Annotated in this window: 52 protein-coding genes and 3 pseudogenes (2 of these 55 running past the window's edge); 28 read left to right on the forward strand and 27 right to left on the reverse strand. The window is 61.6% G+C overall.

Annotation, left to right across the window (positions count from 1 at the left end; translation table 11 throughout):
• The 5 genes from OKW28_RS35695 to OKW28_RS35715 form a co-directional block, all read right to left on the reverse strand.
• A protein-coding gene (locus OKW28_RS35695) for a hypothetical protein (RefSeq protein WP_429452424.1) crosses the window boundary here: on the reverse strand, positions 1-94 show its 5' end (the start). Its footprint begins 746 nt before the window's first position; only the first 94 of its 840 coding nucleotides appear in the window; the start codon lies at positions 92-94; the stop codon falls past the left edge of the window.
• 142 nt (positions 95-236) lie between these two features.
• Positions 237-1,346, reverse strand: a complete 1,110-nt coding sequence (locus OKW28_RS35700; protein ID WP_429452426.1) for an acyltransferase family protein — start codon at positions 1,344-1,346, stop codon at positions 237-239.
• A 94-nt stretch (positions 1,347-1,440) separates the two neighbouring features.
• Positions 1,441-2,148 carry a glutathione binding-like protein gene (locus tag OKW28_RS35705; RefSeq protein ID WP_429452428.1) on the reverse strand — a complete coding sequence of 236 codons (708 nt, stop codon included), beginning with the start codon at positions 2,146-2,148 and terminating at the stop codon, positions 1,441-1,443.
• A 129-nt stretch (positions 2,149-2,277) separates the two neighbouring features.
• Positions 2,278-2,499 carry a hypothetical protein gene (locus OKW28_RS35710; protein WP_429452430.1) on the reverse strand — a complete coding sequence of 74 codons (222 nt, stop codon included), beginning with the start codon at positions 2,497-2,499 and terminating at the stop codon, positions 2,278-2,280.
• Positions 2,500-2,730: 231 nt separating this feature from the next.
• Positions 2,731-2,922, reverse strand: a complete 192-nt coding sequence (locus tag OKW28_RS35715; protein WP_429452432.1) for a CsbD family protein — start codon at positions 2,920-2,922, stop codon at positions 2,731-2,733.
• A gap of 203 nt (positions 2,923-3,125) precedes the next feature.
• Between OKW28_RS35715 and OKW28_RS35720 the strand changes: the two genes are divergently transcribed.
• The 5 genes from OKW28_RS35720 to OKW28_RS35740 all read left to right on the forward strand — a co-directional run bounded on the left by OKW28_RS35720 (position 3,126) and on the right by OKW28_RS35740 (position 7,810).
• Positions 3,126-3,452: a hypothetical protein gene (locus OKW28_RS35720; protein WP_429452434.1), complete on the forward strand. Its 327-nt coding sequence runs from the start codon at positions 3,126-3,128 to the stop codon at positions 3,450-3,452.
• Positions 3,453-3,759: 307 nt separating this feature from the next.
• Positions 3,760-5,052: a DNA (cytosine-5-)-methyltransferase gene (gene dcm, locus OKW28_RS35725; RefSeq protein WP_429452436.1), complete on the forward strand. Its 1,293-nt coding sequence runs from the start codon at positions 3,760-3,762 to the stop codon at positions 5,050-5,052.
• Between the two features lie 30 nt (positions 5,053-5,082).
• Positions 5,083-5,529, forward strand: coding sequence for a very short patch repair endonuclease (locus tag OKW28_RS35730; RefSeq protein WP_429452438.1), 447 nt, complete (start codon positions 5,083-5,085; stop codon positions 5,527-5,529).
• A gap of 241 nt (positions 5,530-5,770) precedes the next feature.
• On the forward strand, positions 5,771-6,274 hold the full coding sequence (locus tag OKW28_RS35735) for a YbhB/YbcL family Raf kinase inhibitor-like protein (RefSeq protein ID WP_429452440.1): 504 nt from the start codon (positions 5,771-5,773) through the stop codon (positions 6,272-6,274).
• A 117-nt stretch (positions 6,275-6,391) separates the two neighbouring features.
• Positions 6,392-7,810: an MFS transporter gene (locus OKW28_RS35740; protein WP_429452442.1), complete on the forward strand. Its 1,419-nt coding sequence runs from the start codon at positions 6,392-6,394 to the stop codon at positions 7,808-7,810.
• Positions 7,811-7,963: 153 nt separating this feature from the next.
• Here the strand turns inward: OKW28_RS35740 and otsA are convergent, their stop codons facing one another.
• The 6 genes from otsA to OKW28_RS35770 all read right to left on the reverse strand — a co-directional run bounded on the left by otsA (position 7,964) and on the right by OKW28_RS35770 (position 12,750).
• A complete protein-coding gene (gene otsA, locus OKW28_RS35745) occupies positions 7,964-9,391 on the reverse strand; it encodes an alpha,alpha-trehalose-phosphate synthase (UDP-forming) (protein WP_429452444.1) in 1,428 nt (475 codons plus the stop codon).
• A 232-nt stretch (positions 9,392-9,623) separates the two neighbouring features.
• Positions 9,624-9,836, reverse strand: coding sequence for a hypothetical protein (locus tag OKW28_RS35750; protein WP_429452446.1), 213 nt, complete (start codon positions 9,834-9,836; stop codon positions 9,624-9,626).
• A 200-nt stretch (positions 9,837-10,036) separates the two neighbouring features.
• Positions 10,037-10,285 (reverse strand): hypothetical protein, encoded by a 249-nt coding sequence (locus OKW28_RS35755; RefSeq protein ID WP_429454565.1) that lies wholly within the window; start codon positions 10,283-10,285, stop codon positions 10,037-10,039.
• Between the two features lie 128 nt (positions 10,286-10,413).
• On the reverse strand, positions 10,414-11,814 hold the full coding sequence (locus OKW28_RS35760; RefSeq protein ID WP_429452448.1) for a sigma-54-dependent transcriptional regulator: 1,401 nt from the start codon (positions 11,812-11,814) through the stop codon (positions 10,414-10,416).
• A 267-nt stretch (positions 11,815-12,081) separates the two neighbouring features.
• The gene (locus OKW28_RS35765; RefSeq protein WP_429452450.1) at positions 12,082-12,333 is read right to left on the reverse strand and encodes a hypothetical protein; all 252 of its coding nucleotides are present in this window, start codon (positions 12,331-12,333) and stop codon (positions 12,082-12,084) included.
• A gap of 99 nt (positions 12,334-12,432) precedes the next feature.
• Positions 12,433-12,750, reverse strand: a complete 318-nt coding sequence (locus tag OKW28_RS35770; protein ID WP_429452452.1) for a DUF883 family protein — start codon at positions 12,748-12,750, stop codon at positions 12,433-12,435.
• 398 nt (positions 12,751-13,148) lie between these two features.
• Here OKW28_RS35770 and OKW28_RS35775 point away from each other — a divergent pair, with 398 nt between their 5' ends.
• From OKW28_RS35775 to OKW28_RS35785, 3 genes are all read left to right on the forward strand, one after another.
• Positions 13,149-14,207, forward strand: a complete 1,059-nt coding sequence (locus OKW28_RS35775; RefSeq protein WP_429452454.1) for a sigma-54 interaction domain-containing protein — start codon at positions 13,149-13,151, stop codon at positions 14,205-14,207.
• 340 nt (positions 14,208-14,547) lie between these two features.
• Positions 14,548-15,126, forward strand: a complete 579-nt coding sequence (locus OKW28_RS35780; RefSeq protein WP_429452456.1) for a hypothetical protein — start codon at positions 14,548-14,550, stop codon at positions 15,124-15,126.
• Positions 15,123-15,659, forward strand: coding sequence for a hypothetical protein (locus tag OKW28_RS35785; protein ID WP_429452458.1), 537 nt, complete (start codon positions 15,123-15,125; stop codon positions 15,657-15,659). The genes OKW28_RS35780 and OKW28_RS35785 overlap by 4 nt, the downstream gene beginning before the upstream one ends.
• 69 nt (positions 15,660-15,728) lie before the next feature.
• Here the strand turns inward: OKW28_RS35785 and OKW28_RS35790 are convergent, their stop codons facing one another.
• Together OKW28_RS35790 and OKW28_RS35795 are read right to left on the reverse strand one after the other, a co-directional pair.
• Positions 15,729-17,075 (reverse strand): AAA-associated domain-containing protein, encoded by a 1,347-nt coding sequence (locus tag OKW28_RS35790; RefSeq protein ID WP_429452460.1) that lies wholly within the window; start codon positions 17,073-17,075, stop codon positions 15,729-15,731.
• Between the two features lie 19 nt (positions 17,076-17,094).
• Entirely contained in the window at positions 17,095-18,846 is a 1,752-nt protein-coding gene (locus OKW28_RS35795) for an ABC transporter permease (protein WP_429452463.1), read from the reverse strand.
• A 742-nt stretch (positions 18,847-19,588) separates the two neighbouring features.
• Between OKW28_RS35795 and OKW28_RS35800 the strand changes: the two genes are divergently transcribed.
• Together OKW28_RS35800 and OKW28_RS35805 are read left to right on the forward strand one after the other, a co-directional pair.
• Positions 19,589-21,280, forward strand: a complete 1,692-nt coding sequence (locus tag OKW28_RS35800; RefSeq protein WP_429452465.1) for a sensor domain-containing diguanylate cyclase — start codon at positions 19,589-19,591, stop codon at positions 21,278-21,280.
• Between the two features lie 172 nt (positions 21,281-21,452).
• A complete protein-coding gene (locus tag OKW28_RS35805) occupies positions 21,453-21,719 on the forward strand; it encodes a hypothetical protein (RefSeq protein WP_018419782.1) in 267 nt (88 codons plus the stop codon).
• Between the two features lie 59 nt (positions 21,720-21,778).
• Here OKW28_RS35805 and OKW28_RS35810 read toward each other — a convergent pair whose 3' ends face one another.
• Both OKW28_RS35810 and OKW28_RS35815 read right to left on the reverse strand, forming a co-directional pair.
• The gene (locus OKW28_RS35810; RefSeq protein ID WP_429452467.1) at positions 21,779-23,095 is read right to left on the reverse strand and encodes an ATP-binding protein; all 1,317 of its coding nucleotides are present in this window, start codon (positions 23,093-23,095) and stop codon (positions 21,779-21,781) included.
• The gene (locus tag OKW28_RS35815; protein WP_090803560.1) at positions 23,079-23,804 is read right to left on the reverse strand and encodes a response regulator; all 726 of its coding nucleotides are present in this window, start codon (positions 23,802-23,804) and stop codon (positions 23,079-23,081) included. Before OKW28_RS35815 ends, OKW28_RS35810 begins: the two co-directional genes overlap by 17 nt.
• Before the next feature lie 218 nt (positions 23,805-24,022).
• Between OKW28_RS35815 and OKW28_RS35820 the strand changes: the two genes are divergently transcribed.
• Positions 24,023-24,556 carry a periplasmic heavy metal sensor gene (locus tag OKW28_RS35820; protein ID WP_429452469.1) on the forward strand — a complete coding sequence of 178 codons (534 nt, stop codon included), beginning with the start codon at positions 24,023-24,025 and terminating at the stop codon, positions 24,554-24,556.
• 139 nt (positions 24,557-24,695) lie between these two features.
• Here OKW28_RS35820 and OKW28_RS35825 read toward each other — a convergent pair whose 3' ends face one another.
• Entirely contained in the window at positions 24,696-25,406 is a 711-nt protein-coding gene (locus tag OKW28_RS35825) for a pirin family protein (protein ID WP_429452471.1), read from the reverse strand.
• 603 nt (positions 25,407-26,009) lie between these two features.
• On the opposite strand from OKW28_RS35825, the gene OKW28_RS35830 reads away from it, so the two are divergent.
• The 5 genes from OKW28_RS35830 (at position 26,010) to OKW28_RS35850 (ending at position 31,050) form a co-directional block, all read left to right on the forward strand.
• Complete coding sequence (locus OKW28_RS35830) at positions 26,010-26,786, forward strand: ABC transporter substrate-binding protein (RefSeq protein ID WP_429452473.1); 777 nt, start codon at positions 26,010-26,012, stop codon at positions 26,784-26,786.
• A 274-nt stretch (positions 26,787-27,060) separates the two neighbouring features.
• Complete coding sequence (locus OKW28_RS35835; RefSeq protein ID WP_184007926.1) at positions 27,061-27,750, forward strand: ABC transporter permease; 690 nt, start codon at positions 27,061-27,063, stop codon at positions 27,748-27,750.
• On the forward strand, positions 27,747-28,460 hold the full coding sequence (locus OKW28_RS35840; RefSeq protein ID WP_018419774.1) for an ABC transporter permease: 714 nt from the start codon (positions 27,747-27,749) through the stop codon (positions 28,458-28,460). The genes OKW28_RS35835 and OKW28_RS35840 overlap by 4 nt, the downstream gene beginning before the upstream one ends.
• A 39-nt stretch (positions 28,461-28,499) precedes the next feature.
• The gene (locus OKW28_RS35845; protein ID WP_429452475.1) at positions 28,500-29,279 is read left to right on the forward strand and encodes an ABC transporter ATP-binding protein; all 780 of its coding nucleotides are present in this window, start codon (positions 28,500-28,502) and stop codon (positions 29,277-29,279) included.
• A 613-nt stretch (positions 29,280-29,892) separates the two neighbouring features.
• Positions 29,893-31,050, forward strand: coding sequence for a porin (locus tag OKW28_RS35850; protein WP_429452477.1), 1,158 nt, complete (start codon positions 29,893-29,895; stop codon positions 31,048-31,050).
• A 182-nt stretch (positions 31,051-31,232) separates the two neighbouring features.
• Here OKW28_RS35850 and glnK read toward each other — a convergent pair whose 3' ends face one another.
• A complete protein-coding gene (gene glnK / locus OKW28_RS35855) occupies positions 31,233-31,571 on the reverse strand; it encodes a P-II family nitrogen regulator (protein WP_429452479.1) in 339 nt (112 codons plus the stop codon).
• Positions 31,572-31,675: 104 nt separating this feature from the next.
• A complete protein-coding gene (locus OKW28_RS35860) occupies positions 31,676-33,388 on the reverse strand; it encodes an NAD+ synthase (RefSeq protein ID WP_429452481.1) in 1,713 nt (570 codons plus the stop codon).
• 150 nt (positions 33,389-33,538) lie between these two features.
• Between OKW28_RS35860 and OKW28_RS35865 the strand changes: the two are divergent.
• The 3 genes and pseudogenes from OKW28_RS35865 to OKW28_RS35875 form a co-directional block, all read left to right on the forward strand.
• A pseudogene (locus OKW28_RS35865) lies at positions 33,539-33,805 on the forward strand (peptidogalycan biosysnthesis protein); the annotation flags it as partial.
• A gap of 153 nt (positions 33,806-33,958) precedes the next feature.
• Positions 33,959-35,176: a hypothetical protein gene (locus OKW28_RS35870; RefSeq protein WP_429452483.1), complete on the forward strand. Its 1,218-nt coding sequence runs from the start codon at positions 33,959-33,961 to the stop codon at positions 35,174-35,176.
• Between the two features lie 609 nt (positions 35,177-35,785).
• Positions 35,786-37,189 carry a hypothetical protein gene (locus OKW28_RS35875; RefSeq protein WP_429452485.1) on the forward strand — a complete coding sequence of 468 codons (1,404 nt, stop codon included), beginning with the start codon at positions 35,786-35,788 and terminating at the stop codon, positions 37,187-37,189.
• On the opposite strand, the gene OKW28_RS35880 is transcribed toward OKW28_RS35875, so the two are convergent.
• Together OKW28_RS35880 and OKW28_RS35885 are read right to left on the reverse strand one after the other, a co-directional pair.
• Positions 37,155-38,306 (reverse strand): GNAT family N-acetyltransferase, encoded by a 1,152-nt coding sequence (locus OKW28_RS35880; RefSeq protein ID WP_429452487.1) that lies wholly within the window; start codon positions 38,304-38,306, stop codon positions 37,155-37,157. The genes OKW28_RS35875 and OKW28_RS35880 overlap by 35 nt on opposite strands.
• 488 nt (positions 38,307-38,794) lie before the next feature.
• Positions 38,795-40,411: pseudogene (locus tag OKW28_RS35885) on the reverse strand (OB-fold nucleic acid binding domain-containing protein); the annotation flags it as partial.
• An 868-nt stretch (positions 40,412-41,279) separates the two neighbouring features.
• Between OKW28_RS35885 and OKW28_RS35890 the strand changes: the two are divergent.
• From OKW28_RS35890 to OKW28_RS35910, 5 genes are all read left to right on the forward strand, one after another.
• The gene (locus OKW28_RS35890) at positions 41,280-41,486 is read left to right on the forward strand and encodes a hypothetical protein (RefSeq protein ID WP_429452489.1); all 207 of its coding nucleotides are present in this window, start codon (positions 41,280-41,282) and stop codon (positions 41,484-41,486) included.
• Positions 41,487-41,611: 125 nt separating this feature from the next.
• On the forward strand, positions 41,612-42,010 hold the full coding sequence (locus OKW28_RS35895; protein WP_429452491.1) for a hypothetical protein: 399 nt from the start codon (positions 41,612-41,614) through the stop codon (positions 42,008-42,010).
• Entirely contained in the window at positions 42,007-42,378 is a 372-nt protein-coding gene (locus tag OKW28_RS35900; protein ID WP_429452493.1) for a hypothetical protein, read from the forward strand. Before OKW28_RS35895 ends, OKW28_RS35900 begins: the two co-directional genes overlap by 4 nt.
• Positions 42,379-42,710: 332 nt before the next feature.
• A complete protein-coding gene (locus tag OKW28_RS35905) occupies positions 42,711-43,706 on the forward strand; it encodes a dienelactone hydrolase family protein (RefSeq protein ID WP_429452495.1) in 996 nt (331 codons plus the stop codon).
• A gap of 626 nt (positions 43,707-44,332) precedes the next feature.
• Positions 44,333-44,605 (forward strand): hypothetical protein, encoded by a 273-nt coding sequence (locus OKW28_RS35910; RefSeq protein WP_429452497.1) that lies wholly within the window; start codon positions 44,333-44,335, stop codon positions 44,603-44,605.
• Positions 44,606-45,274: 669 nt separating this feature from the next.
• Here the strand turns inward: OKW28_RS35910 and tnpC are convergent.
• Genes tnpC through OKW28_RS35925 form a run of 3 tightly spaced genes read right to left on the reverse strand, consistent with a single transcriptional unit; the run spans position 45,275 to position 47,781 of the window.
• Positions 45,275-46,855, reverse strand: coding sequence for an IS66 family transposase (gene tnpC / locus OKW28_RS35915; protein WP_116117423.1), 1,581 nt, complete (start codon positions 46,853-46,855; stop codon positions 45,275-45,277).
• Between the two features lie 30 nt (positions 46,856-46,885).
• Positions 46,886-47,242, reverse strand: coding sequence for an IS66 family insertion sequence element accessory protein TnpB (tnpB, locus tag OKW28_RS35920; RefSeq protein WP_090812713.1), 357 nt, complete (start codon positions 47,240-47,242; stop codon positions 46,886-46,888).
• On the reverse strand, positions 47,218-47,781 hold the full coding sequence (locus OKW28_RS35925) for a transposase (RefSeq protein ID WP_429442848.1): 564 nt from the start codon (positions 47,779-47,781) through the stop codon (positions 47,218-47,220). Before OKW28_RS35925 ends, tnpB begins: the two co-directional genes overlap by 25 nt.
• Before the next feature lie 138 nt (positions 47,782-47,919).
• On the opposite strand from OKW28_RS35925, the gene OKW28_RS35930 reads away from it, so the two are divergent.
• The gene (locus tag OKW28_RS35930) at positions 47,920-48,795 is read left to right on the forward strand and encodes a hypothetical protein (RefSeq protein ID WP_429452499.1); all 876 of its coding nucleotides are present in this window, start codon (positions 47,920-47,922) and stop codon (positions 48,793-48,795) included.
• A gap of 35 nt (positions 48,796-48,830) precedes the next feature.
• Here OKW28_RS35930 and OKW28_RS35935 read toward each other — a convergent pair whose 3' ends face one another.
• Together OKW28_RS35935 and OKW28_RS35940 are read right to left on the reverse strand one after the other, a co-directional pair.
• The gene (locus tag OKW28_RS35935) at positions 48,831-49,016 is read right to left on the reverse strand and encodes a hypothetical protein (protein ID WP_429452501.1); all 186 of its coding nucleotides are present in this window, start codon (positions 49,014-49,016) and stop codon (positions 48,831-48,833) included.
• A 1,091-nt stretch (positions 49,017-50,107) separates the two neighbouring features.
• Positions 50,108-51,083, reverse strand: a pseudogene (locus OKW28_RS35940) (error-prone DNA polymerase); the annotation flags it as partial.
• Between the two features lie 960 nt (positions 51,084-52,043).
• Here OKW28_RS35940 and phaP point away from each other — a divergent pair.
• Positions 52,044-52,619 (forward strand): TIGR01841 family phasin, encoded by a 576-nt coding sequence (gene phaP, locus OKW28_RS35945; protein ID WP_429452503.1) that lies wholly within the window; start codon positions 52,044-52,046, stop codon positions 52,617-52,619.
• Between the two features lie 871 nt (positions 52,620-53,490).
• Here the strand turns inward: phaP and OKW28_RS35950 are convergent.
• Positions 53,491-54,285, reverse strand: coding sequence for a hypothetical protein (locus OKW28_RS35950; protein ID WP_429452505.1), 795 nt, complete (start codon positions 54,283-54,285; stop codon positions 53,491-53,493).
• Between the two features lie 315 nt (positions 54,286-54,600).
• Between OKW28_RS35950 and OKW28_RS35955 the strand changes: the two genes are divergently transcribed.
• A complete protein-coding gene (locus tag OKW28_RS35955) occupies positions 54,601-54,966 on the forward strand; it encodes a hypothetical protein (protein ID WP_429452507.1) in 366 nt (121 codons plus the stop codon).
• Here OKW28_RS35955 and OKW28_RS35960 read toward each other — a convergent pair.
• A complete protein-coding gene (locus OKW28_RS35960) occupies positions 54,963-55,682 on the reverse strand; it encodes an H-NS family nucleoid-associated regulatory protein (RefSeq protein WP_429452509.1) in 720 nt (239 codons plus the stop codon). The two genes, OKW28_RS35955 and OKW28_RS35960, sit on opposite strands and share 4 nt — an antisense overlap.
• A 996-nt stretch (positions 55,683-56,678) precedes the next feature.
• Between OKW28_RS35960 and OKW28_RS35965 the strand changes: the two genes are divergently transcribed.
• Positions 56,679-56,701, forward strand: the beginning of a protein-coding gene (locus OKW28_RS35965; RefSeq protein WP_429452511.1) for a phospholipase D-like domain-containing protein. 1,780 nt of this gene lie beyond the right edge of the window; 23 of the gene's 1,803 nt are visible here — the first part of the coding sequence; the start codon lies at positions 56,679-56,681; its stop codon lies beyond the right edge, outside the window.

The following is a 56,701-nucleotide window of genomic DNA, read 5'->3' on the forward strand; positions in this document are numbered from 1 at the left end:
CGCGGCTGTCGTAGGTCGTCACCCATGTATGGTCGACCACGGAACCCTGGAAATACGCCGGAACGGACCATGCGAACAATGTAACGGCGCTCATTGCTTCACCTTTTCGTCCGGTCGCATCACAGCGCTGTCGCGCGATTCTCGCCCGATAAGCCGGTAAGAACTTTACTCACCTCAAAGGTTATACGCGCTCAGCGGTATTAATTTCAAGGACACGAAAAACCGTCGAAGCACGCTTACCGCTTCGCTCCGGCTACCGCGCTTCCCCACGACAACCCGGCGATCCAGCTGGCCACGGCCCGACTTGCCGGTCGCTCGACCCACCGATACGACCCGAGCGCCACCGCCGTCGACGCGACTACAACCGCCCCGCCAATCAGATCTCCCGGCAACCGATGTCGCGCATCGATCATCTGCATGAAGCCGACCACGACCGGCATCGCGAGCAGATGCGTCAGATACAGCGAATACGACGCATCGCCGATGCGCTCGAGCCATCTGTTCCACCGCACCTTGCTCTCGACCGACAATCCCGCCACCACGACCGCCAACGCCGGCAGGCCAAATACGAGAAACCGGTTCGTATCGGTCAACCTCGGCGCAAACACGCCCGCTGCGGCGACCGCCACCAGCAATCCCGCCGCCGCGGCCACCGGCACCGTCCGCCCCGTCGCATACCAGGCTCCGACGCAACACCCGAACACGAACTCCAGCACCAGCGGATTCGTGTAAAACGCGAACGCGACGCCCTCGCCGGGCAGCAGATGCAACGCGGACGTCAGCAGCAGGAACGCCCCTACCGCCAGCAGACGACGTCTCGTCACGCACATCGCCGCGGCAAACACGGCGTAAAACCACATCTCGTAGTTCAACGTCCAGCCGACGCCCAGCACGGGCGCGGCCATGCCGGTCCAGCTCATCGACGGTAGAAACAGAAACGACGACAGCGCATGCCAGGCGCTCACGCGCGCATGACCGAACGCTTCGGGAACGCCCGGCACGAACGCGACGAGCGCGATAAACAACGCGGTGAGAATCCAGTAGAGCGGCACGATCCGCGCGATGCGGGCGCAAATGAACGAGCGCGCCGACTGGATTCCCGGGGACAAACCCTGAGTCACCAGCGCCATCACGAAGCCGGAGATCACGAAGAAGACTTCGACGCCGATTTCGCCATAGCGCGACACGCGCGGAAAAACATGGACGAGCCAGCCATGCGCGGCAACGATGCCGTCGGTATGAACGCGACGACGCCCAACGCGGCGAGCGCGCGCAACGCCTGAATTGGTCGATACTTCCTGATACCTGTCATGCCCTTCGATCCGGCAAAGTGCGAAAGGGGGCATGGTTGCGCAGAGCGTCGCACGACGCCGCGTGGCCGGGCGCGTTAGATTCGCGCCCGCCCGGCCGAGCGGTCACGCTCGCGAAACGCTCAGGCCATCAAGCCGGCCGCTGCGGTATATTCAGGCCGCGCACCACCGCCGGACGCTCGACGAACGCCGCCAGCACGCGCCGCACGTTCGGGAAGTTCTGAATGCCGACCAGTTCTCCCGCCTCATAGAAGCCGACCAGATTGCGCACCCACGGGAAGATCGCGATATCGGCGATCGAATACTGATCGCCCATCACCCAAGTGCGTCCTTCCAGGCGCTGCTCCAGCACGCCGAGCAGCCGCTTCGATTCGGCGATGTAGCGATCGCGCGGACGCTTGTCCTCGTACTCCCTGCCGGCGAATTTGTGGAAGAAGCCGACCTGGCCGAACATCGGACCGATGCCGCCCATCTGGAACATCACCCACTGGATCGTTTCGTAGCGCCCGGCGGCGTCCCGCGGGATCAGCCGGCCGCTTTTGTCGGCGAGATAAATCAGGATCGCGCCCGATTCGAACAGCGGCAGCGGTTTGCCGTCGGGACCGTTCGGATCGAGGATCGCCGGAATCTTGTTGTTCGGGTTCAACGACAGAAACGCCGGCGTCATCTGATCGTTGGTATCGAAGCGCACCAGATGTGGCTCGTACGGCAAGCCGGTTTCCTCGAGCATGATCGAGATTTTTACGCCATTGGGCGTCGGCAGCGAATAGAGCTGAATCCGGTCCGGATGCTCGGCCGGCCATTTCTTCGTGATCGCGAAAGCGGATAAATCGGTCATGGGTTCGGGTCGCCCTATGGGACAGAAATTGCAAGACCGCCCAATATAAACCGACTCGCCACAACGCGTGCGAGGCCGCGTGAAGACCCTGCAAACGCTGCGGCAACAGCGCCGTTCGCGATCGGCGGTTCACCACAAGTCCTTCGTCGCCGTACCCGCGCGCACGTTGAAGCCCTCACGCCACAGCGTCGCGCCGACCGTCAGCAGCAGCGTCTTTTCGGTGCTGTCGAGCAGTTCCCACGCGGCCGCGAGCCACGTCGCGAAGTTCGCGCAGGTCGCTTCGAGATCGGGCGGCGCCTTGCCTTCCAAATACTGCCGTTCGAACATCGAAAGTATCTTTTCGGGTGTCATTGGCGCGACCTCCTGATGGGATTGCGCCAAGTCTAAAGGGCTCGCAGCGCGTGCGGAATGCCGATCATCGCGATCACGGGTTACTCCCAGGCCGGCCGCCACGCCAACGTCAGCGGTGACCCAACTGGTGAAATCGGACGCGTCGTGTCCGACCTGCGCCGTACAAAAAACAAAGGCGTCGCGACGATCGCGACGCCTCCGCCGTTACGGCAACCTGCACCGAACGGGTTCTCAGTGACGACCGCGCTTTGCATCGTCCTTGGCGTGTTCCTTCGCATCGCCATAGGCCTTCTGCACCTTGCCGGCGCCCTGCTGCAGGTTGCCCTTGAGTTCCTTCGCAGGGTCGTTCGTGGCCTTGCCGACGGCCTCGTTGACCTTGCCCTTGACCTGCTCGCCAACGCCCTTCACTTGATCCTTGTTCATGCTCGGCTCCCATATGCGTAGTCGACGGAAATGCCGGCGCGGTATTCCGCCGGTGTGTGGGAAGCAGCAACGGCTGTTCCCGGGAGCTGCTCCGCGCCCCGGGCCGCGGCACCGACGAACGCCGACGCGCGATCGGGCAAATTTTTTATCAAAAGGCCTAAAGTCTCGCCGCGCACCGCCGTAAATGCGCTCAGGGAGGAGTCATGGACCGCACGGAGACTACGATTTCGGGATCATCGCAAGCTGCGTTGATCGACCACGACATCGCGCACATCGCGCGGGTGATGCACGTATCGCTGCGCGGCGATTTCGGCGGTCCGATCCTGCCAGCCACCTATTGGCGCAAACGACTGACCGCGCTGGTCGACAGCGGCCAGCTTTCTACCGCCCAATTGGACAAAGTCGACAGCCTGCTGCTGCAACTCGATCGGCTGGCCTCGACGCCACTGCCCGAATGGGAACGCTTCGCGCCCGCGCCGACCTCGCGATTCGAGCCGGCTGCCCCGGTGAAGAAGGCGAAGTCGGCCTGACCGCATCTGCATCCGCCCCACCCGCTGCACCCGCACGCGTGGCGCCAAGCCGGCCCGCGGCTCGTCTTGCGCGCCCCAAAAAAAAGCGGCCGGGCACGAGGTCGCGGCCGCCAACACACGTCGCAACGCCGGAAGCCAGCGTCACGGGACAGGCGCATATCCGCACTCGTGACAGGCATGTTTCGCCGCAGACAAACGCAGCGGCGCGACGTATCGCGAAAAATTCCTGATCAATCGGCGCCAACAATAGGGAAAGGGGACGACCTTAGGTCATAATGTCCGCAAAAATTCCCAGCAAGGACGCCACGTGACCCTCGCCGCCCCGTTCGACCTGCTCAAGCAGGCGCGCGCCCGTTTCACCCAACGCGAAATCGCAACCCATGTCGGCAAGGACATCAAGACGGTGCGTCGCTGGGAAAAAGGTGAAACGCCTTGTCCCGCGATGCTGGAACCCGCGTTGCGCGATCTGCTGCGGCAAGGCGCGCGTGAGGCGCAACACGCGGGCGACGCGGCGCGCTTCCGCTTCATCGATCTGTTCGCGGGTATCGGCGGCATTCGCATGGGCTTCGAGGCGCACGGCGGCGAATGCGTGTTCACCAGCGAGTGGAACGAGTTCTCGACGCGGACTTATCGCGAGAACCACGGCGACAACTCCGCGAGCGGCGGCGCGCACGCGCTGATCGGCGACATCGTCACGTTTCCCGCCGAGGACGTGCCGAGCCACGACGTGCTGCTCGGCGGCTTTCCGTGCCAGCCGTTTTCGATCGCCGGCGTCAGCAAGAAAAACGCGCTTGGCCGGCCGCACGGCTTCGAATGCACGACCCAGGGCACGCTGTTTTTCGACGTCGCGCGCATCATCGCCGCGAAGCGCCCCGCCGCGTTCCTGCTCGAAAACGTAAAGAACCTGCTGTCGCACGACAAGGGCCGCACCTTCGACGTGATCCTGCAAACGCTGCGCGACGAACTCGGCTACGAGGTGCACTACCGCGTGATCGATGGCCGGCATTTCACGCCTCAGCATCGCGAGCGCATCATCGTGGTGGGCTTTCGCGGCAAGACCGGGTTCACATGGGACGACCTGCGCCTGCCCGAACAGGGTCCGCGGCTCGCCGCGATCCTGCATCGCACGGACGGCACGGAACCGGTGCTGCCGTGGGACCACGACCGCTTCTTCGACCACACCGCGCGCCGCGTGCAGCCGAAGTACACGCTCACCCCGAAGCTGTGGGCGTATCTGCAAAACTACGCGGCCAAGCATCGTGCGGCGGGCAACGGCTTCGGTTTCGGCATGGCCTATCCGGACAGCGTGACGCGCACGCTGTCGGCGCGCTATCACAAGGACGGCTCCGAAATTCTCGTCTATCAGGGCGAGGCGCTGCGCCCGCGTCGCCTGACGCCGCGCGAATGCGCGCGACTGATGGGCTTTCCCGACACCTTCAGGATTCCGGTCAGCGATACGCAGGCCTACCGGCAGTTCGGCAATAGCGTCGTGATGCCGGTGATGCGCGAAGTGGCGCGTATCATGCTGCCGCATGTGCAAACCCTGCTTGCCCACCCGACCCGCGATGCGTCGAAACACTCCCTGCCGCTCTACGCGTGAGCGGCCGCGCGACCCGTTGGCCCGCTGACGATGGTCGATATCGTCGATAGCGCGACGCGCAGCCGGATGATGTCCGGCATTCGCGGCCGCAATACCAAGCCGGAGATTCTGATCCGCAGCCTGCTGCATCGGCGGGGCCTGCGCTTCCGGCTCGACGCGCGCGATCTGCCCGGCCGCCCCGACATCGTGCTGCCGCGCTATCGCGCGGTGGTGCTGGTGCACGGCTGCTTTTGGCATGGCCACGACTGTCATCTGTTCAAATGGCCGCAGACGCGGCCCGACTTCTGGCGCGACAAGATCGGCCGCAATCGCAGCAACGACGACAAGGTGCGCGCCGCGCTGCTCGCGAGCGGCTGGCGCGTCGCGGTCGTGTGGGAATGCGCTTTGCGGGGCGCGAATCGCGATATCGCGGGCGTGATCGAGCGGCTCGTCGCGTGGATCAGAAGCGACGCGCCGGAGTTGGAGGAACGCAGCTGAAAACCGCGCGCGACCTGCCCGGCTCGCGCAAGTCTCGCGGCCGCTGGTGCTACACTCGAAAGGCTCACCCGGCGCGCTTTCGAGATGCCTTCGAGGCACGCTTCGGCGGCGTTTTCCGGGTGCTTTCCGGCGCTTTCGCGGCACGTCCTCACGCGCTTCGGCATGCCACGAGATGCGCCTCGCCCGCCGCGACATCGCGAACTCCGACGATCCCAGAACCAATCAACAAGGGAGGCACATCATGGCTGACTTCCGTCTCTGGTCCGACGATTTTCCCACCAACGGCTTCATGCCGAGAGCCCACGAGTACAACGACAAGGCGTTCGGCGGCGACGGCGAAAACATCTCGCCGTCGCTGCAATGGGAAGCGCCGCCCGCGGACACGCAAAGCTTCGCGCTCACCGTTCACGATCCCGACGCGCCGACCGGCAGCGGCTTCTGGCATTGGGTCGTCGTGAACATTCCGGCCGACGCGCGCTCGCTGCCGCGCAACGCCGGCAAGGCCGACGGCTCGCTGCTGCCGCAGGGCGCGATGCAGGTGCGCAACGACTATGGGACGGTCGGCTTCGGCGGCGCCGCGCCGCCGCGCGGCGATCGCACGCATCGCTATATCTTCCGGCTGCATGCGCTGAAGGTGCCGCATCTGCCGGTCAGCGCGGAAACCACCAACGCGGTCGCGCGCTTCATGACGCACCTGAACGAAATCGATTCGGCGACCCACACGGGCCTTTACGAACTCAAATAACGCACGCGCGGCGCCGGCGTCCGGTAACGCCGGCGCCGCGCCGACCGATACGCCCGCAGCGGCCAGCGCGTGAGCCGCGCACAGGCGCGCCAACATCTCCGACAAGTCAAACAATCGATGCACGCACCCTCCCCGCGCACGGACGGCTCGACGCCCTCCACTTCCCGCTTCGAAGGCAAGGAACTGGGTCTACCGGTCCCACAACGCTACTGGGCGATGCTCGTCATCGCGCTCTCGCTGACGCTCGCGGTGCTCGACAGCGCGATCGCCAACGTCGCGCTGCCGACGATCGCGCGCAACCTCAATGCGAGCGCCGCCGCGTCGATCTGGGTCGTCAACGCGTATCAGCTCGCGATCACGATCTCGCTGCTGCCGCTGGCGTCGCTCGGCGACCGCATCGGCTACCGGCGCATTTATCTGTCGGGCCTGATCCTGTTCACGGTCGCGTCGTTCGGTTGCGCGCTGTCGAACTCGCTGGCGATGCTCGCGCTCGCGCGAGTGGTTCAGGGCTTCGGCGCGGCCGGCATCATGAGCGTGAACACCGCGATCGTGCGCATGATCTATCCGCCTACCCAGCTCGGGCGCGGCGTCTCGATCAACGCGATGGTGGTGGCGGTGTCGTCGGCGGTCGGGCCGACGGTCGCCTCGGGCGTGCTCGCGATCGCGACCTGGCCGTGGCTGTTCGCGATCAACGTGCCGATCGGAATCGCGGCGATCGTCGGCGGCTTCAAGGCGCTGCCGATGAACCCCGGCCACGAATCCCCGTATGACTATCTGAGCGCGGTGATGAACGCGTTCGTGTTCGGCCTGCTGATTTTCGCGGTCGATGGCCTCGGCCACGGCGAGCATTTCGGCTACGTGACGCTCGAGGCGCTCGGAGCGCTGGTCATCGGCTACTTCTTCGTGCGTCGCCAGCTGACGCGGCCCGCCCCGCTGCTGCCGATCGACCTGCTGCGTATTCCGGTGTTCGCGCTGTCGGTCGGCACGTCGGTCTGCTCGTTCTGCGCGCAGATGCTCGCGTTCGTGTCGCTGCCGTTCCTGCTGCAGGAAACGCTCGGCATGTCGCAGGTCGAAACGGGTCTTTTGATGACGCCGTGGCCCGCGATCATCATCATCGCGGCGCCCATTGCCGGCGTGCTGTCGGACAGGATATCGGCCGGCTGGCTCGGCGGCGTCGGGCTCGCCGCGATGACGGTCGGCCTGCTGCTGCTCGCGACGCTCGGGCCTCACCCGGACGCGCTGCAGATTTCGTGGCGCATGGCGCTGTGCGGCGCGGGCTTCGGCATCTTCCAGTCGCCGAACAATCGCACGATGCTGTCGTCCGCGCCGCGCGAACGCAGCGGCGGCGCGAGCGGCATGCTCGGCACCGCGCGCCTGACCGGGCAAACGCTCGGCGCGGCGCTGGTCGCGCTGATCTTCGGCGTCGCGCCGCAGAGCGGGACGATCATCGCGCTGTATGTGGCCGCGGGGTTCTCGGCGGTCGCGGCGGTCGTCAGCACGATGCGGGTCATGCAGAAGGCGGCGCAGCCGGCATGAAGGCTGTGGCCGTTATGCGCGCAAGACATGCACGATAAAAGGCGCGCATCGCACGAGGCGATGCACGCCTTTTTGCTTTGATCTTCCCTGTCACTCCATGCACGACGTGAGCGGCACACGCGCGGCCCGCCCGCGCGGGCCGCGCCTGTCGGCTCAGGGCAATGCCGTCACGTCAGCGAGCTTTACCGCTTTGGCCGTCACCGAAGACGCGGTCGCGACGTGGCGCAGATCATCGAGCAACGTATCGCGCCACACCGACAGGTTGCTCTCGCGCATCGGCTCCATCATGTCCGCATGACGCGCCTGACGTTCGGCGAGCGGCATCGCTAATGCGCGCTCGAGCGCTTCGGCCATCTGCGACAGATCGAACGGATTGACGACGAGCGCGCCCGGCAGCTGCTCGGCCGCGCCCGCGAATTGCGACAGCACGAGCACGCCCGGATCGGCCGGATCCTGCGACGCGACGTACTCCTTGGCCACCAGATTCATGCCGTCGCGCAGCGGCGTCACATAGCCGACCTGCGACTGGCGGAAGAGCGCCATCAGCAGATTGCGCTCGTACTTGCGGTTCAGATACTGGATCGGCGTCCAGTCGAGCTGCGCGAACCGGCCGTTGATGCGGCCCGCCTCGCCTTCGAGCGTTTGCCGGATGCGCTGATAGGTCTGCACGTCGGCGCGGGTCGGCGGCGCGATCTGCACGAGCGACACGCGGCCGTGCCAGCCGGGCGCGTTCTGCAACAGCCGCTCGAATGCCTGGAAGCGCTCGACCAGCCCCTTCGAATAATCGAGCCGGTCGACGCTCATGATCAGCTTGCGCCCGCGCATGCCGTCGCGCAGGCTGCGCACCGCCTTGCGGTCGGTGAACTGCTCGGCGGCCTTCGCGATCGCGTCGGGATAGATGCCGATCGGGTACGCGCCGACCTTCAGGAAGCGGTTGTACGCGTGCACCATGCCGTCTTCGCTCGACGTGCCATGGTGACCGCGCTCGATATAGTCGACGAACGACTGGCGATCCGCCTCGGTCTGAAAGCCGATCACGTCGTAGCTGCACATCGCCTTGACGATCTCCTCGTGAGGCGGGATCGTGCGCAACACTTCGGGCACCGGAAACGGAATGTGCAGGAAGAAGCCGATCGGGTTCTTCACGCCGAGCTCACGCAGGCAGCGCGCGAACGGCAGCAGATGGTAGTCGTGCACCCAGATGATGTCGCTGGGCTTGAGCAGTTCCTTGAGCTGCTTCGCGAGCGTCGCGTTGACGCGCTGGTAGCCCGCGTAGTCCTCGCGGTCGTAGCGGGACAGGTCGTTGCGATAGTGGAAGGTCGGCCACAACGTGGTGTTCGAAAAACCGCGGTAGTACTCGTCGTAATCGCGCTTGGTGAGGCCCACAGTCGCGTAGGTGACGTTGCCCTGCTTCTCGATCACGGGCGCGGATGGCTCGCTGACCGTTTCGCCGCTCCAGCCGAACCAGACGCCGCCGGTCTCCTTCAGTGCGTCCAGCACGCCGATCGCGAGCCCGCCCGCTGCCGGACGCGCTTCCTGAATCGGTGCGACACGATTCGATACCACGATCAATCTGCTCATTAGTGCTCCATTGTTTCGTTGTATGCGGAATTGCGCCAAAACGGTGCACGCAATCATCGTGCCGACATATGAGATATCGAAAATAAAGTTGTATGAAAATGTGACAAACGAGCGAATCCCCGCCATCATCACGGATGGCGAAGAAAATTTTTCTGTTAAATCCGACGAATGCGGAGGTCTTTCTTACCGGTATCCCGGTCGCCGGGATGCCCCGCCCGGGTGCTACGCTGCCTCAGGCATCCTGCTCCGAGCCCAGATCGCGCTGGTATTCGAGGCCTTCCTGACGCACCCCGCCCTGGTTGTGCTCGCCGTCCGGCGGCGTATGCGGGGCGATCCGATTCTGCGCGGCCGGGTCCGGCGACACCACCGGCTCAGTCTCGATCTCGGCCGGCCGTGGCCCGCGCTTGGGGTGCCGCGCGGAACGTCGCAATGCGGGGTGTCTCATGATCGTGCCTTCGGGGGAAGCCTGCCGCTTGTCGCGGCATCCCTACAGTCTAGGGGGCGAAACCGTAAATTGCCGGTAAAACATGCGCCGGCTTTGTAACAAGTACAGCAATGCTCTGCACCGACCCAGGGCATGGCGCCTTGCAGTGCGGGATGTGGTTCCATCGAGTGCGCGACAGGGCGCCGACATCGACCGTCGTATCAACATTGCCGTGGTCGCGACGGACGGTCGGCGGCCTGAGGCGTTTGCGTTGGCTGCGGCGGCGGATCGCCGATCGGCGGCGTGACCGGTTCGACGGGTTCGATCGGATCGGGTGTCGGGCCGGGGATCGTGTCGGGTTCGGCCGGGTCCGGCGGCGCGATGGGAGGTGCAGTGGGCGGCTCGACCGGTTCGGGCCGATGAGCGTGCAACGGCCTGGACGGCGCGGAAACGGCAGCGTAATGCGGCAGGTGCGGCATGTCGGTGACCTCGTTTTGCGTTCCACCGAAGCGCAGCAAGGCTTGTGCCGTTCGGGTGCCGCCCGGAAGCCCGGGCGGGCGGATACTGTGGACGCGGATGACGTGCGAACGAGCGCGGATCAGGCGTCCGCGCCGCCGAGTGCGCGTGATTCGTCGGTGGGATCGCCGTCGTCGCGCGCATCGTTGCCGTACTCGACGAGCCGGTTGTACAGCGTCTTCAGGCTGATGCCGAGAATTTCCGCGGCGCGCGTCTTCACGCCGCCGCATTGCTCGAGCGTCGCAAGAATCAGCTGACGGTCGGCTTCCGCGAGCGAGGTGCCGAACGGGATCGTGATCGCGGTGCCGGCCGCGGGCTTCGACAGCGTGATTTGCAACGGCACCGTCGCCGTGCTATCCGAATTCCCGCTCGACATGATGTGCGCGCGCTGCACGTAGTTCTTCAGCTCGCGCACATTGCCCGGCCACGGATACGACAGCAGCATGTCCTTCACCGCGACAGGGAAATGCTTCTTCGTGCCGTGACGCTCGTTGAGCTCATCGAGGAACGATTGCGCGAGCAGCTCGACGTCCTTGCCGCGATCGCGCAGCGGCGGCAGGCGGATCGGAAACACGTTCAGCCGGTGGTACAGATCGAGCCGCAGCTTGCCTTCGAGCACCGCCTGCTCGGGATCGCGATTGGTGGCCGCGATCAGACGCACGTCGGTTTCGATTTCCTTGGTCGTGCCGACGCGCATGAACATGCCGGTCTCGAGCACGCGCAGCAGCTTTACCTGCAGCTCGATCGGCATCTCGGTGATTTCGTCGAGGAACAGCGTGCCGCCGTTCGCGCGCTCGAAATAGCCCTTGTGCTGCCGGTCCGCGCCGGTGAACGAACCGCGCTCGTGGCCGAACATTTCCGATTCGATCAGATTCGGCGAAATCGCGCCGCAGTTGACCGCGAGGAACGCGTGCTTGCGGCGCAGGCTCAGCTCGTGCAGCGTCTGCGCGGCAACTTCCTTGCCGGTGCCCGATTCGCCGACGAGCATCACCGAGGCCGCCGTTGGCGCGACGCGGCTGATCTGGTCGTAGACCTCCTGCATCGCCGGCGAATTGCCGAGCATCAGACCGAAGCGGCCCATGCGGCGCAACTCGCCGCGCAGCGTGCCGATTTCCGCCTTCAGGTCGCCGGCGCGCGGCAGGCGCGACAGGATCGACTTCACGCGCTGCATGTTGATCGGCTTCACGAGGTAGTCGGCCGCGCCCATTTTCAGTGCGCTGACCGCCGACTCGACCGTCGCGTGGCCGGTGATCACGATCACTTCGACGCCGGAGCGCGGATCGAGATCTTCGAACAGATCGACCCCGCTGCCGTCGGGCAGCTTCAGGTCGGTGAAAACGACGTCCGGTATCTGCCGGATCAGTTGAATACGCGCTTCGCGCAGATCGCCCGCCGTGGCGGTGGTCAGCCCGTCTTCCCCGATGACGGCGGAAAGTGCCTCGCGGGTACCTGCGTCGTCATCGACAATGAGTACATGTGGCATCGCGTTTCGAAAGCCTGCAAGCGTGGGTCAGAAAATATGCGGAACATGCCAATGGGCATGCCGCTGGGTCGGGTCGGCTGCATGACGCGGACTCGACTGCCTCCCGTTCCGCCGACCATTTGATGAAAAATTGCAACAATAACGGCCAAATTAGCGCCAACTTCGGCGTCATTGTTGTCTATTTACCTATTATACGGCTTTATAAGATTCATTTAACAATCCCGTTCCAGGCGCCGGCCGCAGGCCATTGCATTCGAGCGAACCGCGTCAGCCCCGCGGAAACGGCCATGCGCGCTGTTCGCCGTTGACCTGGCCCGAGCCGTTGGCGCTGTGCGAGGCGGGCGCCAGCTCGGTCGACAAAGTCGCCGGCGCCGCCACCGCGCCGCCCTCGTTTTCCCAGCGGCTCAGCTCGCGCGCCGGTGAGACCTGGCCCGTACGCTTGTGTTGCACATAGCGAACCGCCAGGAAGCCGCCGATTGCCATCAATGCGCCAAAAAAACCAATTGTGGGTCGTGTCATCATGAACTCCTTGGATCGTGATGCGGATGAATGCAGCCGTGCCAAGCGTGCGCCGCGCCTTCCGGCGAGCCGATGCGAGCGCCGCCCGCTGCGCCGCGTCTAACGCGCGACCAGCACGCCGAGCAGAAAACCGGTGCCCGCCGCGAGCGCAAGCGAGCGCCACGGGTTATGGCGCACATAGTGCTCGGTGATGACCGCCGCCCCGCGATACCGGCGATGCACGTTGCGTTGCGCATCGCCGAGCGCCGATTGCAGCGTTTCCACGTGCGTGCCGAGCCGGTCGCGCAAGGCATCGACGCCTTCGCCCGGCACGTTGGCGGCGAGCCGCAGCATTTCCTCCGAGTCCCTCAGCAGCACCCGAAGATCGTCGACGATCTTCTGTCCGCCGAGTGCAAGTTGTTGTGTGGTGTCAGTCATCGTTCACTCCTCGTCTGATTCGCCGTCCGTGCGTTGCCGCGGAATGGGTGCGTCGACGGTGCAACAGTTCGGGCTTCGGGCGCACGATGCGGCCTGCCGGTTTGCGCTGGCCGGCGGCGCTGCGACGTAGCCGTCAAACCTCGCACGACTCGATCAAACGGTCAATGGCGCAATGCATGTGCCCGGTATATTTACCGCTCCAGCGCGCTGATAAAGCCAATTTCGCGCATTTTCGACCGATTGCGCGCACGGCTATTTCAGCGGCTGCCAGTTCGATTGCCGGAATCAGTGTCGAAGTGGTTAAATCGTCTTTTATGAGATAGCGGCTGTACGGTCTATCGCATTCAAGGCCTGCGCGCCGCAAACACGAACTCCATTTGCACAGGACTTCCCTTTTTATGGCGTCAATCGATCTGGACTCGCCCACCGTGTCCGCCGGTGGCAATGCTTCGCCACAAGCGAAGCAGCGCGTCGCGGACGCCGTCGCGGGACTGAAATCGTACGGGCTGCTGTACGGCTCGTCGCCGGTAATGCTCGATCTGTACGAACAGATCGAACGCGTCGCCGATACCGACGCGACCGCGCTGATCATCGGCGAATCGGGCACCGGCAAGGAGCTGATCGCCCGCACCATCCACGAGCGCAGCGGCCGCAAGGACGGCGCGTTCGTCGCCGTGAACTGCGGCGCGATTCCCGATGAGCTGATCGAAGCCGAACTGTTCGGCCACGAAAAAGGCAGCTTCACCGGCGCGGTCCAGGGCCGCGTCGGCTACTTCGAACATGCGAACGGCGGCACGCTGTTTCTGGACGAAATCACCGAAATGGCGCCGGTGCGCCAGGTCAAGCTGCTGCGCGCGCTCGAAACCGGCACGTTCTATCGCGTCGGCGGCAACGAGTTGATCAGCGGCAACGTACGCGTGATCGCCGCGACCAATCGCGACCCCGCGGTAGCCGTCAAGGAAAACGGCTTGCGCGAGGATCTGATGTACCGGCTCGCGGTGTTTCCGCTGCGCGCGCCGCCGCTGCGCGAGCGCGAAAACGATCGCGAACTGCTCGCGCAACACTTCCTCGCGCAATTGAATCAGCAGGAAGGCACCAACAAGAGCTTCAGCAAACGCTCGATCGAAACGCTGCGTTCATGGTCGTGGCCGGGCAACGTGCGCGAGTTGAAGAACGCCGTATATCGCGCGTTCATTCTCGCGGAAAAGACGGTTGAATTGCCGCATCCGCATCTTGCGTCGCGAGTCAAGAAAGCGGTCACGCAAGGCGACGCGATGAGCGTGTGGATCGGCACGCCGCTCGCCGACGCGCAGAAGCAGATCATTCTCGGCACCCTCAAGTACTGCGGCGGCGACAAGCGACGCGCTGCCAAAGCGCTCGGCGTGAGCCTCAAAACGCTGTACAACCGGCTGAGCGCATACGGCGACGAAAGCGGGGAAGACGAAGCCGAGCAATAGGCACTGCAACGCGGGCCGTTCGCCGATCGCGCCGGCCCGCAGCGCAGCTCGCCGTGATCGTTTCGCCGCACGTTTCTCAGCACCGAATTCACCTCCCCCTGGGAATAACTCCGACGGCAAATTTGCCCTCATTTCTCAAAATACTTTGCACAACTAGGTAAATCTTCTCCCCCATGCAACAGAAAACATCGCAGCGCACGATGTTTTGCAATTTCTTGCATTTTTTCGCTGCCAATTACAAAACGCATCCTGCACAATGCGGCAGCGTATTAAACGACGTGCCCTTCGCTTACACGCGCAACACGTGATCGAAGGCACCTGTACGGCAGGGACGGGAGAAATGCAAAAGAAAATGGTGTGGGCTGGCAACGCGAAGTCCGTTGCCGCAGGCAAACGCCCTCACGCAACGGCGCTGATCGCGGTGGCGCTGGTGGTTTCGTCGGCGTTGAGCGGCTGTAGTTCGTTGTACTCGGAAGGCGCAGTCGCGGGCGCCGGTGTCGCGGGTGCCGCGGTCGCCGGCAAGGTCACCAGCAATGCGGCGGTCGCGACCGGCATCGGTCTTGGCGCGGTCGCCGCCGCCCGCGCCGGCGTGCAGTACTCGGAGCGCGTAGTCCACACGAATACGCAGAACAGCATCGCGCAGGCGGCCGGTCCGCTCGAAGTCGGCGCTGTCGCCCCTTGGAGCATCACCCACTCCTTCCCGATCGAAGACGACGAGCACGGCCGCGTGACCGTCAGCCGTCTGATCAGCACCGGCGCGCTCGACTGCAAGGAAATCGTCTTTTCTGTCGATCAGAACCCAACGCGCGACAAACCCGCGAGCAGCGCGTTTTATATCGCATCGGTCTGCCGCGATGGTCAGAACTGGCGTTGGGCATCGGCCGAGCCCGCCACCGAGCGCTGGGGTGCGCTGCAATGACGGCGTGCTCGCTTAGCGTTCCGATGCGTGGTCGGCTGCGTCTGTTCGCGGCCGGCGCGCTATGCGTCGGCGCGGGTCTGCTCACGAGCGGCTGCTCGTCGATCGGCGCGGCAAGCGGCGCGGCGGCGGGTGTCGCGTCGGGTATCGTGACCAGCAATCCGGCCGTCGCGCTCGGCGTCGGCATCGCCGTGCAGGCCGCCACCGACGAAGCCGTCGCGCGCTACATGCGCAGCATGCACAAGGACCAGCAGGATCTGATGGCGGCGCTCGTCGGCACGATGCCGGTCGGCGAAACGAAACCGTGGTCGGTCAAGCATACGTTGCCGATCGAGAACGGCCACGGCCAGGTGCGCGTGACCCGCGCGTTCGGCTCGGCGCTGGCACTGTGCAAGGAATTCGTGTTCTCGGTGCAAGACGGCGACGGACCGAACGCACCCGAGATGTGGTTCACCGCGAGCGCGTGTCAGCAGGACAAGGGCTGGAAATGGGCGACGGCCGAACCAGCGGTCGCACGCTGGGGTAATCTGCAATAAAAAAAAGCGGCGAGGTTTTCCTCGCCGCTTTTTTGTCTGAACCGCAATCTCTCGCGCGCAAAGGCCGGCTTAAGACTCGACGTCTTCCAGACTGAAGATTTCGGTCTGGTCGTTATACGAAAAGATCTCGCCGTAACGGCCCCAGTTGATGACCGCGTCGAGCGTCTCTTCCGCCGCGCTGTCCGACAGGAAGTCCTCGAGCTCCTGCTCGAAACGCACGCGCGGCGCGCGATGTCCGGGCCGCTCGTTCAACACCTTCTTGATCCGCGCCGCGAGCGGCACGTGCCGCAGCAGATGCTCGGCGAACATCATCTTCCGTTCCTGCGTGCCGAACTCGGAGAACACGCGCGCCGGCGGCGTCAGGAAAATGTCGCCCTCGCGCACGTCGGCGAAACCGAGGTGCTGCAGCACTTCGGCGATCGGGAACAGATCGTCGACCTCCAGATGCAGCGAGCGCGCGATTTCCGGCATGTCCGCGCGGCCGTGATACGGCGCGGCGGCGAGCGTTTCGATCAGACCGGCCATCAGGTTGGTCGACACGTGCGGCAGCCAGCTACCGAGCTCCAGCCCCTTCCTGGTCTTTTCGTCGGTCTGACGCGCGGTCATCTTCGCGTAGATCTCGTCGACGAGGCGGCGGAATGCCGGGTCCAGACGGTTGCGCGGATGCTTGAACGGCACCTTGATCTCGGCGATCACGCGGCCCGGGTTCGACGACAGCACCAGAATGCGGTCGCACATGAACACCGCTTCCTCGATGTTGTGCGTCACGATCAGCACCGCCTTGATCGGCATGCGCCCCTGCGTCCAGAGATCGAGCAGGTCGGTACGCAGCGTTTCGGCGGTCAGCACGTCGAGCGCGGAGAACGGCTCGTCCATCAGCAGCAGCGTCGGATCGACGACGAGCGCGCGCGCAAAGCCGACGCGCTGGCGCATGCCGCCCGACAGCTCGCGCGGATACGCGTTTTCGAAGCCGTCGAGGCCGATCAGGTCGATCGCGGCGAGCGCGCGCGTGCGCCGCTCCGACGCACCGACGCCTTGCGCCTCGAGACCCGCTTCCACGTTCTGCAGCACGGTCAGCCACGGAAACAGCGCGAAGGTCTGGAACACCATCGCGACACCCTTGGCAGGGCCTGCGAGTGGCTTGCCCATGTACGTGACTTCGCCGTCGGTCGGCTCGATCAGACCGGCGATGATGCGCAACAGCGTTGACTTGCCCGAGCCCGAACGGCCAAGCAGACCGACGATCTCGCCCTCGCGCAGCGACAGATTCGCGTCGTCGAGGACGAGCAGTTCGCCCTGCGTCTTGTTGAAGCCGCGGCACACGTCCTTCACGCGCAGGATTTCCTCGCCGAGGCGCGGGGGCTTCGGCGGCGTCTGGATCGACGCGGCGGTCATAGCAGCTTTAGGATTTTGCATCGCGTTAAGCCTTCATATCTCAATCTAGACGGAGCTTGCCTTCGGCGTAGGCGTACATCGGACGCCACAGCAGACGGTTGAACAGGGTCACGAACAGGGACATCACGGCGATGCCCACGATGATCTTCGGATAGTCGCCCGCCGCGGTAGTCTGCGCGATATAGGCACCGAGGCCATGCGCGGCGACCTTGGTATCGCCCCACTGCACGAACTCGGCAACGATGCTCGCGTTCCACGCGCCGCCCGACGCGGTGATCGCACCGGTCACGTAGTACGGAAAAATGCCCGGCAGCATCGCCTGACGCCACCACTGCCAGCCGCGAATGTGGAAATTCTTGGCCGCCTCGCGGTAGTCGTTCGGATACGAGCTTGCACCTGCAATCACGTTGAACAGGATATACCACTGCGTGCCGAGCACGATCAGCGGCGACAGCCAGATGTCCGGATTCAGGTGAAAGCGCACGATGACGATCACGAACACCGGGAACAGCAAATTCGCCGGGAACGCGGCGAGGAACTGCGCGAGCGGCTGGACCTTTTCCGCGAGCGCCGGTCGCAGGCCGATCAGCACACCGATCGGCACCCAGATCACGGAAGCGATCGCGATCAGCACGACCACGCGCAGCAGCGTGATGAGGCCGAGCACGAACACATGGCCGATCTCGTCGAGCGTCACGCCCGTGCGCACATACAGGAACACGCGGTACACCACGTACACCGTGCCGAGCAGCACGATCGCCGCCCAGATCATGTCGCCGAGCCTGGCGTTCTTCTCGCGCTGCGGAATGTGGAAGCGCGGCGCGCTGAACGCCGGCAACTGGAAGCGCACGCGAGCAGCGCGCGCGAACATCCAGCCGAGCGGCACGAGCAGCCGGTGAATCAGCCGCGTGCGGCGGATCAGGTCGAGCAGCCACGATTCAGGCGCGTCGCCCGAGCTCGTGGTCTCCATGCGGAACTTGTCGGCCCATGCGACCAGCGGACGGAACAGCAACTGGTCGTAGGCCAGAATCACGACCGTCATCGCGAGGATCACCCAGCCGATCGCATGCAGATTCTTGTCGCTGATCGCCTGCGCAAGATAGGCACCGATGCCCGGCAGCGTAATCGTGTGATTGCCGACCGTAATCGCTTCGGAAGCCACGACGAAGAACCAGCCGCCCGACATCGACATCATCATGTTCCAGATCAGGCCCGGCATCGAGAACGGCACCTCGAGCTTCCAGAAGCGCTGCCACGACGTCAGATGGAAGCCACGCGACACTTCATCCAGATCGCGCGGCACCGTGCGCAGCGACTGATAGAAGCTGAACGTCATGTTCCAGGCCTGGCTCGTGAAAATCGCGAAGATCGCGGCGAGCTCGGCGCCGAGCACACGGCCCGGGAACAGCGCGAGGAAGAACGTGACCGTAAACGAGATATAGCCGAGCACCGGCACCGATTGCAGGATGTCCAGAATCGGCACCAGTACGAGACCAGCGCGGCGGCTCTTGGCGGCGAGCGTGCCGTACAGGAGCGTGAAGATCAGCGACGCGACCATCGCCGCGAGCATGCGCAACGTGGTGCGCATCGCGTACTCGGGCAGGTTGGCCGGATCGAGCGAGATCGCCTGCGTGTTGAGCGTCGACATCGGCGCGAGCGTCTCGTGAAAGCCGATCGATGCCATCGCGAGCAGACAGATGATCAGCGGGAACGCGACGAAGTCCCAACGGTTGGGCAATACGCGCCATGCCGATGCATTGGCGGTGCGCTTCAGGTCGAAGCTGAAATCCATCAGATGCCCTCCCCCTTGAAACAGGCATTCGAACGCTCGAAGGAGGCCGCGGCTACCGCGCGGCGGTCTATGGGTCGGTCCGGAAAGCGGAAATCAGGCATGGCAAGACGCGCGTGCGTGGTAAATCGTTAGCGTTGGAGACACGTGGGCCGGCCATCACGCCGAACTCCTGTCGCCGCGGGCGCCGCCCGAGGGCTGGCGGGCTTTCCTCGTTTTGGACGGCACGACACTACACCATCCTATGTTTCAGGCACAACCTTTCGCCGCAAATTGCGATACGGCCTCGCGAGGCCGTGGCGTAAGTCTTCAGCAAGCGTCGGCACGCGTCGCCGCGCCGCACTGTACCCTGCTGCCGCGTACTTCAGCCTGACACGTGGCGAGGCCGTTTCGCGGCGTGGCGCGCAGGCCACATCGGCGCGTCGCCCCGGCCATCGTCGCTCGATCGCTTCATTGGCCCGCACAGCTATCAAGAAAGCGGCGCGGCTGCCGTTAAGAACCTGATCGGCTCGGCATATGCAGGCGGCATCCCAGCAATAACGGTGGCATCGTGCCCCGCGACGGTTAAAATCGGGAAACGACGTACCTGTTTATCAGCGGATCATCCCGGGCATGGCGACGGCGCAGCGCACGTTGCTCGCGACGGGACGAAACCGCAGCTGATGCAGATAACGACACAGCGTTGAGAGCGCGCTGCCCACGAACGAGCAAGTTGCATGTCACAGCCAGACGGATCAGAGGGTCGATGAACAGGACAACCTTGCGCCAAGTAGCCGGCCCGGTCAGCTTCGTGCTGATCGTACTCGTCTGCTGGTTCGTGGCTGGCATGGTCGCGGACCGGATGGTACAGCAAGAGCTGGACGCGGCGTTGCACACGCAGCGGCAAATGTCCACGTCGATCGTCGACAACATGGCTGAAGTGATTGCCAGCGACCTCGCGATGTCCCGCGCCATCCCCGCAACCATGGCCGAAATGGACGTGGTCCAGCGTGCCCTCGTGCAATCGCAGAATTATGCCGTGAACAGCGAGGCGGCGGAACCCGCCTTGCGAGCCACCTTGCTCAAGGATCCGAAGATGGCTGGGGTCAGCAGGTTCCTGCACGAAGCGCAGGGCTTCTCCGGGCTCGATCAGGTCTGGATCGTCAACGCGAACGGCATTTGCGTCGCGTCGAGCGGCACGATGTCGAACCCCGAGGGTGCGCAGCAATCGTTCGTCGGCGTGGACATGCGCGCGCGCGGCTATCTGACCAACGCGCTGCTCGGCGCATTCTCCGAAGCCTACGGCGTGGGTCGCGCGAGCGGCGAGCCGGGCATCTTCATCGCCGCGCCGGTGTACGCGGACGGGCTGCTGGTCGGCGCGGTGGTCGCGAAGGTCGGCATCGCGCGGTTGCGCCACTGGGTCGCGCACGCGGGCACCTTCGTGTCCGACGACAACGGCGTCATCATCATGGCGCACAACAGCGCGCTCGAAGGCCACGCGTTGCCGAACTCGCGCGTCACACTGATGAGCCCCGCCGAGCGGCGCATCATCTACCGCCGGGAGACGTTCCCCGACATGCTGATCCGCGAAGACACGCAAGTGCGTGAGCAGGCGCCGTGGGTGCCGGCGTCGGTCGCCGCGCAGATGTTCGGCATGATCGAACGGCCGGCCCCGGCGCTCTATCAGAACCGCGGCGGCCTGAACTCGGGGCTCTCCGCGCACCTGGTCGATCCGCTCGCCGCGTGGCCGGAGCTGCTGCGCAACCACAAGCGCGACCACCTGCTGGTGTTCCTGACGCTGGCCGGCACCGTCGCGCTCGCGTGGGTGATCACCGTGTCCTACGTGCGCGAGCGGCGCCACCATCGCGCGACACGCGATCTCGCCGAGCAGTTGCAGTCGGCCAATACGCTGCTGTCGGCGGAGGCGCGGCACGATGCGTTGACCGGCGCGCTGTCGCGGCGCTATTTCCTCGACCTGCTACGCCACGAGATCGATCGCGCGCACGCGGGGCGCGAGCCGCTGTGCATGGCGATCGCCGATCTCGACCACTTCAAGCAGATCAACGACCGCTTCGGTCACGCCGCCGGCGACCGCGCGCTCGAACATTTCGTCGATACGTGTCGCGCCGAGCTGCGTGGCTCCGACGCGGTCGGCCGGCTCGGCGGCGAAGAGTTCGGCCTGCTGCTGCCGGCCACCGATCTGACGGGCGGGCGCGAGGTCGTCGAGCGTCTGCGGCTGCGGTTGAAAGCGGTGCCCTCGCCGAAGCTGCCGGCCTCGGCGGGGCTGAGCGTGAGCATCGGCATCACCGAACTGTCGCCCGACGATCTGCCCGAGCGTCTCATGAGCCGCGCCGATACCGCGCTGTACGCGGCGAAGACCGGCGGGCGCGACCGCACCGAAGCACTGCCGCCCGACGATACGGCGCCGCCTACGCGCACGGCGGTGAATGCCTGGTGAATGCCTGACGCTCGCCGAAAGATTCAACGCGCGACGGTATCGCCCTCTCCGCTCAGCCGACCCACGCCGACACCCTGCCCCGCGCTGAAAACGACGCCGAGCCTCCCGCAACGAAGCAGGTATCATCAATCCTGATATCGGATCGTCACTACCGCACTAACGGGAGATTCGCATGAAGGGAAATCTGGTGATCGTCTGTCGCGATCACGACGCTGATGCATTCGACCATCTGCTCGCCGAATACGGCGCGTTCCAGACGCGTCTGTCGTCGACCGCGTGGTATCTGAAACTGGAGGTCGCGCCGGAACTGATTCAGGAGGAAATACTCGCGCGCCTCGGCAAATATACGACGCACTATATTTTCGAGGCGGAATCGGTGACGTGGAATACCGTCGATAGCGAAACGGCGAACGCGTTGAATACGCTGTTTTCGGACTGAGCTCTCGCCGCTCGCGATGCCGATGCCTCGCGCGCATCGCGACTCCAACACCCCTGCTTCTACCAGGCGTTTTCCGAGGCGGTCGCGACCCGCGGCAGCACGTCGAACGGAAAACTCATCAACACCCGCAAACCGCGGCCGCCATGATTGCCGATTTCCCATTCACCGCCCGCGCGCCGCACGAGCCGCTCGACGATCGCAAGGCCTAGCCCGCTATGGCCGTTGCCGCCGCGCGCCGGATCGAGCCGCACGAACGGCCGGCTCGCGCTGATCAGATCCTGCGCGGCGATGCCCGTGCCGTTGTCGCTAATGGATAGCGTAAAGCACTGCGGTGTACGCGCGGTCGCGACGACCACCGGCGGCGCGCCATACGCATGCGCGTTGTCGATCAGATTCGACAGAATCCGGTCGAGCGTGGCCGCCGGCAGCAAAAATGACGGCCCGGCGTTCAGTTCCGTGCGCACGGTCGGCGCATTGGTGGCCACCGCCCGATAGCTGCGCACGACACGCTCGCACTGCGCATCCACTTCCACGGGTTCGCTGCGGTCCGCGCCGTCGTGCGCGAACAGCAGGAACTGCTCGACGATATGCGTCATCGAATCGACGTCGCGCACGACGCCGTCGCGCGTCTTCGCGTCGTCCATCATTTCGGCGCGCAGCCGCAGACGCGCGAGCGGCGTCTTCAGGTCATGCGCGACACCGGCAAGCATCACCGCGCGATCGTTCTCGGTGCGCGCGACTTCCTGCACCATCTGATTGAAGCCATTGGTGAGTTGCCGCAACTCGCGCGGCCCGCGCTCGGGCACCGGCGGCACCGGCAGCCCGCGACCGAAGCGCGCCACCGCCTGCGCGAGCAAGCGCAGCGGCCGCTGCAGCGCCCAGGCGGCGAACAGCGCCGCCATCACCGCAAACGAGAAAATGATGACGAGCCACAAGACCGTGCGGTCGAGCGAGCGCGGCATGCGCAGCGGCTGCACCGGCACGACGATCCAGTTCTGATCGGTCGCGGCGCGCACCCATAGCATGGGCGGAGCGCCGGGCGGACCGACGCGCACCTGGGTGTCGGCCGGCATGCGGTCGCGCACGTCCTCGACGAAATGCGCGAGCGGCGGCGGCATGTTAGCGCTGGCCGCCGGCACGTCCGGGCTCGCCGGGTCGACCAGCTTCACACGCGACGGCAGCGGTTGATCCGGTGTGCGGGCGACGTGCTGACGCACCGCGTCGACGAGGAAGGTCGCTTCCTCGACCGCGTAGCGCGTTTGCAGTTGCGAACGTTCGAGCCGCATCAGCGCATACCACGCGAAATGCGACAGCAACAGCACCGCGACGACGAGCAGCGCGAGCCGCCCGAACAGCGAATCAATGGGCCGACGCATGCTGCTCGCCGTCCGGCACGAACACGTAACCACGGCCGCGCACGGTCTGGATGAAGCGCGGCGTGGATGGATCGGTTTCGAGAATGCGACGCAGGCGCCACACCTGCACGTCGATGCCGCGGTCGGTGCCGTCGTACTCGGGACCGTGCAGCAGTTCCAGCAGGCGCTCGCGCGTAAGCGTGCGCATGGGGTGATTGACGAAAATCTTCAGCAGCGCGAACTCGCTGCCCGACAGCGCGAGCGGCTTGTCTTCGAGATGCAGCGTACGCGACTGGAAATCCAGCGTGAAGCGGCCGAAGCTGAACGGCTCGCGCTGCTCGGGCGCGGCCGCCGACGGCAGCGTGCGGCGCCGCCGCAGCACCGCCTGCACGCGCGCGAGTAGCTCGCGCGGATTGAACGGTTTGCCGAGGTAATCGTCCGCGCCGAGTTCGAGCCCGACGATACGATCGACGTCGTCCGCACGCGCGGTCAGCATGATGACGGGGATATCGTCGCCCGACGCGCGCAGCTTGCGCAGCGCGGTGAGGCCGTCCACGCCGGGCATCATCAGGTCCAGCACGATGAGGTCGGGGCGCTCGCGCTCGAGGCGCCGTTCGAGCGAGCCCGCGTCGTGCAGCACCGAAACTTCGATACCCTGACGGGCGAGATAGTCGCGCAACAGATCGCGCAGTTCGACGTCGTCGTCGACGACCAGAATTTGAGTAGCCATGGAATGAAGTTTAACGCGCAGCCAAAAGGGATTTCGTTTTCCAAACGGTCTGAAGGGTTACCGGGTGTTACGGTGAAAGCCACACGTAATTGCTGGTAATAGCGGCGTCCGGGCGCGTAACACAGCGGCGCACCCGGTTCTCTACGCTGTGCCTTACCGAGTGCAGGCAGTCCAAAGACCGGTTGCTTCGTCGGCTATTCCATTACAAGGAGCCTCATATGTCCACCAAAAAGATGTCGCGCGTTCTCGCCGTTGCTGCCACCGCTCTCGCCATCGGCGCAGGCGCCGCTTACGCCGCCCAACCCGCTGAGCAGGCGCACGGCGGGCCCGGCGGCTGGCATGGCCATTTCATGAAGGAACTGACCCAACTCCACGACCAGCTGAAGCTGAACGCGGATCAGGAAAAGCTGTGGCAAAACGCGCTCGATACGATGAAGCAGAACCACGAAGCGATGCGCGCCAACCACGAGCAGGTTCAAGACCAGTTCAAGGCCGCACAGCAACAGCCGATCCTGGATCTGAACGCGATGGCCGCGACGCATCAGCAGATCGAGCAGAAGGACGCGCAACTGCGTCAGCAAACCACCGACGCGTGGCTGAAGTTCTATAACGGCCTGAACGACCAGCAGAAGACCACCGTCAGCACGGCGCTGAAGCAGCGCTTCGCGCGGATGGAGCAGCGTCACGAGAAGATGCGCGAGCGCTGGGAGCATCACAAGGGCGCAGCGTCGGCGCCGGCCGCCAATCAATAAGCGGCGCGTTGCATCCGAGAGGCGGGCCAGGGAGGGCGCCTCGCTAATAGAAAAACGCCACGGAAGAGGTTTTCCGTGGCGTTGCTGTTTGGCGCTGCTCGCTGCCCGATCGGCGGCCCGCGCGAATCAACTGCTTGAATCAGCTGTTCAACTGACCCAGATCGAACAGCAGCACTTCCGCGTCGTTGCCCTTTTCCAGCGTCACCGTGTCGACGTCGCTGAGCTTCGCGGCATCGCCCGACTCGAGCACCGTGCCGTTCACGCTCAGCGTGCCGCGCGCGACGTGCAGGTAGGCGAGGCGCCCCGCCGGCAGCGCGAACGTCGCGTGTTCGGCGCCGTCGAACAGTCCCGCGTAGATCGACGCGTCCGCATGGATCGTCACGGAGCCGTCGCGGCCGTCGGGCGACGCGATCACGCGCAGGCGGCCGCGCTTGCTGTCGGCGTCGAAGCGCTTTTCCTCGTAGCCGGGCTGGTCGCCCGCGCGGCGCGGGATGATCCAGATCTGCAGCAAGTGCGCGAGTTCGTCGCGCGACGCGTTGAACTCGCTATGCTGCACGCCGGTGCCCGCGCTCATGCGCTGCACGTCGCCGGGACGGATCGTCGAGCCATTGCCCATGCTGTCGCGATGCGCAAGCGCGCCTTCGAGCACATACGTGACGATCTCCATGTCGCGATGCCCGTGCGCGCCGAAACCCTGACCGCCGGCGATGCGGTCTTCGTTGATCACGCGCAGCGGCCCGAAGTGCACGTGCTCGGGGTCGCGGTAATCGGCAAACGAGAAGCTGTGATACGAGTCGAGCCAGCCGTGGTTGGCGTGACCGCGTTCTGCGGAGCGGCGAATCTCGATCATGGAAAGTCTCCCGGTAAGTAGTCAATCAGAGCGATGTTGGGAATGTAGGGGTTGCGCCCCCCCATAACAATCGTGCGCGACCGCACCGCAGCGTTCCATCGCTGCATGCAATCGCGCGGGCGGCGCGACCGGCGAGCCTATCGCGCGGAAAGCCCGGCGCCCGGATGCCCGGCGCCCGGATGCCCGGCGCCCGCAAAACCGCGCCGGCGTCGCGCACGCACAACGCGTTGCACGGCGTCTTGCCGCTCGATGCCGCGCTGCGCTGGCAGCTTGCCGCTCTTCGGGTAAAATACCGCGCTTTTCAAGCCGCGTGGACGTCTCGCGGGACGTGCAGGCCGCGCCGACAAGCCTCGGCGGGCGGGCCGCAACCGGTGCGCGACGGGCTTCGACTCGGCACCACACCGCGCGAGCCGCGCCCGATAAGCACCGAACGCGCCGGACCGGCGCGCCACGTCGGACGAAACACCCGCGCAAGGACGACCAGAGCGCGGCGACAATCCCTGCGGCACGGCAATTTTGACCGCCTAGAATAGCGACCGTCGGCCCTCGGCCGGTGCTCGTCGAGTCGTGTCGTTACGACGATCAGTTTGATTCAGGAGAAACATGAAGAAGCTCGCACTGTGCGTGGCTCTGGCAGTCATGGCCACCGGCGCGATGGCGAAAGAATGGAAAACGGTGCGCATCGGGGTCGATGCCAGTTATCCGCCATTCGAATCGAAGTCGCCTAATGGCGACATCGTCGGTTTCGATGCCGATCTGACCCGCGCGCTGTGCGCGAAGATGAACGTGAAGTGCGTGTGGGTCGCGCAGGATCTCGATGGCATCATCCCGGCGCTGAAAGCTCGCAAGTTCGACGCGATCATTTCCTCGCTAAGCGTGACCGACAAGCGCCGCGAGCAGATCGACTTCTCCGACAAGATGTTCGACGCGCCCGCCCGCATGCTTGCGAAAACCGGTTCGCCTCTTCTGCCCACCCCTGAATCGCTGAAAGGCAAGCACGTCGGCGTCGAGCAGGGTTCGACGCAGGAACAGTACGCGAAGGCCTGGTGGGAGCCGAAGGGCGTGCTCGTCGTGTCGTACCAGAATCAGGACCAGGTGTACGCGGATCTTGCGTCGGGCCGCCTCGACGCCGCGCTGCAGGACGAAGTGCAGGCCGACGCCGGCTTTCTGAAGACGCCGCGCGGCAAAGGGTTCGCCTGGGCCGGTCCGGAAGTGAAGGATCCGCAGACGATCGGCGAAGGCACCGCGATCGGTCTGCGCAAGGGCGATGCCGAGCTGAAGGCGAAGTTCAATCGGGCGCTCGCCGAGGTTCATCAGGACGGCACATTCGAGAAGCTCCAAAAGCAGTACTTCGATTTCGACATTTATCCTGGCCGTTGAGCGAAACAGGCAGGATACTGCGCAGTAAGCCGGCTCGTGCCGGTGGCAGTGAAAGCGGCAAAGAAGGTGGCGACACCAGGCAGTAGATTCAAAACAATCCGAGACGAAAGTCCCAAAAGCGCGCTGCAGGAGCACCAACGTTCCTGCAGCATGATTTGCACAGCGGCACGCTGTGCGCCGCGGATCACGGCGAGCCAGGCGCTCGTCCCGGACGCGGCGCTACGCGGGCCGCGTCTTTCGCGGTGCGCGAGAAGCGCATCGTCGAGGACTACCTATGTTCCTTCAAGGCTACGGCCCGCTGCTTCTCAGCGGCACCTGGCAAACCGTCAAGCTGGCGGTGTTCTCGCTCGCGCTCGCGTTCGTGCTCGGCCTGCTCGGCGCGGCGGCGAAATTGTCGAAGAACCGTCTGTCGAACGGCATCGGCACCGTGTATACGACGCTCGTGCGCGGCGTGCCCGATCTCGTGCTGATGCTGCTGCTGTTCTATAGCATCCAGATCTGGCTGAACAACCTGACCGACGCGCTCGGCTGGGAGCAGATCGACATCGACCCGTTCGTGGCCGGCGTCGCGGTGCTCGGCTTCATCTACGGCGCGTACTTCACCGAGACGTTCCGCGGCGCGTTTATCGCGGTGCCGCGCGGCCAGCTCGAAGCGGGCGCCGCCTACGGCATGACGAGCTGGCAGGTGTTCTCGCGCGTGATGTTCCCGCAAATGATGCGCTTCGCGCTTCCGGGCATCGGCAATAACTGGCAGGTGATGGTCAAGGCGACCGCGCTCGTGTCGATCATCGGTCTCGCCGACGTCGTCAAGGCCTCGCAGGACGCCGGCAAGGGTACCTTGCGGTTCTTCTTCTTTACCCTGCTCGCGGGGGCGATCTATCTCGTCATCACCACAGTGTCGAACTTCGTGCTGATGTACCTCGAAAAGCGTTACTCGACCGGCGTGCGAAAGGCGGATCTATGATCGAGATCATTCAGCAATACTGGCGCAACTATCTGTTCACCGACGGCTATCGCTTCACCGGCGTCGCGATCACGTTGTGGCTGCTGGTCGTGTCGATCGGCCTCGGCTTCTGCCTGTCGGTGCCGCTCGCGGTCGCGCGCGTGTCGAAGAAGAAATGGCTCGCGGGCCTCGTGTGGCTCTATACGTATATCTTCCGCGGCACGCCGCTCTACGTGCAGTTGCTGCTGTGCTACACGGGTCTCTACAGCCTCGAGATCATCCGCAACAACGAGCTGACCAACGCGTTCTTTCGCGACGGCATGCACTGCACGCTGCTCGCGTTCACGCTGAATACCTGCGCGTACACGACCGAAATCTTCGCGGGCGCGATCAAGGCGACGCCCTACGGCGAGATCGAAGCGGCGCGCGCGTACGGCATGTCGTCGTTCACGCTGTACCGGCGCGTGATTCTGCCGTCGGCGCTGCGCCGCGCACTGCCCTACTACAGCAACGAAGTGATCCTGATGCTGCACGCGACCACCGTCGCGTTCACGGCCACGGTGCCGGATATCCTGAAGATCGCGCGCGACGTCAACTCCGCGACGTATCAGTCGTTCAACGCGTTCGGCATCGCCGCGCTGCTGTATCTGTGTATTTCTTTCGCGCTCGTGTGGCTGTTCCGCCGCGCCGAGCGTCGCTGGCTCGCTTACCTGCGGCCGCAAGGCAAGTAACTGCGCGTCCCTGGACAAGCAAGCTCGTTAAGGATCCTGATGAACTCCAAGAAGCAGAAGCTCTTCGTCGACGAGCTTCACAAAAAGTACGGCGACAACGAAGTCCTCAAGGGCGTGTCGCTGAAAGCCAATGCCGGCGACGTAATCAGCGTGATCGGTTCGTCCGGTTCGGGCAAGAGCACGATGCTCCGCTGCATCAACTTTCTCGAACAGCCGAACGCGGGGCGAATTTTCGTCGACGGCGAGGAAGTGCGCACGCAGACCGCCAAGGACGGCGCGTTGCGCGTGTCGGACCCGAAGCAGTTGCAGCGTGTGCGCACCAGGCTTTCGATGGTGTTCCAGCACTTCAACCTGTGGTCGCACATGAACGTGCTCGAGAACATCATCGAGGCGCCGGTGCATGTGCTCGGTCTGAAGCGCAGGGAAGCCGAGGACCGCGCGCGCGAATATCTGGAGAAGGTCGGTCTCGCGCCGCGTCTCGAGAAACAGTATCCGTCGCATCTGTCGGGCGGCCAGCAGCAGCGTGTCGCGATCGCGCGGGCGCTGGCGATGCACCCCGATGTGATGCTGTTCGACGAACCGACCTCCGCGCTCGACCCCGAACTCGTCGGCGAGGTGCTGAAGGTAATGCAGAAGCTCGCCGAGGAGGGCCGCACGATGATCGTCGTCACGCACGAAATGGGCTTCGCGCGCAACGTGTCGAACCACGTGATGTTTCTGCACCAGGGCCGCGTCGAGGAAGAAGGCCATCCCGACGAGGTGTTCAGGAACACGAAGAGCGAACGTCTGAAGCAATTCCTGTCGGGCAGTCTCAAGTAATAAAATTACCCGCGAGTTATGATGCGAACGGCATCGAAAATGTAGTCAATGTAGTTTTACAAGGCGCTTACGAGCGCCTTTTTCGTTTCTGCCATGTCCTTGCGCCCGGCCATTCGAACGACGAAAAAGCGCCGAAAATCCCAAAAAACGGGCCATCCAGGCCGAGTTTTCGCCCTAACCTGCCACTTTGGACTCGTCAATAGTGGCAATCCTTAATACGACCCCTTCCAGGCCGCGATTCCCTTGCCGGACAAGGCTTTGCGCCTTTTCCGGAGGAACTCCTTCGGGTCCCAGCCCACATTCGTATTGCAATTTGGCGACACCCCCTGTGGGCGGTACTAATTTCTTCTCCCAGTTAAAGTTATTTTTGATAAATTGGTAACCAAAGTAGCAAAACAAAGTTGATTAAAAGTAGTTTCACTTCAAAACGCAGAGGAGAACCGGTCGGCGTGGGATCGGCATGATGCAAAGATAGCTCGACGCTACATGTCATGACAGGAGAATCCCTATCCACCCGCCACTCTCCCTGGTACCGCTTTCTGTTCGGTGCTTATCGCGTCCGAACACCACTCGCAGTACTGGGTTTCTTTTTTGACAGGGTATGGAGGAGAAGATGAAGAAAGCTTTGCTCGTCGCTGCGCTGATGTCGGCCGGCGTTGTTGCACACGCTCAGAGTAGCGTCACGCTGTATGGCCGTTTGGATGCAGGTCTCGAGTACATGTCCGGCGTCCCGACCGGCGCTAACGCCAACGGCGCGGCCAACACCAGCTCGAACCGCTTCAAGGCGGAAAGCGGCGACTGGGGCACCAGCCTGTGGGGCATGAAGGGTGTCGAGGACATCGGCGCCGGCAACAAGATCCTGTTCCAGTTGGAAGGCTCGTTCAACACGATGACGGGCGCAGGTCCTGGCGGCGGCGGTCTCTTCAATCGCTGGGCAACGGTCGGTATTTCGAACAACCAGTACGGTACGTTCACGATGGGCCGCATGCTGTTCATCTCGAACGGCGTGTGGGACTTCGACCCGTTCGGTCAGTCGAACTGGTCGTCGGCATCGCTGGTGCGTGGCCGCAACTGGCCGCAGTCGAGCAACAACTTCGCGTACCAGTCGCCGAAGATCGCAGGCTTTGACTTCTACGGTCAGTACGCGCTGTCGAACGCGACGAGTTGGAACGGTAACGGCTCGACGCCGCAAGGTCGCGAAGCTGGAGCGCAGGTCACCTACACCAGCTCGCTGTTCCAGATCCGCGGTCTGTACGACGAAATCCGCAACCCGGCGAACGGCCAGTTGTGGGGCGGTCCGGTCGCCAACAACGGCATCAATACGGGTAACACGGCCAACGGCGTATTCGCGGCATCGCGCGAGTACTCCGCTCTGCTGAACGTGTTCCTCGGCCAGTTCAAGATTCAGGCTGCTTACCAGGCAGTCCGTTCGGCAGGTGCGACGTCCGTTGCATATGGTCAGCCGACCACTCTGAATCACGAATGGGGCGGTGTGACGTGGCAGGCAACACCGGCTGCAGCGCTGATCGCGGCGGTCTACCACGTGAACGGCAACAACGGCGCGGGCAATGCGACGATCTACACGGTCGGCGGTTCGTACAACCTGTCGAAGCGCACGCTGCTCGACCTGCAGGCCGCGACGGTGCGCAACAGCCGTAATGCTAACTTCGGTCTGAACGCGAACAATGCGGGCTTCGCCGCTGCAACGGACAACCCGCTGCAAGGCCGCCAGCAAACCGGCGTGTACGCAGGTATCCAGCACTCGTTCTAATCGAACGGTGCGCCCCGAGGGTCATCCCTCGGGGTGTAACACGAGTTTCTTCGAGAGAATCTTTTTCACGCTGCTGCGAGAGGCGCGTATCGGTGCAATATCCGCAAGGGTATTGCACCGTTTTTTATTCGGCGCACGGTTTTTGCCGTTGCGCGCACCGGGCCGGTGCGTGATTGCACGGCTTATACGGCCGCTTCGTTCTCTTCGCCGGTACGGATACGGATGACGCGCTCGACGTCCGCGACGAAGATCTTGCCGTCGCCGATCTTGCCGGTACGCGCCGCGCCGATGATCGCGTCGATGACCTGATCGCACTGGCTGTCCGCGACCACGACTTCGATCTTCACTTTCGGCAGAAAGTCGACCACGTATTCCGCACCACGATAGAGCTCGGTATGCCCCTTCTGGCGGCCGAACCCCTTGACCTCGGTAACGGTCAGGCCGGAGAGGCCGACTTCCGCGAGCGCCTCGCGCACTTCGTCGAGTTTGAACGGTTTGATGACTGCGGTGATGCGCTTCATGGCGAACCTCGTCTCTTGATGGGGGAAGAGTGGAAAGGGAAAGGATGATTTTTATTCTACGCCGCGCCGGATGCATTGCGGCATCCGCGCGCGGGTGTCGTCTTTCACTCCACCGGTTCGGTGTAGCGCGACGTGATCGGATAACGCCAGTCGCGGCCGAACGCGCGATGCGTGACGCGAATGCCGATCGGCGCCTGACGGCGCTTGTACTCGTTGATCTTGATCAGGCGCGTGACGCGCTTCACGTCGTCGACCTGATAACCCGCCGCGATGATCTCCGCGAGCGAACGGTCCTCCTCCATATACATGCGCATGATCGCGTCGAGTACTTCGTATTCGGGCAGGCTGTCCTGGTCGGTCTGGTTCTCGCGCAGCTCAGCGGACGGCGCGCGCGTCAGAATCCGCTCGGGAATCACGTCGCGCGTCACAAACGTGGTGGCCGCGTTCCGATAGCGGCACAGCCGGTACACGAGCGTCTTCGCGATATCCTTGATCACCGCGAAGCCGCCGGCCATGTCGCCGTACAGCGTGCAATAGCCGACCGCCATCTCGCTCTTGTTGCCGGTGGTCAGCACGATCGAGCCGAACTTGTTCGACAGCGCCATCAGCAGCGTGCCGCGAATGCGCGCCTGAATGTTCTCTTCGGTCGCGTCCTCGGCGCGGCCCGCGAACTCCTCGACGAGCGAGCCGCGGAACGCATCGAACATCGGCGCGATCGCGATCTCGTCGTAGCGCACGCCGATGCGGCGCGCCATCTCGGCGGCGTCGCTGGTCGAGATATCGGCCGTGTAGCGCGACGGCATCATCACCGCGCGTACCTTGTCGGCGCCGAGCGCATCGCATGCAACGGCCAGCACGAGCGCCGAATCGACGCCGCCCGACAGACCGATCAAAGCACCAGGAAAACCGTTCTTGCCGATGTAGTCGCGCACGCCCATCACGAGCGCCGCGTAGACCTGCGCTTCGATCGACTGCTCAGGCGCGATCGCGGCCGACAGCGGCGTGCCAGCGTCGAACTCCACGACAGCCGTGGCTTCCTCGAACTGCTCGAGCTTCGCGACGAGTTCGCCCCGCGCGTCGAGCACGAACGAACCGCCATCGAACACGAGTTCGTCCTGGCCGCCGACCATGTTCACGTAGACCATCGGAATACCGGTCTCGCGAATGCGCGCGCGCAGGATGTCGAAGCGCACCGCTTCCTTGTTCAGGTGGTACGGCGAGCCGTTCGGAATCAGCAGCACCTGCGCGCCCGCGGCCTTTGCCATCTGCGCGGCCGACGCATGCCACGCGTCCTCGCAGATCACGACACCGTACTTGACGCCGTCGAGTTCGAACACGAACGGCTGCGGGTCGGAGGCGAAGTAGCGTTTCTCGTCGAACACTTCGGTGTTCGGCAGATCCTGCTTGCGATAGGTGCCCTTCACTTCGCCGTCGACGATCAGCGATGCCGCATTGAACGTATCGACTGGCGGTACGCCGCGCTCGATCGGCGCGTTTGCATTACCATGGCCGTTCGCCGGATGGTGCGCGAGGTTGTCCGACCCGTCGCGCAGCGGATGGCCGACGATCACATGCAGACCGGTGAACGGCTTCAACTGTGCCGCGAGATCGGCCAACGCGGCCGCGCTCGCGGTATAGAACGCGGGGCGCAGCAGCAGGTCTTCGGGCGGATAACCCGACAGCGCGAGTTCAGGCGCTACCAGCAGCTTCGCACCATCGCTGTGCGCGGCGCGCGCGGCGGCGACGATCTTCGCGACGTTGCCGGCGAAGTCGCCGACGGTGACATTGATTTGAGCAAGAGCGATTCGGGTCTTCATGGCAGGATCGACAGGCAAGCCTTCACGGCTCGCGGTACCGCGGCTCGATGGCTCGACGGGATTGAACAAACCGGATAAACGAACTCAACGAACGACGTGGCAGCTTCAGTTTCACAGCGCCGCGCCGGTCATTGCAAACAGTCACTCAGATTGAACCAGCAACGTATCGATTATCGCACGGGCATTCTGGCATCGCCCTCCGAGGTGGACGCCGCCGAGTGGAACGCCCTCCTCGCCGCACAGCCGCAGCCCACGCCGTTTTTGCGGCACGAGTTTCTGAGCGCGCTCAACGCGACGCAATGCGCGGTTCCCGACACCGGTTGGGCGCCGCAATTCGTCACGCTGACCGACGCGCGCACGGGCATGCTCGCGGCGGCGGCGCCCGTCTATCTGAAGGGACACTCGTACGGCGAGTACTTTTCATTATGTGGGGGCGAGAAAACTGCCCGACTGATTGATTGCATGTAAGGCGTTGATATATAACGAAAAAACAAAATCACACCCCAACTTTCTTTTCCGTGCATTTTTCTTCAGAATAAGATAGAACTGTGGCTTGGCTGGAGGCGCGGGATGGGTGCACTACATTGGACCGAGCCGGGCGCACTTGAAAGACATTGCTGGCGCGATGACGGTCAGCTGCGCTTCGCCGCCAAGCAAACCATTGATGGACGAACGACCTATCGGACTTTCATCGTCGACACGCATACCTTAGGGCTAGTCCCCGGGGGATGGCTGAGCGAGGCAGTCGACGCAGCGCCGAGTCAGTTACATTTCGTCCAAGCAGCACCGGTCACCAAAACGCTGGTCGCCCTTGCTCAAAGCGGCGAAGTGCTGAACCTGCTAAATACCGAAGTAAAGCAACTGCTTGAAGAGGACGTAGTCACCGTCCTTGCCGCCGTCGACGCGTACCACGCTGTACGTTCTCGTTTCCCGGTCTCGGTGACGTATGCGCAAACCAGTCGCCATTTCCTCCTCAAACCCGTTAGTGCCATTGGCAACGGAACTTTGCTCTGCGACGTCGAGTACAAGACCGCTCTGACACGTCCTTCGCCAAAAGCAAATGACACGCTCAGCGACCGCCCTCATCCGACACTGCAGGACTCCGATTTGGCGGCACCCGCAGGCGCTCTCGAATTCGCTGACATGGCGGAACTCGAGAGGAAGCAACTTGCCCATTTCACCGGAAGGATAGAAATCCTAGTCTCGTCATGCGTTGGCGTTCTCGACGCACACGACAGCATTGTCAATTGCATCAACGAGACGAGAAATTCGGGAGGTCTTGACGACCTAATACACCCCAAGACAAGGACTGCACTTAAAAGCGGGACCGCGTACAAACAACACAAGCCAAAGAATATTCACGAATCTGCGCAACTGGCCCTTGCAATAAACATGCTTCAAACTCATGAACTGTGCAGACCGAATGACCAGGTGAAGCTTGAATTGACGGAAATAACGCAGTTTGCCCCTCTGTTAATTCGCAACACCTACGAAGAACGTTTCAGCGTATTGTTAAGCGAATATTATCTTTCTCGAACTATAATCATTGCGTGCTTTGTGATTTTAATGCTCTCGACAGGTTGGAATAAGAGCACTGTCCTTACATTATCCATAGACCGGGTACAGAAAATTCCAAACGGGTACAAACTGTCAGGATTAAAAGCGCGGTCGGGGCAAAATGAAACCGACATAGTTGATGCAAACGTCGACACAGGGAGAATGCCGTATACGTCTGCCTCCCCTATCAAAACACAAAACCTGCTTGATAGAGGCAAGCACTCACGATGAGTTAGTCGATTTCACTCTCCAGTCCTATAGGACTGTCTTCGAGGACTCACCTCATGATGGCATCATTGTGGCATCCACGCATAGTCTGGCGATGGAAATTAACCATCGCATTCATGATGAGCTCCTCGAATACGTTACTGCGACGGAGCCTCAGCCTCCAATAATAAAGCTCCGAAATAAGCAGGACGCCACGGTCGGAGATATGGTCATCTTTCTCGGCCGCGACTATTCGAAAGGGTTGTTTCCTGGAAGCCGCGGAATAATCGCCCAGATAAGTTCGGACGGACGTCCGAGGTCCTCCAGATTCTCGGCAGCAGTGGCGCGCGTGCTGTTCGACACTGCGGGCTACGTGGACATCACTCTCAAGGAATGTGAACTGATGTCATTAGGCCACGCCGTTCAGGTCCAACACGTGGCACTCTCGCGATGGAACAAGATGATTGCTTCGATGGAGCCATCTAAGAATCTGAATCACTCGTGGTGCTGGCGTGCACTAACATGCGCCGACGGAGAGATAGAAGTGGTGGCCCCGAAGAGAGTGTTTGAAGACGCATTAGGTCATCGGGAGTCAAAGTCGAACTATGTACCCTCTCTAAATCTTGTCAAGACATGAAATCGCAAACTTTTCCCGTTTCGATGCTGTGGGCCGACTGGAAAGAACGTCGACAAATTCCCGTTATCAGAGATGTTCGTCTCGATATATTGGAACCCTTCCTCGACTACATACTGCAAATCGCGCGCGACCGCCATGACGCAAACGCTAAGGAAGGAGCCTTTCGCTCCGCCATGGAACACGTTGGTTATGCCCTGCTCGCTCTTGCGCGCTTCCTCGCCTGTAAGCACCTAACGTGGCAAGAACTTTCCGATGACATTCTTGTTGAATTTCGTGACTGGGTTAAAGAAGAAGCTAGGCATAAACCGAGTTCGAGAAACGATGAGAGTGCGAAACGAACAGCCAACTTACGGTTACGTGTTATCTACGAGTTTTTGACGTGGGCACAAGAGGACGCGCTACTCATCCAGTCACTTGTCGGCAACTCGGCCACTTTCCCGGTACGGTCATCCCTGCCGAAACTTCGGAATGTCAACCACAAGAAACTGCAAGGCGACAAGCAAAAATACCCGAAACTATTCCAAAACGTTGGCACCACATCGCGTATGAGTGACAGACAGTATTGGGCAACGGATGAATACTTTGAGGCAATTCGCCAGTTCTTCTGGTCAACAGGTGGCGCAGATACCGCCTCGAGGAACGACCTAGCCTTACGCTTATTTGAGGGTCTCGGCTGGCGACGTGCGAGTGTCAATAGCCTCACTGTTAAGCAATTTTCAGCTGATATTATTGGCCAGGCAGTAAGCTCCGGTGAGACTCATATTCCGATAACCCCACCTGACCAAAAGTTCGGCTATCAACGGGCCTTTCCTGTGCCAATAAACCTTGCGTTGGCCATCCAACGATACATCAGGGAGGAGCGTTCTGAGCTGCTGAAAAAGCATGGCCTGAAGGAAGACACCACTGAGATACATCAGGGGCGATTGTTTCTTTCCGTAAATACCGGACTACCTCTTACGCATTCGGCAGTCTCGGAAATCTTTCGAGCCGCGTTTCGCGCGATTGGGAGCGATATTGGCGCAAACACACATTCGTTCCGCCGTAAGTTTGCCGAATCCACATGGGCTGAGGAGATTGAATATCGCCAACGCGAGGGCTTTTCTTTGGCGTACGAGGATGTCGCAATGGCCGTAGCTGACATCCTAGGCCACGCATCGATTGTTTCTCAAGACGCTTATCACAGAGTCCTAAGTAGGATGCGAAAGGTGAGCGTCGAACAGGTGCTGAAGAACAAGATTGCGCAACTCAATGACACAGTCGCGGTGCAGATGAGCATGATTGCGAGGCTTCGCGACACTCTTGCAAAGTGTGTTGAGACGGCGGCTTACACGACCGTAGAGCCGGACTCACCATTACGTCACGACGTCATGAATCTGATGGCCGAGATTGATGGCGCTTGAACGGCGTATGCGCCTCGAGTTCGTCGATGTGTTCATCCATCGCCGCCGTCTCTTGGTCCAGGAACTCACTGATGGCGTGGGCGAACCTGTGGTCAGCAATCCAGTGCGCAGACCATGTTGGGGTCGGCATGAGCCCTCGTGACATCTTATGCACACCTTGGGCTCCTCCCTCGAAACTCTTCAGTCCGTTGGCAATGCCGTACTCGATACCCTGCATGTAGCAGGTTTCAAAATGAAGGCCTGAAACGAACTCTTTGGTGCCCCAATAGCGGCCATACATCGTATCGCCCTGAACGACGTTTAGCGCCACCGCGACCCGCTGCCCATTTGCCTCAGCAATGACGAGCATCAGTGCATCAGGCATCGACCGATGAATCAGTCCGAAGAACTTGCGGGTCAGATACGGCGGGTTCCAGTGCTCCCGATACGTGTTCTCGTAGCACCCGTAGAAGAAGTCTAGGTCGTCTTGGCCAATCTCCTGCCCACGTAGCCATCGGAAGGTAACACCAGCGTCGTGGACCCTTCGGCGGTCCTGCTTGACCTTCTTGCGTTTGTCGTGCGACATCTTCGAGAGAAACTCGTCGAAGCTCTTGTATCCAAAATTTTCCCAGTGGAACTGGACGCCTTCCCGCAGCATGAAGCCGGCGTCGGTCAGGGCCTCAAGGTCATCTTCGTGTGAGAACAGTACGTGAATTGACGACACATCGAGCTGTTTCGCAAACTCAATTGCGCCCCGTGCGAGCAACACTCTGTCTGCATGCGTCGGCGCCATCAGTCGTGGTCCTGTAACGGGCGTGAATGGCACTGCAGACAGGAGCTTGGGGTAATACTGGATGCCATGCCGCGCGAATGCGTCTGCCCAGACGTGGTCAAAGACGTATTCGCCGCGGCTATGGGATTTCAGATACAGCGGCATGGCGCCGACGAGTTCGCCTCCGCGTCGCATCAGGAGGTAGGTCGGCTGCCATCCTGTCGACTTGGATGCACATTTCGTAATGTGCATTGCTGACAGATATTCGTGCGCCACGAAGGGATTGCCCACAGTGAGCGCGTTCCACTCTTCTGCAGGCACATCTGAAAGCGAATCGACAACCAGTATCTCAACCTTGCTGCTCACCTTGCCCCCAACGATTTTCCCGGCGCGGCGCCACGCCGCAAAGCAGCATTGTCGCGCATTCGAGAAAAATCGTCAGGCGGCTGCACCTAGGTGGTCAGGCTGCCCCCGGTGCTCGAATTGAGTCTCCCAGCTGCTCGCGCAACGCGCTGAGATGTGCAGCCAAGGCGTCTACCCTGGCCCTGGTCTTGATAAACGCGACTGTATGGCGACGGCGGGTCATCCAGACTATTTGCGCCAATGACACCCCGCAGAGCATGCTTGTACGATAAGCAAGTTGTTAGCTTCCCAGTGGGACATAGACCCGGGTCATTTTCTTAGAGCATCGTGGTTCGGAAGTCTGTATGCCTGAATCGCTTCGCGATTTTTCTGCCTATCGAGGGAAGCGCTTCAGCACTGCGCCAGCCAAAAATTAGACACATTTGGATTGCGAACGCTGCCAGAAACCGCCTGACCTCCGCTTCAGACAAGCATGGCCCCGGAATTGAACCTTCACCCAACAGATGCGACATGTCTATCAACCGCTGCGCCACAAGATGTCGCACTTCACCTTCGCACTGCCACACACCGAGGACCCCGAGAAGCGACGCTCCAAGAACTTCTCTTCGCTGCTGCTCCAGCACTTTTGGCCAGACAATTATGTTGACATTTCCCGTCTCGTCTTCAATCGTAATGAAAATGACGCCGTTCGCGGTTTCAGGGCGTTGTCGTACCGTAACAATGCCACAGCCGCGAGCGAGTTGACCATTCCGATATGTCTGCAGGGTTGCGGCTGGCATCAGTCTTTTGGCAAGCAACTGTGGTCGCAGCAGCTCCAGCGGGTGTCGGCCGAGCGTCAGCCCCATCGACCGGTAGTCTCCCAGGATGTCCTCAGCTTCGGATGGCGCACCCAGTTCAGGCGTCGCGTCTTCCAGCACTGCCGACGCCAGCATGTCTTTGTCAGGCACCGAGGCGACTGACTGCCATAGCGCTTCGCGTCGATTGCCAGCTAGAGATGACAGTGCATTCGCAGCCGCAAGCACCTGCAGGTCGTGACGGTCCAACTGAGCGCGTCGCGCGAGGTCGGACACGGTCGCGAACTGCCGCACGGCTCGCGCATTCTCAATACGCTCCGCGGCGCCATCTCGCATTCCTCGGAGCAACGACAAACCGAGCCTGACGGCAGGCTTTTCAGCGCCGTCCATGTGTTCAAGCGACGAGTCCCAACCACTTATCGTGACGTCGACCGGCAGTACCTGGACTCCGTGTCGCTTCGCATCCTGCACGAGTTGCGACGGCGAATAAAAACCCATCGGCTGGCTATTTAGCATCGCTGCGAGAAACGCTTCCGGCTCGTGACGTTTCAGCCAGCTGCTTGCGTACACGAGCAGTGCGAAGCTTGCAGCATGACTCTCTGGGAACCCGTACTCGCCAAAGCCGAGAATCTGCTGAAAGATGCCATCTGCGAATGTCTTGTCATACCCGCGCTCGAGCATGCCATTGACGATACGGTCATAGTATTTATCCAGGCCACCTTTGCGCCGCCAAGCTGCCATCGCCCTTCGCAACTGGTCTGCTTCCCCAGCCGTGAAGCCTGCGGCCAGAATGGCAACTTGCATCACCTGTTCCTGAAAAATAGGAACGCCCAGCGTGCGCCCCAATGCAGTCTCAAGAGCCGCACTGGGATAAGTCACCGGCTCGAATCCCTGCCGGCGCTGCAGGTACGGATGGACGGCGCCGCCCTGAATTGGCCCCGGACGGACGATGGCAACTTCGATAACCAGGTCATAGAACGTGCGGGGTTTGAGTCGTGGCAGCATCGACATCTGCGCGCGCGATTCAATCTGGAATACGCCCACGGTGTCTGCGCGCGAAATCATCTCGTACGTTTCAGGGTCCTCGGCAGGTATGTCCTGCATCTCAAACCGTTCTCCGCGCTGCTCAGAGACAAGGTCAAGTGTGCGACGGATAGCCGACAACATGCCGAGCGCCAACACATCAATCTTGAGCAGGCCCAGTGACTCGAGGTCGTCCTTGTCCCACTGAATCACACTGCGGTCGGCCATCGCAGCATTTTCAACGGGCACCAGACGCGTGAGTTTTCCGCGACTGATAACAAAGCCGCCCGCCCAAGGGGTCATTCAACCATCTGCCTTCGCGGGCGCGAAACACGCTGTTTCCTGGCAACGTAGTTTTGCCGGATTCACATTTCGCCCGCGCACAAGTGATAGATTCGGGCGACGTCTTATTCGAGACATCCACTATTCATCGTTGGGCTAGCAGTATGTACGGTCAGAAAAATTTATAGAAGAGCTGACCTGCTTTGCCGGTATCTATTTTCCGGCCTGAATGACAGGACTCTGCCCATGATTCGCGGAGTGACCGCTACCAATCGTTTGGTGGATTTTCCGAGGGAGCCGTCACGAATAGCAGCACTTGCTCCGAGTTCTTCGCACCACAGTTTGCGCCGCAGTTTCTCTCGAACCGTTGTCTGCCTTCTGAAGCATTCGTACGGCAATCCGAGTTCTTGCCCGCAGCGCCAAACCAAGCTCACTGACGACCCGTGGCGTGACTCCAAATTGCCACTCGTGCACGGGCGATGGACAAGCTCGCGCATGCTTTTTCCCGGCGAGGTTCCCGGCACGACGAATTCGCAAGCACAGCAGCGTCTTTTGGTGAATAAAAAGATAGGAGTCTATCGATGAGCAGATTGCCACAATCAACCGGCGCTCGCGCACTGGTCATCCTGATTCCTGCGATGTCGGTGCTCGGTGGATGCGGGGGCGCCGCCTCCTCCCAGGAGGTTGCGCTGGTGCCGATAATTTCCGTGACGCTTTAAACGCTGGTTACGCCGGCGGCTACGCGCTAGCCTGCACGGCATTCTCTGGAATGGTCCTTGCGCACCCGATTCGTATCCTGCAGCGGCGCACCGAGGAGGAAGCCATGCTCACACAGTCGTGTCGCCCATATCGCGGATACGTCATTTTGGTGCGGACAGTGGAAACCGACAGTCCATCGTTTAACGGGACAGAACGCCGATTCGCAACGTCGTGGTCCATAGAAAAGGCGGGGCCGCTGTCAAATGTCGTCGGAAGCTTCGCCGAGCCAGTGAAATTTGTGTCTGCCAATGAAGCGCTGCGCTATGCCGAGGGGCGGGCGCACACGTTCATCGATTCCACGTTTGCTTGGGCAGAAACCGAGTAGGTTCAAGGCATCACGCCGAGCTGTTGTTCATAGAGCCGCCGCTGCACGGCGTCGTTCCGCCATCGGAGTAGGCCCAACGCGGCGGCGTGCAATAGTGGCGGAACGTCCTGAAACAGGCCCTGGCGATGAGGCAGACGCCGCGACCGAAGCTGAACCCGGGGCTGGTAAAGGAAGCGATGACGGTGCTGAGCGCGGATGCTGCGCGCATGAGTGCACTGATGGCCGACCGGGGCGCCGTTGCGCCGAAGTTCGTGGTGCGAGTTCATGCGGGACCGAAGGGCTCAGAGGACGCGCGCAGTCTGGTTTCTGAGCCGCTGACGGCCCCAAATTCGTTTGCTTTTTGGTTCGAAGCTTCTACTCTTCGATTGAAGCCCCGCCAATATCAAGGGAGGCTTCGCGTTCCGCTGAATTGGTATGTTTTGCTTTCCGAGTCGGTTGGCCTGCCGCGTGTGGCCAGTGGTTCCGGCGCAGCGATGCAGGTTTGCCTTACTGAACCGGTCGAAGAAAAAAGGAGGAGCAAATGAAGGCAACAAGGAAAACTGTCGTCGGACTGTTATCAGCTTTTGCGCTGGTATTCGGTAGCGGTACGGCCCGGACGCAGGAGACTGGAGCGCCGAAAATCGAACAGAAAGTGTTTGTCGATAATGAAAGAGTGAAAGTGGCCGAGAACACTTTCAAGCCGGGAGCGGAAAGTCCGAGCATCGCTCGCCCGTTCCGGGTCGTGCGCGCTATCAAGGGGGGCAAATTCCAGCGCATTTACGCCGATGGCAGAAAAGAGGATGGCCAGTACCAGACTGGCGAGGTAAAGTCCTTCGATGCCAGCCCGTCGTACATCTTCAAGAATGTGGGGGACAGTGAAATCGTCCTGTACATCGTGTACATCAAAAAATGAGAATCCCGCTTTGGTCTGCCGAGAGGGGACGGTTGTTCAGCTGCCCCCCGGTACGCACCACGATTCATTATGACGGCACGCTCAGTATCCCGAAGGGTGCTGCGCCACAAGGCGGTGACTATCCCGAAAGATGTGACATTTCTCATCACGATGGGTTCGTAGGGCTTGCCAACCGCGAGTACCACTCGGGTCGTAACGTCATCGGGCGGTGCCGCGCAGCGCCGCATGGCCAAGATTGGCCTGGCTGCTTGCAGGCCTTGGTAGTTGCCAGTAGCGGACTATGCTGCTGCCACTGGGTCGCCAACCAACACGTGCTTAAAAAGGAGGAGGTCATGCTTCCACGCACAGGTTTTTGGCGCGCTGTCTTCAATGCGTTCTGCCTACTCATCGCTACGCTGCCGGACACCGTACACGCACAGGCTGCGCGCATGGAAGTCATCCCCTTTGAGTCGCTGACACTGACCGACCAGGAATTCTTGACAGGCCGTGAGGACGGCAAGCCGGTGACCATCGCCGGCGAACTGCGCCTGCCGCGAGCGGGCAACGAGCGATTCCCGCTCGTCGTTCTGCTGCATGGGGCGTGCGGCGCCTGCGGCCTTGTCCTCGATTGGGAGCGGGATTTCCTTGCGATGGGCGTCGCGACTTTCGTCGTCGACAGCTTCACGAGTCGCGGTATCGCCAACACGAACGACGACCCATCGCGGCTCGGCCAACTGGCGCAAACGGAGGATGCCTACCGCGCGCTAGCGCTGTTGGTAAAACATCCGAGAATCGACCCAACACGTGTGATGCTGATGGGTTTCTCCAGAGGCGGCCACAGTACGCTTTACGCGAGTCTCATGCGGTTTCAGCGCGTGCATGCAGCTGCGTCAGAGGCCCATTTCGCAGCCTACGTTGCTTTCTATCCGAGCTGTAACTTTCGGTACCGCGACGATGACGACCTCACTGCGCAGCCAGTGCGTGTGTTTATGGGGACTGCCGATAACTACACCTCGATTGTGGCATGCCGGGCCTACGTTGACAGGCTGAAAGCCAAGGGTAAAGACGTTCAGCTTATCGAGTACCAGGGGGCTGGACATACATTCGACGCTCGAGCGTACAATCCGCCGCGAGTGCTGCCACAAGCGCTGACGACCCGAAACTGTCAAGTGGAGGAAGGAGACCACGGGCAGTTCGTTAATGCCAAAACCAAGCAGCCGTTTTCATACAGCGACCCCTGCGTTGAACGCGGCACGACCCTGGCATACAACGAGGCAGCAGCGACGCAAGTCAGGAAGGACATGGCCGAATTTGTCGCGATGACGCTCAAGCCAACGCGCTCGCCATAGCTTTTTGACCCACGCGATGGCCGGAGCGCCGACGTGCGAGTTGCCGCTTGAGCCCGAGGCTATCTGCCAGCAACGAGCCAAGCAGTTCGAGGCTTGAATGGCTCGCGAGGTCTTCTACGCTCGATATGGCCATCAATTGGCCACATTGTGCACCAAGTCCGCAAAGCGTTGCAGTGCGTGAGTCAGAGGCGAGCGTGCTCCGGCAGAAAGCTATCAACCCGTCGAACTCATCGAACGTTACGTCGCCAGTTGACCTGGTGCGCTTCACATCGAGCCGGCGCTGGAGCTCTCTCAAGGCTGTGAGCCCGAGCTCGTTCAAACTGTGCTTGCATTCGATGCCGACGGTCGTTAGACAGCGTTGAACGGGAAGGCCGGCACACTGGCGCCCGTCACATCTGGCGATTCGAGGCCGCGTTCAGAATTCCAGTCACCAATCCGTTCTACAACGGGAGGCCGGCAAACCGGGGGTCCACTCCACGTCAGTGTTTCCCAGGCGTCGTTTCACTGATGGCAGGGCGGCGCAATCGCCTGATTCGCCAGGTTGCCTTCAGTGACTGAACCTTGGAAGGAGAGCGGCTTCTCGCCGGAAGGCGGAGCCGGTTAGGCACTTGAACAGGAGCAGAATCATGGCCTTCGACAATCTTGGCTTTATTACTTTAGGACCAGCCGGTGGGACTGATATTCCGGCGGACACCTCCATCAGCATCAATCTATCGAGTGGGGCGGACAGCGGGGCCCAGTTCCTTGCCGCACACCTGGTTTTTGGAGCGGGCACCGTCATGGCTGACCGGCAGGCGGCAAGCAGATGGGACGACGGAACTCTTCACTACCGGGCAGATTTCCACAATCTGGAAAGAAGAGCCGTTTCATTTACTTTGACTGGCGGCGGGCTTGTCTAAACGCGTAGGAGGCTGCAATGAAAATTACGTTATTACGGACGACAAAGGTGAAATAGTCGCCACCGCCCAACGTTGGAGTGGAATGACAGAGTTCGAAGTGGAGTTACATTCTTTTCCTGGGAAAAGCTTCACCACATAGAACTCCCAGAGCATCTCGAGGGCGTTCGTGACGCAGAGGCCCTGCATAAGCAGTTACACGCTCACATCAATAAAAAAACGTAATCCGAATTGTGCAACGGCGGCCAGCGCCGGGCCGCTTCCTGTCTTGCATTCATCGAGACGCCTGGCTATAACAAACCCCATCGCCGTCATCTTTATGTGGCTGCTGACCCAAAGGTCGCCATGCGCAGACTTCTGTGCAACCCTCTGTGCCCATCTGCCCGCACGAGCCAAAAAACAACATAGTGGCGCAATACGTTCATCCCAAAAGTCCGCTGCAACGTGACGGGCGCGCATCTTCTTTTGCGCTCTTTCGTATTTGCTCGTCTATTTGTCCCGGTTCGCCTAATGCGGAGTTTTTACTGGCGTGCACCTCAACGGCATCTCGGCAGCGAATTAATTTTCGCGGATTCATGTGTTGCGCCCTGGCGCACTCAACTGTACGCGATCCATTGACGACACCCCTCAGAGTAAGGGCGCGGTTCTCATGAGATGTGTTACAGGGCTCAGTCAGCGGAGATCGATGGGCATCTTCCAGGGCAAGAGCGCGTCGTAGTCGTCGACGGTCTGTGCCAGCGGGAGACGCTGTAATAGCCAGGTGAGATAGCGATACGGATCAATGCTGTTCGCCTTGCAGGTTTCGACCAGTGAGTAGAGATTGGCGCTCGCGTTTGCGCCATCGACGGTGTCAGCAAACAACCAGCCGCGGCGTCCCAGGCAGAACGGGCGAATGGAATTTTCGCAAGGGTTGTTCGATATGGGCCAGTTGCCGTCTTCAACGTAACGGATCAGCTTCGGCCACTGCCCGTGCAGATAGGTCAGCGCCTTGCCGAGCAGACTGTTGGGCACGACGCCAGGCGAGTGCTCAAGCATCAGCTTTTCGATAACATCGAGTACGCACGCGCTGTATCGTCGTCGCAATCGCTGTCGTCGCCCAGCCGTCCACGTCTGGCTTCGCGCTTCGGCCGCGAACAGTTTTCCGATCAGGCTGATGAAGCGTGTCGCGAGCAGATCGGGCGGGCGCGCTGCTTTGGGGACATTGTCTTCCGCCTTCACAAAGTACCGTCTTGCGTGCGTCCAGCATCCGAGGTGCACGAGCTGGTACTGTTCAGCGATGCCGTTGTAGGGTTCGTATCCATCGGTCATCAGGGCGGCACCTTTACGGACACCGGCAAACAGCCTGTCAGCCAGCCTGGCGCCACGACCTGGCGTATAGGTGAAGCAACGGATGGGGATGCCCGAACCGGTCATCTGCGCCCACAGATAGCTTTTCGTTTGCGGCTTTCGCCCTTGCTCCTTCAGGACCTGGAACGTCGTCTCGTCGCCGTAGATCAGTTCGGCATCGAGCAGCGCATCGCGCATCAGGTTGATGACGGGTTGCGTCGCAAGACCGACGCGGACCATGCTCGCGGCAATCGTGTTCGACGAGATGTCGCCGCCGAAGCGACGCAGCAGACCGGCCTGGCGATAGAGCGGCATGCCGAACTGGTACTTGCCGGTGGCGATCCACGCGAGCGCCGATTCACTCAGCAGCCCACGCGGGATGATACGGGGCGGTGCCGGCGTAACCTTGATGCCGAGATCGCAACATGGGCAGGCGTACTTGATACGCTGATGCTGGGTGACTCGCAACTGCTCGGGAATGACATTGAGCTGCTCACTGATCTCGACGCCGATCTCGACGAGCGCGTGTCCGTCGTGATCGCAGAAGCGCTCTGCCTCAGGGAGTTCGTGTCGCACGACATCACGCGGCAGATTGGGATCGAGAGGCTTGCGGTGGCCGCGCTTCTTGCGCTTGTGGGCCGCGACCTCGGTTCCGGGGGTATCTTCCTGCGCGGGAGTGGCGTTCGCGCCGAGCGCTTCGGCTTCGTTGAACAGGCCGAACTGGTCCGAGGCGCGCGCTTCGCTTTTCGCGCCAAACAGTTCGCGACGGTAAGCGCGCAGTCGTTCCTCGGCGAGATCGCGCTCAGCTGTCACGAGGCGCAGTGCGCTGCGAACCTCCTCATGATCGCGCTGAAGCGAACCATAGGCCTCTCGCATCGCGAGCAGTGCCTTGAGTTCGTCGGCGTCGATGATCACGTTGATCGGCATACCGCTTAGACCGGCACGCCGGTGACGTGTTCAGCTCACGCGTGCATAATTTCGACTGGGATGTCGCTGGACTGCGGCAATGTCGATGCCCTCGATAAGCCAGTGCAACTGCTCGACGCTCAGTGTCGCGACCCGGTTCGCGCTGTCAGGCCACACGAAGCGATCGTTTGCCTCGAGTCTCTTGAGCATGAGCCAGAAACCGTTGCCCTGCCAGCCCAGGATCTTGATGCGATCGCATCTCCGGTTGGTAAACACATAGAGCGAGGAATCCATCGGGTTCAAATGCATGGCCTGCTCCACGAGAATCGACAGGCTGTTCATGCCATACCGGAAGTCGACGGGTTCCCGATGCAGGTAGACCTTCAGGCCTTCGTCGAACCGGAACACGGCATCCTCCCCAGCATCTGGACCACGGTGGTCAGTTCGTCGATGCTCGCCTCGCCGAGATCAAACTCGACGCCGTTGGACAGTCGCACATGCAGTGCGAGCGTCAGCGATGGCGATGGCGATGGTGACGGCGGTGCGGTTGGCAGTGCTGGTGGTGCTGCAACGACAGGCACGAATGCCGTGGGCGAGGCGACAGGTGGGGAGCGTTTGCGCGAACCCGGGATGTCAATGGGCGCGCCATCAATCACCGCGAGCGCGCCCTCCAGTACGATTTCCTCCGGGGCATGCGGACGTTCCTGTTCGCCGGTAGCATCATCCTGCGATGCCGGCGAGATGCCTTTCTCGCGCTCCAGAAGGTACTTCGTGATCCACTTGCGTAGCAGGTTGGCGTTGATCCCGTGCTCCTGCGCCAGGCGGGCAACCGACACGCCAGAACGCAGCGCTTCCTCAACGAGCGCACGCTTGCCTTTATCGTCGTAACGACGGCGACCGTCGCTGCTGCGTCGAACTACTCTTAACTCTGGATCTTTGTCAGCCATAGGTGTCCACCTCCGGATAGGTGGACACCTATGCTCCTCGCTCCTGTCCCCAGCGGCTAGACGCCGAAAATGGATCGCTTACACTCAACTCGTACTGCATCCATAGGCTTCGAGTATTGACCTGAGAGGAGAGTCACAATGAAACGTGTTTCTGCACATCTTGTACTGCTAGGCGTCGCACTTGCAGTTTCTTTGCCAGCGGCTGCCTTTGAATTTGGCACATTGGGCGTAATTACGGGGCAAACCGCCCGGCTCACCGTATTCAATCTGGCAACAGGACAGGTTCCTCCAAACCCTTGCCGTGTCCAGCTGTATTTTGCGGACGCCAATGGCCAGGCCCTGCCGGGCGGCAATGCCGACCATCCTGCACAGTCGACGCCCACGCTCGCACCCGGGGCGAGCGCCTCGATTACGTTGCCCGTGACCACCAACTTCGCAACGCGGGTCCTGGTCCGTCCCGTGGTTCATCCGCTCACGGCTTCATGCTCACTGGCGACCACGGCGGACATTGCTGATTCGCAAACGGGAAGCACCACAGTCTTCTTTCCACCAGGCCCCATCTTGCCGTCAGTTTCACTCTTGCCGCCGAGCCCTATCTATCCGCCTGGCCCGATTTTCGGGCTACGTTTACAGACAGCCGGTCAAACAGCAAGGCTCACAGTCCAGAGCCCTGTAGAAAGCGCTGGAAACGGCACTGCCCAGGTAGAGCTTAGCTTCGTCGACCCGAATGGCCAGACGCTGACGGACCCCGACGGCGCACCTTTGCAGAAAACGGCTTCCCTGAAGAAAGGGCAGGTGGCGTTTGTTGACCTCGAGAACCCGCTTGGCGCAGGCGTAGCTACAGCGTACCGGCCAGTTGTCAAATCCATGTCGACGAATCTGGCGGACGATGCAGCGACAGCCCAAATCATTGTGACGAACGAGGTGATTGACTCGGCAACAGGGAAATCGTTGCTGGCGGCTCCGAGCGACCCGTGTGTGGGTGCATTCTGCCTGACGGTGAAAGGGAAATAGTCGCGCGGCCTCAAAGCGCGGGGCGGACTGATGCGTCAAGCGTCGTCGGCTGACCAGAGGACATCGGTGGTCGATTTCGGCGTCACCTGGAGAACCTTGTCGACAGGCAGCCCCATGTAGGCAAGGCCGTGCGCGCTCGGCAGGTGCGGAGGCTTCAGAAGCACAACTGGGCGGGTGCTCACGGCGGCAAGGGCAGGGCGCAGCAGGCGCAGCAGGTGCAACTAGCCTATGCCGGGCGTGGGCAGCAGCAGGCCGCGCCGGATGCTCGGTAACGACGACGCGCCCCTTCGAGCGCGCGAGCCGCGAGGCTCGCCACAGTGAAGGATGTGATTTTCGGCAGTTACAGCAGTCAACTGGACCGGCGAAAAAAGTCCACAGCAAAAGGCAGGTTCGCGCCGACCCGGTACGCAGCACAGTACGCAGGGGCCTTACAGCCGTTTCCGGTGCGCGGATATATTCGGCGTTACTTGGTCATTCGCATGCCTCCAAGCTCCTTTCACCCGGGGGCTGGATTGCCACGTCTTGCCGCGGCTCCATTAAACGTTTGTATGACTTCCAAAACTCGTGGGTGAGGACCGCTATACCTTTGTGCGATGGCACGAAGTACAGACTGCCTGTAGATTTAGTTCGTGGGATGCGCCTCGTCAGCACGGTTTATGTTTATCCGAGTCTCCTCCATGTCCTCCCCAGGCATGGGTTTAGCCCGCCAATTCAGGCGGGCTTTTTTTTGGGTGGCGGACAGCCTTCCTGCGAAACAGGCTTGCCATTGTCTTATGCGCAATGCGCATCGGCGTGTGCTTCAATCCTGTTTGCATCAGGGGCACGCCGTGACGTGATGGGCACGGGCCTGCTCATTCCACTCGTGCTAGAACAAGGCCACTGGTAAGCCCATCAGGTCCGACATCTGTAACGAAGCGATAGGACGAAACGCCATGGCGCATGGACTGGACTACGCGCAGGTCGACCTGTTCACCTACGACTACGGACCAACCAAAATGGCTTGGGTCGGAAAGGACGTTTCCTGCCGGGTTCTGAGACTTTGTAACCCACCCCTCGAATGGAGAACCGCTCCCGCCTTGCCAGCCCAAGGTCCCAGTTTTGATTGCACAAGGGCCGCCACGGCTCAGGAGCGGCTTATCTGTCAGGACCCTGAACTGTCGGGAATGGACCGCAAGATGTACACGCTCTATCGCAGTGCATTGGGCGCGACGTCGCCGACAGCGCGCGCTGCGCAACGCGAGTGGCTCGCGCATTCTCGTAATGTCTGCCAGGATAAAGCCTGCCTGACCGAGAGCTATAAGATGCGCACCAGTCAGCTGTCGAACCCGCCGGCGTCCTCAACTGCGAGGTGACTCAGTCCCGTCGACTGGTAGTCGCTGACCATGTCGTCGACTCCCGATGACGCGCCAAGCTCCGGCGTCAAGTCGTCGACGCGCGCACCCGCGAGAATGTCCTTGTCCGGCACGGCCGCCGCGGGTTGCCACAACGCCTCGCGGCGGTTGCCCGCGAGCGAGGAGAATGCGTTCGCCGCCGCCAGCACCTGAAGGTCGTGACGGTCCAGCTGCGCACGGCGAGCAAGGTCGCTGCCACTAGAAAACTGCCTGACTGCACGCGCATTTTCAATGCGTTCTGCCGCGCCGTCGCGCATGCCGCGCAGTAACGACAGCCCTAGACGCACGACCGGCATCGGCTGTCCATTCGGGTGCTCCAGCACGGAATCCCACCCGCTTATCGTGACGTCCACCGGCGTCACACGCACACCGTGCCGTTGCGCGTCCTGAACTAGCTGCGACGGAGAGTAGAAGCCCATCGGCTGCGAGTTCAGCATCGGAGTGAGAAACGCCGCCGGTTCATGGCACTTCAGCCAGGACGAGCAACGCGAAGCTCGCCGCGTGGCTTTCCGGGAAGCCGTACTCGCCGAAGCCCTTAATCTGCTCGAAGATGCCCTCTGCGAAAATCTGGTCGTAGCCGCGCTCGAGCATCCCGTTGATGATGCGGTCATAGTAATTTTCCAGTCCACCCTTCCGTTTCCACGCTGCCATTGCTCTTCGCAACCGGTCTGCTTCGCCAGCGGTGAAGCCCGCCGCAAGGATAGCCACTTGCATCACCTGCTCCTGGAAAATCGGCACGCCGAGCGTGCGGCCAAGCGCAGTCTTTAGCGCATCGCTCGGATAGGTCACAGGCTCGAAATCTTGCCGTCGCTGAAGATAAGGATGAACAGCGCCGCCCTGAATTGGACCGGGCCGAACGATGGCGACCTCGATGACCAAATCGTAAAATGTGTGCGGGTCCACCAGCGCTCCGACGGGCCAGCCGCCGCCCGGCAACTCTGTCGACAGCGCCGGATACCCAGTCTCGACAACCCGTCCGCGACTGCGCGCAAGCTGCGACGCCCGCCAAAGGGACGGGTGCATCTCCTCAGCAAGGACGGCAGCAGCACATTCTCCACTGCCCCGGAGCCGGTGAGCGTGAGGTTCTGCTGCGGAGCTCGGCCGCCGCCTTCCCGTAAAGGTCAGCGCACTGGGCGCAGGGTTGAATCCAAATTTCCATCGTCGGTTGCCCGTATTGCGAGCAGACATGCGGCCGGTCGGGGCTCGTAGAAAGCATACGTTTCAAAGCGAGGAATATCTGCGACGGGCGTCGCAAGGTAGACCATTGAGGTAAGCGCACCATTAGTGCGCATGCCATCAAAAACGAACAAGGAATCGATGTCTTTCGCGGTTAGTCCCCAAACGGGTTGCCGATGTCTTTCACTTCGGTATTGATGTTGTATTCCGCACGCACGGCCTTGAGCATGCCCTCGATGTCGCGCTCGAAGCCGACCGAGTTGCCGCTCAACTATTCCTTCGCCAGTATGCCCTGTCAAACAGAAAATATTTTGTCATCAAGACTGCGCTTTACGTTATCCGGTAACCAGCTCGCGCCCAGGACCGGCTCTCAGCGTCAAATGGACCGTGTGGTTCTTGTGGCGCCGCACAAATCTGGGTAAAAGCTTCTCAATAGCATCCTGAGGAATCAGATGTTCCGCGGGTATTCCCTTGGTATTCGCTCGCCACCAATACCGACGGGGCGTTTGCCCGCGTTCTTACACGCCGCCCCGCGCTGCCGCCGAATCTGTAGTTGACATCCGCCCGCTCCTTCATAGAATGACTATTGCTGCAGCGCACAAGCCATTTCATGACTCATAGCTTGCGATTTCATTCATCTGACTTTTTGACGTTGGTCACCTCACCTCCATGGAGTTAACGATGAGCAGTATTCCCCCGGAACAAATCGTCGCGGCGCAGAAAGCTGGTGTTGCCACAACATTCGGCATCCTGACGAAATCATTTGGCGCCGTCGAAAAGCTGGTCGAATTGAACATGCAAGCAGTCAAATCAAGCCTCGCCGAAAATCAGGAAAACCTGGTCAAGGCGTTTTCGGCCGGAGCGCCGCAGGAGTTTTTCGCACAACAGGCAGGCCAGGCTCAACCCGCCATAGAAAAAGCACAGTCATACTGTCGCCACGTTTACGAAATTATCTCCAGCACTCAAGCCGAGTTCGCCGCCGTCGCCGAAGCACAAATCAGGCAGTTCCAGCACGATGCACAGGCATTTGTCGACAGCGTCGCGAAGAGCGCGCCGGCGGGAAGCGAAAACGCCGTGGCTGCGTGGAAGACCTTCATCACCACGGCAAGCGAGACGGCGAACACGACGTACGAAGCTGCGAGGAAGGCCGCAAAGCAGGCGGTAGAGACTGCGGAGAGCAATATCAGCGCGGCGGCTTCGACCTCGGTCAAGCGGACTCGACAGCTTGCAGCACCGGTCGAAACCAGTGAGAAGTAATAGCGTTTTGTCGTAGCGCACTACTGTCAAATCGTTCAGGCGAGCACACCCCGCCCGCGTTGCTTGCGGGGTGGCCGCCTGTGGCGGTGCGAGGCGCCCGGTGCGCCTCGCACGCGGTCGCGGAACTCGTCTCCTGCGCCAGAAATTTTCAAGCGCCGTTGCGCAGGTCGCCTGCCGTAGCTTCGTTTGATTTCGTCCGGCATCCATCACGCGAAGTGACCACTTTCTTCGAGCCCGGAGGCACATCGAGGCGAGTGCCACAGGGCAACGCCGAGCCGACGGTAACGAAGCTGAAGGAGGAGCGGATGAACACGGCAGAAAGGTCCCTGCGTTCGCTGGTTGAAAAATGGCTGACGCCAGCTGCGGCGACGCCGATTCGGGTAACCCGATTCAGTCGCACAGGCTCTAGCCGCGGACGTTTCGCACGCGTTGAGGTACAGCGACCGGAAGGTTCGGTTGCGCTTTTTTTCTTCCGGCACGATGACGGCACATGGCAGGTGTTCCCGCCCGGGACCCGCGGGCCAGGAGTATGTGCTGGCGCTAGCGCCGTGTGATTGGGTCGTCGCAGCAGCCTGTTTGTTGCATTGGTTGATTTCAAGTCCTGACCCATATTGTTATATTTTTCATACCAGTAAAGTTGGACGAAACTTTTTTTCCGGACATATGCCGCAAAGCAGAAGCAGGTAAATCAGAGCGCACGCAATGACCTTCACTGACAGAGACCCGACGGGCATAAGTCCCTACACGTTCCGTAATATCGCCCCTGCGATTGGCCATCTCGAGCAGGTCCTGGGCGCGGAAGGAGCGCAGTCTCTATTCACCAGAACTTACTGGCGCGGGCGCGTGCTTCAGGCACTTGCGACGCAGGGACTTACACCGAACCAGCAACAACGACTGCAGAGACTGCTGGAAAGCATCGATGCATTCCAGCCTGAAATATCCGTCTCCAGTTCGGAACAGTCGATTGGTTAGGCCAACCGGCAGAGGGCTCGCACATCCACGCATTTCGTCCCGAAAACCAAGCTCTCGCGAGACGAACGATGTATTCCTTCACGTCTTCGTTGGGCGCAGTTTGGAATTGCGGGAAAATGAAGTCCGTCTGATGCGATAGTCCGCCAGAGCCCAGAAACGCCACCTTCTTTCCGAGCGTGCGTGCGAAGCGACCGATTTCGGCGCCTAGCAAACGACACCGACGGAATGTCGGACGCGGGTCGACGAGTGAGTTGATATGAATTGGAAGCACGGGCTTCGCGTTCAGTTCGCCGAGAAACCAGTGCAGCACATTCGAAAATCCGTGGTCGACTTCCATCGCGTAAGACGCAGCAACGTCGAATTCGTGTTCCACCAGGTGATTGACCGCACGACCAGCAATGTCCAGCGGGATGTTGAGCGGCCCGGGATAGCCACCGCAGTCATTCAACGCCTCGGCTACCTGGCCCACAACGAATTGCGGCATGAGTTTCAAATGCATGCCGTCGTAATGGTCACCGCCGAAGACGACGACGAGGTCAGGGTCGAATTCGCGGAACTCCCGAACGCGCTCGTCGTACGCGCGCCAGAAATCAGGGTTGTCCTTGCGCTCCTGAACCGATGTGAGCGGCACGTGGGGAACACAGGCAAGGTAAGCGCGACTGGCCTGGTTAGCGCTGCTGGATGTGGTTGACATTTTTCTGCCTCTGACGAAATGACGCGCTCAACGCGCAAATTTTGCGGCGCCGGCCCCAACGAAAACCGGCTTGACGATGCGACTTTGAAAGTGCCAGGAGTTGCCGTTGTGCCTGACACAACGGTCCATGACGTCGGCGATGGTGGACGGCGCGCCGGCTTCAAGCGGAAACTCTCCTGACCCTGCGAACACGAGCACTACCGAGCGCACCCGTCGCTCCGGGTCGCCCTTGCACTGTCTCTTGTCACGGAGACAGGTGGGCCTGCCGATTTCGAGGGCGGACACGTCATTCTGGGCGATGTCCTGAAGGACGATATGGCGAGCGACCCGCTTCGCGGCATGGCGGCAGCGGCTCTTGCGGACAGCGCGAGGCTTGGTCGTGGCATGGACGCCGACCTTGAGATGGCCAAGGACATGTATGCCACGGCCTTGGAGCTTGGACACCGGTCGGCCGCGTATAACTTGGGCTTGTATTGGGAGGGACGCTGGGGTACGAGTGCTCCCGGCGACGTCGTCCCCGACAGCACAAAGGCGGCACAGGCCTACAAGCGTGGTGGTTCGAACGCAAAATGCGCCGCCCGCCTCGACGCATTGCGGGCCCCGTTCGAGGTAAACCACGCCATTCGCGCGTGCCGACGCAAAAAAAGCGAGCTCTGTGTGCTCGCTTACACGGTCGATTAAGCAGCCGCAGCTTCCGGCGCAGCCGCGACATTCGTCGTCGTGCCCACCTTTTTGGCGCCAACCAGTTTCTTCGCCGGTGCCTTCTTCACTACCGCCGCCTTTGTCGCGGGTTTCTTCGCTACGACTTTCGGCTTGCTCGCAGCGCGAGAATCTGCAACTCCGCTAACGCTAGCAATCAGAAACTTTGCCCGGTCTTTCGCACCGGCTAGCCACGCCGGAGCCGGACCGCGCCCGCTCCAAGTCGCACCGGACTTCGCGTCGCGATACTTAGCCGGCTGCGGACCTTTCGGCTGACCCGCCCCAGCAGCGGCGCTGACTGACGACGAGACCTTCTTGCCCGCAGTCTTGGCCTTCTTCGCACTTGCCACGCCTGCAGCGACGACTGCATCGGCACTACCCTCAATCAGGAATTTGCTGCGGTCTTTCGCATTCGCAATCCAACCCGGAGCGCGTCCGTGTCCGGACCATGTAGCCCCTGTCTTCGGGTCCTGATACTTCGCTGCGGACGGCTTGGCGACGACCGCAGATTTAGCTGCGGCTTTCGGTCCACGTTTCTTGCCACCAGCATCCGCATCGATGTCGGCGGTTGTCAGGCCGTGCGTTGACATCAATTCGCGAATCTTTTCGATAACAGCGCTCGACTTCTTCGCGATGAGTGCGTCTGCTTGGTTCTGCAGTTTTTGGATTTTTGCTTGCAAGGATTCCAGGGGCGTCATTCGCACCTCCGTAGTTGAGATGCCGGCACTATGCCATGCGCAAGATGCATTGCGCTACTTCTAGCTGGATGGCCGAATAGATAACCGAACATTCTTTAGTGGTTCCTCGGCGCGCCATCACTCTTTTTTCGGCGTCTGACGAGCGCGCCGCATCCAATCGCAACAAGCAAGACACTGTCATCAGACCCGCGCTCATGCCGGTCGTGCTGCGGAAGTCACTCGCGCTGGAAGCGGCAGAAGCGACAGCAGGCGAAGAGACTTGCGTTGCGACCGGCTTCGGAAGCGCTACGCCGGCAGCACTGCCTTGGCGAACGAGAGAGGCTTCGGACGTTGGGGAAGCCTGAGATGCGGTAGGGGGAACTGCGTCCGGGGCGGGTCCGACGGGAGCCATAGCAGTAGACGAGGCCATAGCGGGAGCCAGTGCTGCGCGAGGGGTGGCTTCGGCAGACCTGGCCATCGCCTTCCATTTTGCAAAGACGCCGTCGATGCAGTGGACGTCGATGCAGGCGTTGCGCGATTGCCTCCCACCGAGCGAGGTGTTCGGGCGAGAGCTTTCCACTGGTCAGCAGAGCCTGTTGCTGCGCGAAAATATCGTCGTATTCATTGTTCAGGATGGCGTGGTCGCATATCACGCGCGCAGCTGGTTGCCGCGTAGTTCTGACCTCTCTGCGCACCTATGCGTTTGTGCGCCAATTGCTTTAGTGCAGTGCGTCGGTGGACTGAATACAAAACCCTGTTTGCAGCCTCTCGCATATCGAGTAACTCTGAGCGGTCGCAATGCATTGGTCGAAGGAAGGCAAGTACATGACCGTCGGGCGATTGCACCGTGTCGGTAGGTATGTTGACAGACTGCCGGACAATTAGCTCTTCTCGCCAAAATTTAGTTTATTTTCCCGGGACGTCCTTGCCTCGAAATTGACGCTTTCGTCGCCTACGCTCTCAAGGTTGCCCCGGCAACGGTCAACCCGCATCGCGCGCCTTCACATGGAGAGAGACATGTCGACGAAATGCATTGCGTT

The organism is Paraburkholderia sp. 40 (assembly GCF_050434105.1).
Taxonomy (GTDB): Bacteria; Pseudomonadota; Gammaproteobacteria; order Burkholderiales; family Burkholderiaceae; genus Paraburkholderia; species Paraburkholderia tuberum.

Bases quoted from the DNA above. Each gene is read 5' to 3' on its own strand.
- OKW28_RS35700 (WP_429452426.1), bottom strand. From the start codon at position 1,346: ATGCCCCCTTTCGCACTTTGCCGGATCGAAGGGCATGACAGGTATCAG.
- OKW28_RS35705 (WP_429452428.1), bottom strand. From the start codon at position 2,148: ATGACCGATTTATCCGCTTTCGCGATCACGAAGAAATGGCCGGCCGAG.
- OKW28_RS35710 (WP_429452430.1), bottom strand. From the start codon at position 2,499: ATGACACCCGAAAAGATACTTTCGATGTTCGAACGGCAGTATTTGGAA.
- OKW28_RS35715 (WP_429452432.1), bottom strand. From the start codon at position 2,922: ATGAACAAGGATCAAGTGAAGGGCGTTGGCGAGCAGGTCAAGGGCAAG.
- OKW28_RS35720 (WP_429452434.1), top strand. From the start codon at position 3,126: ATGGACCGCACGGAGACTACGATTTCGGGATCATCGCAAGCTGCGTTG.
- OKW28_RS35730 (WP_429452438.1), top strand. From the start codon at position 5,083: ATGGTCGATATCGTCGATAGCGCGACGCGCAGCCGGATGATGTCCGGC.
- OKW28_RS35735 (WP_429452440.1), top strand. From the start codon at position 5,771: ATGGCTGACTTCCGTCTCTGGTCCGACGATTTTCCCACCAACGGCTTC.
- OKW28_RS35740 (WP_429452442.1), top strand. From the start codon at position 6,392: ATGCACGCACCCTCCCCGCGCACGGACGGCTCGACGCCCTCCACTTCC.
- otsA (WP_429452444.1), bottom strand. From the start codon at position 9,391: ATGAGCAGATTGATCGTGGTATCGAATCGTGTCGCACCGATTCAGGAA.
- OKW28_RS35750 (WP_429452446.1), bottom strand. From the start codon at position 9,836: ATGAGACACCCCGCATTGCGACGTTCCGCGCGGCACCCCAAGCGCGGG.
- OKW28_RS35760 (WP_429452448.1), bottom strand. From the start codon at position 11,814: ATGCCACATGTACTCATTGTCGATGACGACGCAGGTACCCGCGAGGCA.
- OKW28_RS35765 (WP_429452450.1), bottom strand. From the start codon at position 12,333: ATGACACGACCCACAATTGGTTTTTTTGGCGCATTGATGGCAATCGGC.
- OKW28_RS35770 (WP_429452452.1), bottom strand. From the start codon at position 12,750: ATGACTGACACCACACAACAACTTGCACTCGGCGGACAGAAGATCGTC.
- OKW28_RS35775 (WP_429452454.1), top strand. From the start codon at position 13,149: ATGGCGTCAATCGATCTGGACTCGCCCACCGTGTCCGCCGGTGGCAAT.
- OKW28_RS35780 (WP_429452456.1), top strand. From the start codon at position 14,548: ATGCAAAAGAAAATGGTGTGGGCTGGCAACGCGAAGTCCGTTGCCGCA.
- OKW28_RS35785 (WP_429452458.1), top strand. From the start codon at position 15,123: ATGACGGCGTGCTCGCTTAGCGTTCCGATGCGTGGTCGGCTGCGTCTG.
- OKW28_RS35790 (WP_429452460.1), bottom strand. From the start codon at position 17,075: ATGCAAAATCCTAAAGCTGCTATGACCGCCGCGTCGATCCAGACGCCG.
- OKW28_RS35795 (WP_429452463.1), bottom strand. From the start codon at position 18,846: ATGGATTTCAGCTTCGACCTGAAGCGCACCGCCAATGCATCGGCATGG.
- OKW28_RS35800 (WP_429452465.1), top strand. From the start codon at position 19,589: ATGAACAGGACAACCTTGCGCCAAGTAGCCGGCCCGGTCAGCTTCGTG.
- OKW28_RS35805 (WP_018419782.1), top strand. From the start codon at position 21,453: ATGAAGGGAAATCTGGTGATCGTCTGTCGCGATCACGACGCTGATGCA.
- OKW28_RS35810 (WP_429452467.1), bottom strand. From the start codon at position 23,095: ATGCGTCGGCCCATTGATTCGCTGTTCGGGCGGCTCGCGCTGCTCGTC.
- OKW28_RS35815 (WP_090803560.1), bottom strand. From the start codon at position 23,804: ATGGCTACTCAAATTCTGGTCGTCGACGACGACGTCGAACTGCGCGAT.
- OKW28_RS35820 (WP_429452469.1), top strand. From the start codon at position 24,023: ATGTCCACCAAAAAGATGTCGCGCGTTCTCGCCGTTGCTGCCACCGCT.
- OKW28_RS35825 (WP_429452471.1), bottom strand. From the start codon at position 25,406: ATGATCGAGATTCGCCGCTCCGCAGAACGCGGTCACGCCAACCACGGC.
- OKW28_RS35830 (WP_429452473.1), top strand. From the start codon at position 26,010: ATGAAGAAGCTCGCACTGTGCGTGGCTCTGGCAGTCATGGCCACCGGC.
- OKW28_RS35835 (WP_184007926.1), top strand. From the start codon at position 27,061: ATGTTCCTTCAAGGCTACGGCCCGCTGCTTCTCAGCGGCACCTGGCAA.
- OKW28_RS35840 (WP_018419774.1), top strand. From the start codon at position 27,747: ATGATCGAGATCATTCAGCAATACTGGCGCAACTATCTGTTCACCGAC.
- OKW28_RS35845 (WP_429452475.1), top strand. From the start codon at position 28,500: ATGAACTCCAAGAAGCAGAAGCTCTTCGTCGACGAGCTTCACAAAAAG.
- OKW28_RS35850 (WP_429452477.1), top strand. From the start codon at position 29,893: ATGAAGAAAGCTTTGCTCGTCGCTGCGCTGATGTCGGCCGGCGTTGTT.
- glnK (WP_429452479.1), bottom strand. From the start codon at position 31,571: ATGAAGCGCATCACCGCAGTCATCAAACCGTTCAAACTCGACGAAGTG.
- OKW28_RS35860 (WP_429452481.1), bottom strand. From the start codon at position 33,388: ATGAAGACCCGAATCGCTCTTGCTCAAATCAATGTCACCGTCGGCGAC.
- OKW28_RS35870 (WP_429452483.1), top strand. From the start codon at position 33,959: ATGGGTGCACTACATTGGACCGAGCCGGGCGCACTTGAAAGACATTGC.
- OKW28_RS35875 (WP_429452485.1), top strand. From the start codon at position 35,786: ATGAAATCGCAAACTTTTCCCGTTTCGATGCTGTGGGCCGACTGGAAA.
- OKW28_RS35895 (WP_429452491.1), top strand. From the start codon at position 41,612: ATGAGGCAGACGCCGCGACCGAAGCTGAACCCGGGGCTGGTAAAGGAA.
- OKW28_RS35900 (WP_429452493.1), top strand. From the start codon at position 42,007: ATGAAGGCAACAAGGAAAACTGTCGTCGGACTGTTATCAGCTTTTGCG.
- OKW28_RS35905 (WP_429452495.1), top strand. From the start codon at position 42,711: ATGCTTCCACGCACAGGTTTTTGGCGCGCTGTCTTCAATGCGTTCTGC.
- OKW28_RS35910 (WP_429452497.1), top strand. From the start codon at position 44,333: ATGGCCTTCGACAATCTTGGCTTTATTACTTTAGGACCAGCCGGTGGG.
- tnpC (WP_116117423.1), bottom strand. From the start codon at position 46,855: ATGCCGATCAACGTGATCATCGACGCCGACGAACTCAAGGCACTGCTC.
- OKW28_RS35925 (WP_429442848.1), bottom strand. From the start codon at position 47,781: ATGGCTGACAAAGATCCAGAGTTAAGAGTAGTTCGACGCAGCAGCGAC.
- OKW28_RS35930 (WP_429452499.1), top strand. From the start codon at position 47,920: ATGAAACGTGTTTCTGCACATCTTGTACTGCTAGGCGTCGCACTTGCA.
- phaP (WP_429452503.1), top strand. From the start codon at position 52,044: ATGAGCAGTATTCCCCCGGAACAAATCGTCGCGGCGCAGAAAGCTGGT.
- OKW28_RS35950 (WP_429452505.1), bottom strand. From the start codon at position 54,285: ATGTCAACCACATCCAGCAGCGCTAACCAGGCCAGTCGCGCTTACCTT.
- OKW28_RS35955 (WP_429452507.1), top strand. From the start codon at position 54,601: ATGGCGAGCGACCCGCTTCGCGGCATGGCGGCAGCGGCTCTTGCGGAC.
- OKW28_RS35960 (WP_429452509.1), bottom strand. From the start codon at position 55,682: ATGACGCCCCTGGAATCCTTGCAAGCAAAAATCCAAAAACTGCAGAAC.